At 68.2% G+C, this 57,671-nt stretch carries 51 protein-coding genes (2 of these 51 cut by a window edge); 16 read left to right on the plus strand and 35 right to left on the minus strand.

The window, feature by feature from the left end:
- Positions 1-1,934, minus strand: the 5' portion of a protein-coding gene (locus tag MOX01_RS12275; RefSeq protein ID WP_046748310.1) for a polyribonucleotide nucleotidyltransferase. It extends 343 nt beyond the left edge of the window; 1,934 of the gene's 2,277 nt are visible here — the first part of the coding sequence; it begins with the start codon at positions 1,932-1,934; the stop codon falls past the left edge of the window.
- Positions 1,935-2,293: 359 nt separating this feature from the next.
- Here MOX01_RS12275 and MOX01_RS12280 point away from each other — a divergent pair, with 359 nt between their 5' ends.
- On the plus strand, positions 2,294-3,604 hold the full coding sequence (locus tag MOX01_RS12280) for a UDP-glucose dehydrogenase family protein (protein ID WP_141369917.1): 1,311 nt from the start codon (positions 2,294-2,296) through the stop codon (positions 3,602-3,604).
- A 12-nt stretch (positions 3,605-3,616) separates the two neighbouring features.
- Here MOX01_RS12280 and MOX01_RS12285 read toward each other — a convergent pair whose 3' ends face one another.
- The gene (locus MOX01_RS12285) at positions 3,617-5,557 is read right to left on the minus strand and encodes a GDSL-type esterase/lipase family protein (protein ID WP_141369919.1); all 1,941 of its coding nucleotides are present in this window, start codon (positions 5,555-5,557) and stop codon (positions 3,617-3,619) included.
- Positions 5,558-5,688: 131 nt separating this feature from the next.
- Here MOX01_RS12285 and MOX01_RS12290 point away from each other — a divergent pair, with 131 nt between their 5' ends.
- On the plus strand, positions 5,689-6,282 hold the full coding sequence (locus tag MOX01_RS12290; RefSeq protein ID WP_230979368.1) for a DedA family protein: 594 nt from the start codon (positions 5,689-5,691) through the stop codon (positions 6,280-6,282).
- A gap of 31 nt (positions 6,283-6,313) precedes the next feature.
- The gene (locus MOX01_RS19210) at positions 6,314-6,490 is read left to right on the plus strand and encodes a DUF5302 domain-containing protein (protein WP_017830923.1); all 177 of its coding nucleotides are present in this window, start codon (positions 6,314-6,316) and stop codon (positions 6,488-6,490) included.
- Positions 6,491-6,544: 54 nt separating this feature from the next.
- Here the strand turns inward: MOX01_RS19210 and MOX01_RS12295 are convergent, their stop codons facing one another.
- Positions 6,545-7,984, minus strand: a complete 1,440-nt coding sequence (locus tag MOX01_RS12295; RefSeq protein WP_058630664.1) for a cation:dicarboxylate symporter family transporter — start codon at positions 7,982-7,984, stop codon at positions 6,545-6,547.
- 145 nt (positions 7,985-8,129) lie between these two features.
- Between MOX01_RS12295 and MOX01_RS12300 the strand changes: the two genes are divergently transcribed.
- Both MOX01_RS12300 and MOX01_RS12305 read left to right on the plus strand, forming a co-directional pair.
- Positions 8,130-9,419: an ATP-binding protein gene (locus MOX01_RS12300; protein WP_141369921.1), complete on the plus strand. Its 1,290-nt coding sequence runs from the start codon at positions 8,130-8,132 to the stop codon at positions 9,417-9,419.
- Entirely contained in the window at positions 9,416-10,105 is a 690-nt protein-coding gene (locus MOX01_RS12305; RefSeq protein WP_141369923.1) for a response regulator, read from the plus strand. Before MOX01_RS12300 ends, MOX01_RS12305 begins: the two co-directional genes overlap by 4 nt.
- A 1-nt stretch (position 10,106) precedes the next feature.
- Here the strand turns inward: MOX01_RS12305 and MOX01_RS12310 are convergent, their stop codons facing one another.
- Genes MOX01_RS12310 through MOX01_RS12320 form a run of 3 tightly spaced genes read right to left on the minus strand, consistent with a single transcriptional unit; the run spans position 10,107 to position 13,383 of the window.
- Positions 10,107-11,459 carry an FAD-binding oxidoreductase gene (locus tag MOX01_RS12310; protein ID WP_170224243.1) on the minus strand — a complete coding sequence of 451 codons (1,353 nt, stop codon included), beginning with the start codon at positions 11,457-11,459 and terminating at the stop codon, positions 10,107-10,109.
- A gap of 51 nt (positions 11,460-11,510) precedes the next feature.
- Entirely contained in the window at positions 11,511-12,155 is a 645-nt protein-coding gene (locus MOX01_RS12315) for an FMN reductase (RefSeq protein WP_141369927.1), read from the minus strand.
- 1 nt (position 12,156) lies between these two features.
- Complete coding sequence (locus MOX01_RS12320; RefSeq protein ID WP_046748303.1) at positions 12,157-13,383, minus strand: LLM class flavin-dependent oxidoreductase; 1,227 nt, start codon at positions 13,381-13,383, stop codon at positions 12,157-12,159.
- A gap of 110 nt (positions 13,384-13,493) precedes the next feature.
- Between MOX01_RS12320 and MOX01_RS12325 the strand changes: the two genes are divergently transcribed.
- The gene (locus MOX01_RS12325; RefSeq protein WP_113681781.1) at positions 13,494-14,636 is read left to right on the plus strand and encodes an acyltransferase family protein; all 1,143 of its coding nucleotides are present in this window, start codon (positions 13,494-13,496) and stop codon (positions 14,634-14,636) included.
- Between the two features lie 10 nt (positions 14,637-14,646).
- Positions 14,647-15,522: a serine hydrolase domain-containing protein gene (locus tag MOX01_RS12330; protein WP_141369929.1), complete on the plus strand. Its 876-nt coding sequence runs from the start codon at positions 14,647-14,649 to the stop codon at positions 15,520-15,522.
- Between the two features lie 4 nt (positions 15,523-15,526).
- On the opposite strand, the gene efeB is transcribed toward MOX01_RS12330, so the two are convergent.
- Genes efeB through efeU form a run of 3 tightly spaced genes read right to left on the minus strand, consistent with a single transcriptional unit; the run spans position 15,527 to position 19,042 of the window.
- On the minus strand, positions 15,527-16,831 hold the full coding sequence (gene efeB, locus MOX01_RS12335) for an iron uptake transporter deferrochelatase/peroxidase subunit (RefSeq protein WP_174799782.1): 1,305 nt from the start codon (positions 16,829-16,831) through the stop codon (positions 15,527-15,529).
- A gap of 37 nt (positions 16,832-16,868) precedes the next feature.
- On the minus strand, positions 16,869-18,101 hold the full coding sequence (efeO, locus tag MOX01_RS12340) for an iron uptake system protein EfeO (RefSeq protein WP_141369931.1): 1,233 nt from the start codon (positions 18,099-18,101) through the stop codon (positions 16,869-16,871).
- Entirely contained in the window at positions 18,098-19,042 is a 945-nt protein-coding gene (gene efeU / locus MOX01_RS12345; RefSeq protein ID WP_046748299.1) for an iron uptake transporter permease EfeU, read from the minus strand. The genes efeO and efeU overlap by 4 nt, the downstream gene beginning before the upstream one ends.
- Positions 19,043-19,193: 151 nt before the next feature.
- Between efeU and MOX01_RS12350 the strand changes: the two genes are divergently transcribed.
- Positions 19,194-20,198, plus strand: a complete 1,005-nt coding sequence (locus MOX01_RS12350) for an isopenicillin N synthase family dioxygenase (RefSeq protein ID WP_061015465.1) — start codon at positions 19,194-19,196, stop codon at positions 20,196-20,198.
- Positions 20,199-20,204: 6 nt separating this feature from the next.
- Here the strand turns inward: MOX01_RS12350 and MOX01_RS12355 are convergent, their stop codons facing one another.
- The 3 genes from MOX01_RS12355 to rpsO all read right to left on the minus strand — a co-directional run bounded on the left by MOX01_RS12355 (position 20,205) and on the right by rpsO (position 21,835).
- Positions 20,205-20,534, minus strand: coding sequence for a transcriptional regulator (locus MOX01_RS12355; protein ID WP_058630511.1), 330 nt, complete (start codon positions 20,532-20,534; stop codon positions 20,205-20,207).
- Positions 20,527-21,396 (minus strand): hypothetical protein, encoded by an 870-nt coding sequence (locus MOX01_RS12360; RefSeq protein WP_141369933.1) that lies wholly within the window; start codon positions 21,394-21,396, stop codon positions 20,527-20,529. The genes MOX01_RS12355 and MOX01_RS12360 overlap by 8 nt, the downstream gene beginning before the upstream one ends.
- A gap of 169 nt (positions 21,397-21,565) precedes the next feature.
- Entirely contained in the window at positions 21,566-21,835 is a 270-nt protein-coding gene (gene rpsO, locus MOX01_RS12365) for a 30S ribosomal protein S15 (protein WP_017830938.1), read from the minus strand.
- 187 nt (positions 21,836-22,022) lie between these two features.
- Between rpsO and MOX01_RS12370 the strand changes: the two genes are divergently transcribed.
- Positions 22,023-23,315: an MFS transporter gene (locus MOX01_RS12370; RefSeq protein ID WP_141369935.1), complete on the plus strand. Its 1,293-nt coding sequence runs from the start codon at positions 22,023-22,025 to the stop codon at positions 23,313-23,315.
- A gap of 32 nt (positions 23,316-23,347) precedes the next feature.
- Here MOX01_RS12370 and MOX01_RS12375 read toward each other — a convergent pair whose 3' ends face one another.
- From MOX01_RS12375 to MOX01_RS12390, 4 genes are all read right to left on the minus strand, one after another.
- Entirely contained in the window at positions 23,348-23,902 is a 555-nt protein-coding gene (locus MOX01_RS12375; protein ID WP_045265072.1) for a YceI family protein, read from the minus strand.
- Between the two features lie 180 nt (positions 23,903-24,082).
- Complete coding sequence (locus tag MOX01_RS12380; RefSeq protein WP_046748293.1) at positions 24,083-24,451, minus strand: FKBP-type peptidyl-prolyl cis-trans isomerase; 369 nt, start codon at positions 24,449-24,451, stop codon at positions 24,083-24,085.
- Positions 24,452-24,669: 218 nt separating this feature from the next.
- On the minus strand, positions 24,670-25,350 hold the full coding sequence (locus tag MOX01_RS12385; RefSeq protein WP_061015468.1) for an alpha/beta fold hydrolase: 681 nt from the start codon (positions 25,348-25,350) through the stop codon (positions 24,670-24,672).
- 49 nt (positions 25,351-25,399) lie between these two features.
- On the minus strand, positions 25,400-26,602 hold the full coding sequence (locus MOX01_RS12390; protein WP_046748291.1) for a PrsW family intramembrane metalloprotease: 1,203 nt from the start codon (positions 26,600-26,602) through the stop codon (positions 25,400-25,402).
- A 202-nt stretch (positions 26,603-26,804) separates the two neighbouring features.
- Between MOX01_RS12390 and MOX01_RS12395 the strand changes: the two genes are divergently transcribed.
- On the plus strand, positions 26,805-27,674 hold the full coding sequence (locus tag MOX01_RS12395; RefSeq protein WP_058630507.1) for a fumarylacetoacetate hydrolase family protein: 870 nt from the start codon (positions 26,805-26,807) through the stop codon (positions 27,672-27,674).
- Between the two features lie 64 nt (positions 27,675-27,738).
- Here MOX01_RS12395 and MOX01_RS12400 read toward each other — a convergent pair whose 3' ends face one another.
- The 4 genes from MOX01_RS12400 to MOX01_RS12415 form a co-directional block, all read right to left on the minus strand.
- Positions 27,739-29,199 carry an aspartate ammonia-lyase gene (locus MOX01_RS12400; RefSeq protein WP_046748284.1) on the minus strand — a complete coding sequence of 487 codons (1,461 nt, stop codon included), beginning with the start codon at positions 29,197-29,199 and terminating at the stop codon, positions 27,739-27,741.
- A gap of 62 nt (positions 29,200-29,261) precedes the next feature.
- Positions 29,262-30,182 carry a phosphodiesterase gene (locus tag MOX01_RS12405; RefSeq protein ID WP_141369937.1) on the minus strand — a complete coding sequence of 307 codons (921 nt, stop codon included), beginning with the start codon at positions 30,180-30,182 and terminating at the stop codon, positions 29,262-29,264.
- A 60-nt stretch (positions 30,183-30,242) separates the two neighbouring features.
- The gene (locus MOX01_RS12410; RefSeq protein WP_061015993.1) at positions 30,243-30,578 is read right to left on the minus strand and encodes a hypothetical protein; all 336 of its coding nucleotides are present in this window, start codon (positions 30,576-30,578) and stop codon (positions 30,243-30,245) included.
- Entirely contained in the window at positions 30,575-31,966 is a 1,392-nt protein-coding gene (locus MOX01_RS12415) for an inorganic phosphate transporter (protein ID WP_046748281.1), read from the minus strand. The genes MOX01_RS12410 and MOX01_RS12415 overlap by 4 nt, the downstream gene beginning before the upstream one ends.
- Positions 31,967-32,121: 155 nt before the next feature.
- Between MOX01_RS12415 and MOX01_RS12420 the strand changes: the two genes are divergently transcribed.
- A complete protein-coding gene (locus MOX01_RS12420) occupies positions 32,122-34,221 on the plus strand; it encodes a S9 family peptidase (protein ID WP_141369939.1) in 2,100 nt (699 codons plus the stop codon).
- 217 nt (positions 34,222-34,438) lie between these two features.
- On the opposite strand, the gene MOX01_RS12425 is transcribed toward MOX01_RS12420, so the two are convergent.
- From MOX01_RS12425 to MOX01_RS12455, 7 genes are all read right to left on the minus strand, one after another.
- On the minus strand, positions 34,439-35,467 hold the full coding sequence (locus MOX01_RS12425) for a 6-phosphofructokinase (protein WP_046748279.1): 1,029 nt from the start codon (positions 35,465-35,467) through the stop codon (positions 34,439-34,441).
- Positions 35,468-35,670: 203 nt separating this feature from the next.
- The gene (locus MOX01_RS12430; RefSeq protein WP_141369941.1) at positions 35,671-37,815 is read right to left on the minus strand and encodes a DEAD/DEAH box helicase; all 2,145 of its coding nucleotides are present in this window, start codon (positions 37,813-37,815) and stop codon (positions 35,671-35,673) included.
- A gap of 226 nt (positions 37,816-38,041) precedes the next feature.
- Positions 38,042-38,992, minus strand: a complete 951-nt coding sequence (locus MOX01_RS12435; RefSeq protein WP_141369943.1) for a bifunctional riboflavin kinase/FAD synthetase — start codon at positions 38,990-38,992, stop codon at positions 38,042-38,044.
- Positions 38,989-39,399 carry a hypothetical protein gene (locus tag MOX01_RS12440; RefSeq protein WP_171010960.1) on the minus strand — a complete coding sequence of 137 codons (411 nt, stop codon included), beginning with the start codon at positions 39,397-39,399 and terminating at the stop codon, positions 38,989-38,991. The genes MOX01_RS12435 and MOX01_RS12440 overlap by 4 nt, the downstream gene beginning before the upstream one ends.
- An 85-nt stretch (positions 39,400-39,484) precedes the next feature.
- The gene (locus MOX01_RS12445; protein WP_061015068.1) at positions 39,485-39,853 is read right to left on the minus strand and encodes a hypothetical protein; all 369 of its coding nucleotides are present in this window, start codon (positions 39,851-39,853) and stop codon (positions 39,485-39,487) included.
- Entirely contained in the window at positions 39,850-40,743 is an 894-nt protein-coding gene (gene truB, locus MOX01_RS12450) for a tRNA pseudouridine(55) synthase TruB (protein ID WP_141369945.1), read from the minus strand. The genes MOX01_RS12445 and truB overlap by 4 nt, the downstream gene beginning before the upstream one ends.
- A gap of 44 nt (positions 40,744-40,787) precedes the next feature.
- Positions 40,788-41,441, minus strand: coding sequence for a hypothetical protein (locus MOX01_RS12455; protein ID WP_141369947.1), 654 nt, complete (start codon positions 41,439-41,441; stop codon positions 40,788-40,790).
- Between the two features lie 54 nt (positions 41,442-41,495).
- Between MOX01_RS12455 and MOX01_RS12460 the strand changes: the two genes are divergently transcribed.
- Positions 41,496-42,392 carry an iron-sulfur binding domain-containing protein gene (locus MOX01_RS12460; protein ID WP_141369949.1) on the plus strand — a complete coding sequence of 299 codons (897 nt, stop codon included), beginning with the start codon at positions 41,496-41,498 and terminating at the stop codon, positions 42,390-42,392.
- 51 nt (positions 42,393-42,443) lie between these two features.
- Here MOX01_RS12460 and MOX01_RS12465 read toward each other — a convergent pair whose 3' ends face one another.
- From MOX01_RS12465 to nusA, 5 genes are all read right to left on the minus strand, one after another.
- A complete protein-coding gene (locus MOX01_RS12465) occupies positions 42,444-44,483 on the minus strand; it encodes a response regulator transcription factor (RefSeq protein WP_141369951.1) in 2,040 nt (679 codons plus the stop codon).
- A 200-nt stretch (positions 44,484-44,683) separates the two neighbouring features.
- Positions 44,684-45,109 (minus strand): 30S ribosome-binding factor RbfA, encoded by a 426-nt coding sequence (gene rbfA, locus MOX01_RS12470; RefSeq protein WP_046748269.1) that lies wholly within the window; start codon positions 45,107-45,109, stop codon positions 44,684-44,686.
- Between the two features lie 98 nt (positions 45,110-45,207).
- Complete coding sequence (infB, locus tag MOX01_RS12475) at positions 45,208-47,958, minus strand: translation initiation factor IF-2 (RefSeq protein WP_141369953.1); 2,751 nt, start codon at positions 47,956-47,958, stop codon at positions 45,208-45,210.
- 94 nt (positions 47,959-48,052) lie between these two features.
- Positions 48,053-48,436, minus strand: a complete 384-nt coding sequence (locus tag MOX01_RS12480; protein ID WP_307723508.1) for a YlxR family protein — start codon at positions 48,434-48,436, stop codon at positions 48,053-48,055.
- Positions 48,369-49,352, minus strand: coding sequence for a transcription termination factor NusA (nusA, locus tag MOX01_RS12485; RefSeq protein WP_046748267.1), 984 nt, complete (start codon positions 49,350-49,352; stop codon positions 48,369-48,371). The genes MOX01_RS12480 and nusA overlap by 68 nt, the downstream gene beginning before the upstream one ends.
- Before the next feature lie 131 nt (positions 49,353-49,483).
- On the opposite strand from nusA, the gene MOX01_RS12490 reads away from it, so the two are divergent.
- Positions 49,484-50,839: a flavin monoamine oxidase family protein gene (locus MOX01_RS12490; protein ID WP_141369955.1), complete on the plus strand. Its 1,356-nt coding sequence runs from the start codon at positions 49,484-49,486 to the stop codon at positions 50,837-50,839.
- Here MOX01_RS12490 and MOX01_RS12495 read toward each other — a convergent pair.
- Both MOX01_RS12495 and MOX01_RS12500 read right to left on the minus strand, forming a co-directional pair.
- Positions 50,808-51,848 carry an LOG family protein gene (locus MOX01_RS12495; protein ID WP_046748266.1) on the minus strand — a complete coding sequence of 347 codons (1,041 nt, stop codon included), beginning with the start codon at positions 51,846-51,848 and terminating at the stop codon, positions 50,808-50,810. The two genes, MOX01_RS12490 and MOX01_RS12495, sit on opposite strands and share 32 nt — an antisense overlap.
- 53 nt (positions 51,849-51,901) lie before the next feature.
- The gene (locus MOX01_RS12500) at positions 51,902-53,062 is read right to left on the minus strand and encodes a DmpA family aminopeptidase (RefSeq protein ID WP_141369957.1); all 1,161 of its coding nucleotides are present in this window, start codon (positions 53,060-53,062) and stop codon (positions 51,902-51,904) included.
- 151 nt (positions 53,063-53,213) lie between these two features.
- Between MOX01_RS12500 and MOX01_RS12505 the strand changes: the two genes are divergently transcribed.
- The 3 genes from MOX01_RS12505 to MOX01_RS12515 all read left to right on the plus strand — a co-directional run bounded on the left by MOX01_RS12505 (position 53,214) and on the right by MOX01_RS12515 (position 55,900).
- Positions 53,214-54,674, plus strand: a complete 1,461-nt coding sequence (locus MOX01_RS12505) for an APC family permease (RefSeq protein WP_141369959.1) — start codon at positions 53,214-53,216, stop codon at positions 54,672-54,674.
- A gap of 21 nt (positions 54,675-54,695) precedes the next feature.
- A complete protein-coding gene (locus MOX01_RS12510; RefSeq protein WP_113681557.1) occupies positions 54,696-55,295 on the plus strand; it encodes a TetR family transcriptional regulator in 600 nt (199 codons plus the stop codon).
- 101 nt (positions 55,296-55,396) lie between these two features.
- Positions 55,397-55,900, plus strand: coding sequence for a pyridoxamine 5'-phosphate oxidase family protein (locus MOX01_RS12515; protein WP_141369961.1), 504 nt, complete (start codon positions 55,397-55,399; stop codon positions 55,898-55,900).
- A gap of 29 nt (positions 55,901-55,929) precedes the next feature.
- On the opposite strand, the gene MOX01_RS12520 is transcribed toward MOX01_RS12515, so the two are convergent.
- Positions 55,930-57,671, minus strand: partial view of a proline--tRNA ligase gene (locus MOX01_RS12520; protein ID WP_046748262.1) — the 3' portion only. 19 nt of this gene lie beyond the right edge of the window; only the last 1,742 of its 1,761 coding nucleotides appear in the window; the start codon falls outside the window, past its right edge — the gene reads right to left on this strand; the stop codon is at positions 55,930-55,932.

Below are 57,671 nucleotides of genomic sequence, written 5' to 3' on the forward strand. Positions count from 1 at the left end.
TCGGTGGCGCCGATGTAGACGGTGCCGTCCTCCTCGATGGAGATCTGCGCGCCGGTCTCATCCTGGATCGCGTTGATCGTCTTGCCCTTCGGACCGATCAGCTCGCCGATCTTGTCGACCGGGATCTGCACGCTGATGACGCGAGGCGCGGTGGGCGCCATCTCGTCGGGCGCGTCGATCGCAGCGTTCAGGACGTTGAGGATCGTCAGACGAGCCTCACGAGCCTGGGTGAGCGCACCGGCGAGAACCTGCGTCGGGATGCCGTCGAGCTTGGTGTCCAGCTGGATGGCCGTGACGAACTCGCTGGTTCCGGCGACCTTGAAGTCCATGTCGCCGAGTGCGTCCTCCGCACCCAGGATGTCGGTCAGAGCCGCGTAGCGGGTCTCACCGTTGACCTCGTCCGACACGAGACCCATCGCGATACCGGCGACGGGAGCGCGCAGCGGCACACCCGCGTTCAGCAGCGACAGGGTCGACGCGCAGACGGAGCCCATCGAGGTGGAACCGTTGGAGCTGAGCGCCTCGGACACCTGACGGATCGCGTACGGGAACTCCTCGCGGCTCGGCAGCACCGGCACGAGGGCGCGCTCGGCCAGGAAGCCGTGCCCGATCTCGCGACGCTTCGGCGAACCGACACGGCCGGTCTCACCGGTCGAGTACGGCGGGAAGTTGTAGTGGTGCATGTAACGCTTGCTCGTCACAGGCGACAGCGAGTCGATCTGCTGCTCCATCTTGAGCATGTTCAGCGTGGTGACACCCAGGATCTGGGTCTCGCCGCGCTGGAAGATCGCAGAGCCGTGCACGCGCGGGATGACCTGCACCTCGGCGTCGAGCGGACGGATGTCCGCCAGCCCACGACCGTCGATACGAGCGCCCTCGGTGAGGATGCGACCGCGGACGATCCGCTTGGTGACCGACTTGTACGCGGCCGAGAACTCGAGCGGGGCTGCGGCCGGGAGCGAACCCGCCTCGGTGGCCTCGATGAGCTCCGCCTTCACGCGGTCCTTGATCGCGTCGTCGGCGGTCTGACGCTCGACCTTGTCGGCGATCTGGTAGACGTCGCTGAGCTCGGCGAACGCACGCTCGGACACGAAGCTGTAGACCTCGTCGCTGTACGCCGGGAAGACCGGGTACACGCCCGGCTCCTTCGACGCCGTGGCGGCGAGCTCGGCCTGAGCCTTCACGAGCTGAGCGATGAACGGCTTCGCGGCCTCGAGACCCTGAGCGACGATCTCTTCGTTCGGCTTGGTGGCGCCGGCCTTGATCAGGTTCCAGCTGTGCTCGGTGGCCTCAGCCTCGACCATCATGATCGCGACGTCTTCGGTGCCATCGGCCTTGGTGACGACACGACCGGCGACGATCAGGTCGAACACGGCCTCCGCGACCTGCTCGGCGGTCGGGAACGCGACCCACTGGTCGGCGTGCTCGCCCTGGCCGGGGATGAACGCGAGGCGCACACCGGCGACGGGGCCAGAGAACGGGAGACCCGAGATCTGGGTCGACGCGGATGCGGCGTTGATGGCGAGAGCGTCGTAGAACTCGCCGGGAGCGATCGACATCACGGTGATGACGACCTGGACCTCGTTACGCAGGCCGTCGACGAACGACGGACGCAGCGGACGGTCGATGAGACGGCAGACGAGGATCGCCTCGGTGGAGGGACGACCCTCACGACGGAAGAACGAGCCGGGGATCTTGCCGGCGGCGTAGGAGCGCTCTTCGACATCGACCGTCAGCGGGAAGAAGTCGAAGCCCTCGCGCGGGTGCTTGCCTGCGCTCGTGGCCGAGAGGAGCATGGTCTCGCCGTCGAGGTACGCGGCGACTGCGCCCTGAGCCTGCTGCGCGAGGCGGCCGGTCTCGAAGCGGATGGTGCGGGTGCCGAAGCGGCCGTTGTCGAGAACGGCCTCGGTGGCGGTGATTTCAGGACCTTCCAAGAGGTCTCTCCTTCTTTGTTTAGACTCGCGAATCCATGTGACGCGCGAGCATGTTCAAAGGAGCGGAACGGAAGGGTTCGGGCGCGCGGGCATTCCCGCGAATCTCGCCTGCGCTGGCCACCAGTAGAAAGCCACCCGACATCTGCCGAGGAACCCACCACAGGGGACCAGCTTCTCCGCCGATCGCTCCATGAGTCGATATGAAATTGTGCGGTTGACAGACATCAACCTCATCCACTCTATCAGCGCGGACCTCGAATCCTGCGAGTCGGCGCGCGACGCGGATCCGACATCGACCGGCCACGACACGTTCACCCCGTGGATGCCGAAGCGAGGGGGATATCCGCTGTGGTGGGTTCATGCGCCTCTCCGTCATCGGCTGCGGATATCTCGGAGCCGTTCATGCCGCCGCCATGGCCTCCCTGGGACACGACGTCGTGGGCATCGACGTCGACCGGGACAAGGTCGCCGCGCTCGCGTCGGGCGCTGCGCCGTTCTTCGAACCACGACTCGCCGAGCTCATCGCGGAAGGCCTGTCGACCGGAAGGCTCCGCTTCAGCGCGCGGATGGCCGATGCCGGGGGCGCAGACGTGCACTTCCTCGCTGTCGGCACCCCACAGGCCCCGGGTGCGCACTCCGCAGATCTCCGCTATGTCTACGCGGCTGTCGACGATCTGCTCCCCCACCTGCGCCCAGGAGACGTGGTGGCCGGCAAATCCACCGTTCCCGTCGGCACCGCAGGCGAGCTCGCCGCTCGCATCTCCCCCACGGGTGCGACGCTCGTCTGGAATCCGGAGTTCCTCCGCGAGGGCTGGGCCGTGCACGACACCTTGACACCGGACCGTCTCGTCGTGGGTGCCGAGTCGGATGCCGCCGGCGAGCGCGCGGTCTGGATCCTCCGTGACGTGTACGGTGCCGCCGTCGAAAGCGGGGTGCCGTTCCTGGTGACGGATCTCGCGACCGCGGAACTGGTCAAGGGAGCGGCGAACGCCTTCCTCGCCACGAAGATCTCCTTCATCAACGCGATGGCGGAGATCGCGGAGGCGTCCGGCGCAGACGTCGCTCTGCTCGCCGATGCGCTCGGCCATGACACACGGATCGGGCGGCGCTATCTCGGCGCGGGCATCGGATTCGGCGGCGGTTGTCTGCCCAAGGACATCAGGGCGTTCGCCGCGCGGGCGGAAGAGCTGGGCCGCGGCGAGGCGGTCGGCTTCCTGCGTGAAGTCGACACGATCAATCTCCGGCGTCGCGATCGAGCCGTGCAGCTCGTCGTGGATGCACTGGGCGGTCTGGTGTTCGGTCGCAGGATCGCCGTGCTGGGAGCGGCGTTCAAGCCCTTCAGCGACGACATCCGGGACTCACCGGCCCTCGACGTCGCCGTGCGTCTTCGCGGTCTGGGCGCTGATGTCGTGGTCACCGACCCCGCTGCCGTCGACAACGCGGCCAAGGCGCATCCGCAGCTGGGCTACGCCCGTGACCGCGACGAGGCGCTGCGGGAGGCCGATGCCGTCGTGGTCGTCACCGAGTGGGATGAGTATCGACGGGACCTCTCGCCGGAGCACGCCGGGGCACTCGTACGGGGCCGGGTCATCGTGGACGGCCGCAACTGCCTCGACTCGACCGCGTGGCGCGCCGCCGGCTGGCAGTACCACGGCATGGGTCGGCGCTGAGCGAGCGGGGTCTCAGGGCACGACCGCAGCGAACGCCGCAGACGGCCGACCGAGGTACACGTAGCCATCGTGCTTCGCGATCCTCCCGTCACCCGCCGCGCGACCGTTGAGGCGGCGCCAGACCCACGGAAGCGCATGCCGTCGCCACCACACACCGGCGCCGATGGTCTCATGGTCGTGCATCGCTGCGTCGAGCACCCCGAGCGCATCGGCATCGGGGACACCGAGCACTTCGGCGCCACGGTAGGCGAGGAAACGGTGGCCCCGGCTGCTCAGGTGGACCAGATCCTCGCCCCAGTTCGCGCGCTCGGCCAGCGAGGGGTGCAGATCCGTATCGATCAGGATCGCGCCGGTGCGGGCGGCGATCCCGCTCAACGCGGTGGCGAAGGCGGAGAACCTCCGCGTATAGATCGACGCAGCGCGACGGCCGGGGAGAAAGGGCGTGACGAGGAGCACGTCCGCCCCTATTCCCCGCAGCCGGCGCACGGCGTCCTCTAGCTCCGCGGCGAGCGCGGTGACATCGACGCGGGGCTTCACGAGGTCGTTCGCACCGATCAGGATCGACACGAGGTCGGGCCGAAGCTCGAGTGCCCTGGCCAGTTGCAGTCCGGCGACGTCTCGGACGCGCTTGGACCTGATGGCCAGGTTCGCGTAGTGCAGACCTCCTCTCGCGGCGAGCAGGAGCGCGAGACGGTCGGCCCATCCTCTCAGCGCACCATCGGGTGCCGGATCGCAGAGCCCTTCCGTGAGAGAGTCACCGAGCGCGACGTACCGCCGCCACCGACGGGAGACGATCGTCGCGGGCGGCTCGGGGCGCACGAGGCGACGAGCGCGAGCCCGGGAGTCCACCGCATGCAGCGTCCTCGCCTCGTCGAAGTGGTCGAGGAGCTGGTCGCATACCTTCTCCCAGCTGCGCTCCTGCACGGCTTCGCGCCCGGCCTCGCCGAAAGCCCGCCTCTTGCGCGCATCGCCGGCGAGGTCGGACACCCGACCCCGCAGATCGTCGAGGTCCCCCGGCCGGTAAAGCCATCCGTCGATGCCCATGCGCACGAGACCCAGCGGACCGCCGCGACCCGTCGCGATCACGGGGACACCGCTCGCATGGGCTTCTTGCAGGGTCTGACCGAATGTCTCGCTCTCGCCGGGGTGGACGAACAGGTCGAAAGATGCCATCGCCGCGGCGAGCGCGTCCCCGTCGAGGTGGCCGAGGAAGAGGGCATCGGGTAGCAGTCCCTGCGCCTTCGCTCTGCTGGGCCCGTCCCCCACGATCACCAGGCGTGTGCCGGGGATACCGCGGAGTGCGACGAGGTCTTCGACCTGCTTCTCCGGCGCGAGACGTCCGACGTAGCCGATGACGACGTCGGCGCCCCAGCCGGCTCGGAGCGCGCCGTCGCGTCGCGACGGCTGGAACCGCTCGGCGTCGACGCCCCTCCCCCAGCGACGCACGCGGTCGATACCCAGCGCGGTGAGCTGCCTGGCCGAGTCGGCGGAGGGCGCGAGGGTGATGGTGGCGCGTCGATGCAGGCGGGCGATGTGAGCCTGGGCGATGCCCGTGGTCGCCGCGACCCGATAGCGCTCGGTGTATGCGGCAACGTCGGTCTGATAGGCGGCGACGGCCGGCAGCTCCAGGCGCTCGGCGGCCAGCACCCCACGCCACCCCAATGCGAAAGGGGAAGCGAGGTGCACGACATCGGGCTGGAAGCGAGCGAGCGAGGTGGCGATGCGGTGAGCGCTCGACGTTCCCACCCTCACGTGCCGGTACCCCGGAAGAGCGAGACTCGGTATCGGTTCGACGGGGGCACCGCTGATCTCGGACGGTGCGCCGACGGCCGCGGGCGCGACGACATGAGCTTCATGCCCTCGCCGTTCGAGGTGTCGCAGGATCTGCAGCACCGAGCCGGTGACACCGTTCATGTGCGGAAGGAAGGACTCGGTGACGATCGCTACTCTCACAGGCCCAGGATGACGGTCCGTACGAGCGGGGACGCCCGCAGACGCCCTTCTGCACCGGATGTTCACCGGATGCTGGAGAACGGGTCACCGGCTATCCGTTCTTTGGTTCCCGTTCACCCTCTGGGGGCAGAGTGAGCGACGTGCCGACGGATCTGCTGACCGCCTCACTCGCTGGCCCTTGGAGCCTGGTCCTGATGAGCGTGCTCGTGGTGGGGGACGCCTTCTTCGTCGTGGTGCCCGGTGAGGTCGCGGTGACCGCCCTCGGTGCGATCGCGGTCACGACGGGCTCCCCGCCCCTGTGGGCTGTGGTCGTGTGTGCCGCCGTCGCCGCTGCTCTGGGTGACGCCTGCTGCTACCTCATCGGGTGGTCGGTTGGCACCGAGCGCTGGCGGTGGATGCGGGCACCACGCGTGCTCCAGGCTCTGGATTGGGCTCGCCGCCGCTTGGACGGCGGGATGGCCACGGTGCTGTTCACCGCGAGGTTCGTGCCGTTCGCGCGGCTTGCGATCAATCTGGTCGCCGGGGCATCGCGTGTCCACCCGCCGCGCTACCTCGCGCTCGTCAGTCTCGCTGCGACCGGGTGGGCGCTGTACCAGGCCGCGGTGGGCGCAACTGTCGCGACGCTCGTCCCCGGAGGTCCGCTCGTGGCCGTGCCCGTCTCCATCGTGCTCGCGATCGGGATCGGGGCGCTGATCGACCTGTGCGTGCGCCGCTCCAGAGGGTGACCCACCCGGGCACGTGCCCTAGGCTCGGGTCATGAGCACCGAAGAAGGCGCCTCCTCTTCTGAGGAGATGAAGCGCAAGTTCAAGGAAGCGCTCGAGAAGAAGAACGCGCACCACCGGCAGGGCGAGGCACACCTCGACGGCGATTCCGCCGTGCACAGTGCGAACGCCCCGCAGACGCGGCGCGAGTTCCGACGCAAGAGCGGTTGACCGCGCGGATGCGGGAGCCGGCTCGGCCGGGCTCCCGCATCCCCCACTTCCGTCTCAGCGGCGGTCGGCGCGGAGCCGGGCCCGCTCCTCCTTCGCCGCCATCTCGGAGACCGCCGCTTCGCGGAGCTCCTGCATGTCAGCGGCCTGGGCGCTGCCCACCGGCTCGTGCGCATCGACGCCGTCGAGCAGGGACTCGTCGAAGGGCAGCTCCCCGCTGAGCACGCGTCGCACGCGGTCGCGGTCGATCTGCTTCGTCCACGTGCCGATCAACAGGGTCGCGACCGCATTGCCGGTGAAGTTCGTGAGTGCTCGCCCCTCCGACATGAACCGATCGATGCCCACGATCACCCCGACACCGTCCACCAGGTCGGGGCGGTATGCCTGGAGGCCGCCGGCGAGGGTGGCGAGGCCCGCGCCGGTGACTCCGGCGGCGCCCTTGCTCGCGATGATCATGAACACGAGCAGACCGATCTGCTCGCCGATCGTCATCGGCTGGCCCATGCCCGTGGCGATGAACAGCGAAGCCATCGTCAGGTAGATGGCCGTGCCGTCGAGGTTGAACGAGTACCCGGTCGGAACGGTGATGCCCACGACCGGCTTGGAGACGCCGACGAACTCCATCTTCGCGATCAGCCGGGGCAGCGCGGATTCCGAGGAAGACGTTCCAACGATGAGCAGGTACTCCCTGGCGAGGTACTTCATGAGCGCGAAGATGTTCACCCGTGTGACGGTCCACAGCAGCACCCCGAGGATGACGACGATGAACAGGATGCAGGTGATGTAGAAGGCGACCATCAGCGTGCCCAGGCTCCAGATCGCGGCGACACCGGTCTTGCCGACCACGGCGGCGATCGCACCGAAGGCCCCGAGCGGAGCCAGCCACAGGATCATGCCGAGAATGCGGAAGACGAGCTTCTGGAGCTGCTTGACCGCGTCCATGATCGGGGCGCCACGGTCGCCGAGCCCCTGCAGGGCGAAGCCGACGAGGAGCGCGATGAACAGCACCTGCAGCACGCTCTCACCCGTGAACGCCGAGAAGAACGTGGTCGGGATGATGCCGAGGATGAACTCCTGTGTCGTCTTGGCCTCCGCCTCGACCGCATCGTACGTCGACGAGGCCATGTCGAGTCCGGAGCCCGGGTGGATGATGTTCCCCACGACGAGACCGATCGCGAGGGCGAAGGTCGACATGACCATGAAGTACAGCAGCGCGAGTCCGCCGATCTTGCCGACGGTGGCCGCCTTGGCTATCGACCCCACTCCGACCACGATCGTGCAGAAGATGATCGGGGCGATCATCATCTTGATCAGAGCCACGAATCCCTTGCCCAGCGGCTCGAAAGCCTGTCCCACCTCGGGCCAGACGAGACCGACGACCGCACCGAGCACGACCGCCAGGAGCACCGACACATACAGCCAGGTGTGCCGGTCCCACGATTGCTTCCCTCGCCGCCAGTTGAACTTCGGCAGTGAGAATCCTGTTGTGAGCGCCATCGCGTCCTCCTCGATCATCGACGTCATCGTCCGGTGGGCGGCTGCTTCGCCGCCGATCAGAGTTCACGGTCCTCGACTTCCCGCATCGGGGCGAGTTGTGGTCGTATTGGTCACGGCACCAGAGCAACGACGATCGGAGGAAGCGATGGCGCGCCCCTCCCGCACCCGCAGCACCGCCTCCCGTGTGTTCGCCGTGCTGCTGGTCGCCGCCGTCGTGATCGGCATCCTCGTCGCGGGCTTCCTGGTGCTGGAGGCGCAACGATCGATCCGCGCCGAGGCGGAACGGGTCACGGCCGCCACTGCCGTCTCGCTCGCTGCCTCCCCGGACGTGATCGACGGTCTGAGCTCGGACGACCGGGAAGCGGCCACACGGGTGCTCGAGCCCTACTCGCTGACCGTGGTCGCCGGTGCGGGACTCGACTTCATCACGGTGATGACTCCCGACGGCACGCGGATCACCCACCCCGACGCCGACCAGATCGGCGGAACCTACCTGGGAACGATCCCCGCGTCGCCGCGCACGCTCACCGAGGAGTTCACCGGCACCCTGGGACCATCGGTACGGACCATCGTCCCGGTCACCGCGCCGGATGACGACCTGATCGGCTGGGTCGCCGCAGGGGTGACGACCGAGTCCATCAGCGATACGCTGATCCGCCGCCTGCCTCTCACGCTCGGCATCACGATCGCCCTCGTCGCCCTCGGCGCCGGTGGCGCGATCATCGCTCGCCGCGTGACCCGCCGAATCGCCGGCGATCTCCCGCCCGGCCAGCTGCGCGACGCCGTGTCGTCGTACGAATCGATCCGCACCCTGGGGGAAGCGCTGCGGGCGCAGACGCACGAACACGGGAACAGGATGCACGCCGCGGTGGCTCTGCTCGAACTCGGACGCCGTGACGAGGCGATCGAGATCCTCACGGAGACGTCCCGTCAGAGCCAATCCCTCGTCGACCAGGTGACCGCGCGACGCCACGGCGATCCGGCCGTCGGAGCGCTCCTCCTCGGAAAGGCCTCGCAGGCCAAGGAACGCGGCATCGACTGGCGGGTGCACATCGAGCCGGACACTCCCCGCACTCCCCTGTCGACCGTGGACGCCGTGTCCGTGCTCGGCAACCTGGTGGACAACGCCATGGATGCCGCGGCCGAGTCGGACGACCGGTGGGTGCGGGTCTCGCTGCGCACGCACGACGGCCACGGAATCGTGCTGGAGGTCTCCGACAGCGGTCCCGGAATAGCGCCGGCCGTGCGCGAGCGGATGTTCGACCAGGGATTCTCCACGAAACCTGCCGATGTGCAAGGGCGCGGCATCGGCCTGGCCCTCGTGCGCTCGGTGGTGAGCGGGGCGGGTGGCTCGGTCACGGTGACGGATGCCCCGACGACCTTCCGAGTCGTCCTCCCCGCCGCGGGCGAACGGCAAGGGCGGCGGCGGCGATGATCCGCGCGCTCATCGTCGACGACGACGCACTCACGCTCGAACTGCACCGCGACTACCTTGCCCGTCTCGACGGCTTCGAGGTGACCGGCGAGTGCACGGGCGCCCGCGCCGCGATGACGGCAGTGCTCGATCGACCCGGCGCATTCGATCTGGTACTGCTCGACATCACGATGCCGGACGGCTCGGGTATCGACGTGCTCCGTGCGCTCCGAGCACGCTCCGCAGCGCTGGACGTGATCGCGATCACCAGTGTGCGCGACGCCGAGTCGGTGCGGCAGATGGCTGCGCTCGGGGTGTTCCAGTATCTCGTCAAGCCGTTCCCGTTCACCGTGTTCCGCGAGCGGATGGAACAGTACCGCGCATACAGGGAACAGGCGCGCTCCACCGAGGGCGAGGCCACCCAAGCGGAGATCGATGCACTGCTCGGCCGCTCCACGGGAACGATCGCGCTGCCCAAGGGACTCTCGACGACCTCCTTGGACAGGGTCGCCGCGGAACTGCGCGCCGGCGGACCGCTCTCGGCGCGGGAGGCAGCCGAGCGACTCGGCATGTCTCGGGTCGCGGTGCGCCGTTACCTGGAGCATCTGGTCGCCGAGGGTGTGCTGACACGGGGCGCACGCTACGGCACACGGGGACGACCGGAGACCGAGTACGACTGGAGACGCCCCGGACCGCCTCCCGCTTAGGTCAGCGCGGCAGTCGTCCTTCGTGGAGCAGTCCCTCGGGGTCGACGCGCGACCGCACGCTGCGCAGTCGGGCGACATCGTCGGCGGTGCCGCATCGGTCGAGCGACTGATCAGGGCCGAGGAAGGTCGCCACGGTCTGCGGGGCCTCGTTCGGCGCCAGGAGCTCGCGGAACGCCACGAGACTCGCGTCGCCAGGCTCGGTCGGCACACCGGGGATGACCGGGACGAGAGCGTGCAACAGCCAGCCGACGGACTGCAGCGATGCGAAGCCCGAGCGGCGCGGGGCGTTCAAGGCACCGCCGAGCATGCGGAGGTCGATGCCCATGATCGGCCAGTGCTCCGGGAGCTCCCTGAACTCGAGGAGGGCATCGATCGTCTCGTCGTCGAGGATGCTCAGAGCCATCGAAGCACCCCGGCCAGGGGTCGGCTCCGTGGGCTCGTTCGAGGCGGCGGCCAGTGCAGCGGGCGAAGTCGGACCGGTGATCTCCCTGCGCACCTCCCCTGCTCTACGCACCGTGTCGACCAGTTCGTCCTGCGGCCCATCGGTCGACAGCACCTGGACGGTGAGGAAGCTGCGTCCCCTGATCTGCTCCGGCAGCTCCGGCGCATCCGGCATGCGCATCGAGTTGACGAACACGTTGAGCGTCGCGGCTGCTGATACGGCGAGGTCGCGGACCGCACGGACGACCGCGGGAGCGTCGACGACATCGAAGGTGAGGTTGGCGCCCCAGATGTCCGGTGCTGGCACGAGCTCGATCTCGAGCGCGGTCACGATCCCCACCAGGCCTCCGGCTCCGCGCAATGCCCACATGAGGTCACTGTCGGTGTCATCGTCGATGCGCTCATGCGTGCCGTCAGGGCGGAGCACCCATGCCGCGCGCAGGTTGTCGGAGCCGAGACCGCCCGTGCGGCTGAACCAGGAGTGCCCGCCGCCCAGTGTGTACCCGGCCACGCTGACGACCGGGCTGGTGCCGGCCGGCGCGACCCAGCCGGTTCCCTCCAGCGCCTCGACGACCGCACCCCAGCGCACGCCGGCGCCGACGGTCGCGACCCCGCTCTCGAGGTCGAGGGACAGCTCGTCGAATGCGCTCATGCGCACCAGGACGGCACCACTCAGGTCGCCGGATGCGCCGTGGCCGCTTGGCTGGATCGCGAGGCTCGTCCCCGCTTCCCGTGCTGCGCGCAGGAGCACACGGAGGTCGTCGACGTCGGCGGGCGTCGCGACCGCATCTGGATGCTGCTCGATCGCGAGGTTCCACGGTCGACGCGCCGCGGCGTACGCCGTGTCTGCGGGAAGGACGAGGGTTCCGGTCAGTCGGTCCTGGAGCGCGACGATGGCGGGGTGCGTTGGCATGACGCCACCGTACGACATCCCTCGGACATCGTCGACGGCGTCATGCGCGACTCACTCGCCCGCCAGACCGCCGAGCATGTGGCCGAACGAGCGCCCTTCACCCAGGTACGTGGCAGGGTCGTAGGGATCGACCGTCTCGGAGGCTCCGCGACGTGCGATCGCCTCCGCGAGCTCCTTCGCCCCCTTCTCCACACGCTTGGCGAGCGGAGCGACGTCGTCGCCCGCGCCGCCCCAATCGCTTGATGCCGCGAACACTCCGGTCGAGACGGCCTCGGCGTGGAGGTACGCGAACAGCGGGCGGATCGCGTAGTCGATCGCCAGCGAGTGCCTGGCGGTGCCCGCGTTCGCCCCGATGAGCGCGGGCTTCCCGGTGAGGGCGTCCGGGTCGAGCACGTCGATGAACGACTTGAACAGGCCCGAGTAGCTCGTCGAGAAGATCGGCGTCACAGCGATCAGCGCATCGGCGGAGACCACGGTGTTGATCGCCGTCTCGAGCGCCGGCGGCGCGAAGCCGGTGAGCATGTTGTTCGTGATGTCGTGCGCATAGTCGCGCAGCTCGATCACGTCGACGCTCGCCTCGATGTCGTGTGCGGCGAGGGCTTTCACGGTCTCGGCCGCGAGGCGATCGGCGAGCATCCTGGTGGACGACGGGTTCGACAATCCCGCCGAGACGACGGCGATACGACGCGTGGTCATGTCAGGCCTCCTTCCGGCCGAGTCCGAAGGCAGCACCCGCGGGCGCCGGGGTGTCCTGGTAGGGCGAGTCCCCGGTGAGGTTGTCTCCGCGGTTCGCACCGGGGCGCGCCTGACGGGTCGGCCCGTCACCGAACTCGGCCTTGACGCGCGCGGCATGGGTCGGCGCGTCCGGCACGGATGCGGGGCGGTCCTTCGCCAGCTCCTTGCGCAGCACGGGGACGACCTCGGAACCGAGGATGTCGAGCTGCTCGAGGACCGTCTTCAACGGCAGACCAGCGTGGTCGATGAGGAACAGCTGGCGCTGGTAGTCGCCATAGTGCTCGCGCATGCCGGCGTAGCGGTCGATCACCTGCTGCGGAGAGCCCACCGTCAGCGGGGTCATCTCCGTGAAGTCCTCCATGCTCGGACCGTGACCGTACACGGGCGCGTTGTCGAAGTACGGGCGGAACTGGTTCACCGCGTCCTGCGACTTCGCGGCCATGAACACCTGGCCGCCGAGTCCCACGATCGCCTGCTCGCGCGTGCCGTGGCCGTAGTGCTCGAAGCGCTGACGGTACAGCTCGATGAGCCGCTGGTAGTGCTCCTTCGGCCAGAAGATGTTGTTCGCGAAGAACCCGTCTCCGTAGTAGGCGGCCTGCTCCGCGATCTCCGGGGTGCGGATGGAGCCGTGCCACACGAACGGGGCGATGCCGTCGAGCGGACGGGGCGTCGAGGTGAAGCCCTGCAACGGGGTGCGGAACTTGCCCTCCCAGTCGACGACGTCCTCACGCCACAGCTTGTGCAGCAGGGCGTAGTTCTCGATCGCGAGCGGCAGACCTTGACGGATGTCCTGCCCGAACCACGGGTACACCGGGCCGGTGTTGCCGCGGCCGAGCATGAGGTCCATGCGGCCGTCGGACACGTGCTGCAGCATCGCGTACTCCTCGGCGATGCGCACAGGGTCGTTCGTGGTGATGAGCGTCGTCGACGTGGAGACGATGAGGCGCTCGGTCTGCGCGGCCAGTGCCGCCAGGAAGGTCGTGGGGCTGGAGGACCAGAACGGCGGGTTGTGGTGCTCGCCGATCGCGAAGACGTCGAGTCCGACCTCTTCGGCGTGCACGGCGATCGCCGTCGTCGCCTTGATGCGCTCCTGCTCGCTGGGGGTGATTCCCGTGGTGGGATCGCGGGTGATGTCGCTGACCGACATGATGCCGAACTGCATCGCCTGCGCGCCTGACTGCTCGCTCATGATTGCTCCGTGTCTCCGAACCGGACGACTCGCATCCCGTTCTATTCATTTGAATGTATCTGTGTCAACGCGCTCACATCAACTTTATTCCCGGCCTGTAGCCTCGAACGATGAGCAGTGCCGGCGCCGACGTCTCAGGGCCCACCACAGGATCGGTCCCCCGCAGGCGGAGGCGTGTGCCGTTCTGGGACAACGCACGATACGTCTGCATCGTGCTCGTCGTGCTCGGTCACGCGATCCAGCGCCTGACGTACGACTCCGACATCGCCTTCGCGTTCTACCTGGCGCTGTACGCGTTCCACATGCCGGCGTTCGCCATCATCTCCGGCTACTTCTCGAAGTCCGGCTCCCCCTCCAAGACGCAGATGGCCAGGGTGATCACGGACATCCTGCTCCCCTACGTCATCTTCGAGACGCTGTGGACACTCACCAAGTGGCTCGTCGAGGGACAGGTCGATCCGAACATCACGAAGCCGAGCTGGACGCTGTGGTTCCTCCTCGCACTCGGGATCTTCCGGCTCGTGCTCCCGTACCTCGCGCTGCTTCGGTGGCCACTGCTGTGGACAGTGGTGATCTCGGTCGGCGTGGGATACCTGCCGAACGTCGACAGCACGTTCTCGCTGTCCCGCACCCTGGGGCTCCTTCCCTTCTTCACTCTGGGCTGGTGGCTGCGCGAGCACGACATCGTGGACAGGTTCCGTCTCCTCGACTTCCGTCCCTGGTGGATCCGCGGCGGCGCCGTCGCGATCTTCGCACTGGCCGGTTGGGCCGCCTGGAACTGGCTTCCGCTGTGGCAGGCGGCCGATCTGCGGCACTGGCTCTTCTACGAGGACTCCTATGCCGATCTGGGCGGGGAGCAGTGGTGGGCCGGCGGGGTGCGGATACTCCTGATGATGCTCGCCGTCGTGCTCAGCGCCGCCTTCTTCGCCCTCATCCCGCGGGGCGCCCACTGGTGGACGACATTCGGCCAGTACACGATGTACGTGTTCCTGCTGCATTCGTTCGTGCTGTACCCCTTCCGCGAGAGCGGGGTCCTGCAGAGCCTCGAGCCGACCTGGATCTGGCTCCCCCTCGTCACCGTGGCGTCGGTGCTGATCGCCCTCGCGCTGGCGACGAAGCCGGTCAGGTGGGTCTTCCGCCCCCTGGTGGAACCCCGGCCAGGGTGGCTGTTCGCCGACCCGGCGCTCGCCTCCAAGGAGGGGCGCCGGAACGACCCGACGGGCTCACGACGCCCCCGCCAGCCAGGGCGATAGCCTCGAAGGCGTGAGCCGCGCACAGACCGTCCGAGACCGCATCGTCGAACGCATCGAGGAGACGGACTTCGGCGCTCACGGGCTGCACGTCCGCGTCGCCACCGAGACCGCTGAACATCGCTGGACCGACGACGTGCGGGAGGACGTCCACTCCATCGCGAAAGGTGTCTGCGTTCTGGCTACGGGAATGGCAGCCGACGAGGGCGCGGTGTCGCTCGACGTGCCCGTCGGCATCTACCTCCCCGACTTCGAGCTGGGAGATGGCGTCGAGGACGTCACGCTGCGGGATCTGCTCTCGATGACCAGCGGGATCGATCTGCCGTGGTCCGAGACGCTGCTGACGGACTGGCCGGACCTGGCCCGCGAGTTCCTGCGACGCCCGTCGAGCGGACGCTCGTTCCAGTACTCGAACGCGAGCACGTACACCGCCATGGCCGCGCTCGCCGCGCGCGTCGGAGATGTGGGCGAATACCTCGACGCCCGACTGTTCCGACCGCTCGGCATCGATGACGTGGAATGGGAGCGCAGCCCTCAGGGTCGCATCGCCGCGGGAGGGGGCCTGCCCCTGCGCACCGATGAGCTGGCGCGCCTCGGCCTGCTCATCAGGGAACGCGGCGCGTGGGAGGGCCGACAGCTGATCGCCCCAGAATGGACCGACGCGATGCACACGCAATGGCGGGTCGCCGGCGAGAGCGCGGACTACGATCGCTACGCCCTTGCAGGATGGGGCGGCCCCGGGCCGGCGTGGAGACTTCACGGCGCCTACGGCCAACTGCTCATCTTCCTCGACGACGCCGTGGTGACCATCACGGCCGACGATCACTTCGGCGCCGATGCCATCGCTGCGTTCGCGGTGGAGACGCTCACGAGCACACGCGAGCCGTGACAGCTCAGGCGAACAGCGCGGCTCCCACGTAGGACCCCGGCTTCGCGCCCGCCGGCACCGCCCAGACGCCCGAACCGACATGGCGGATGTACTCGTTCATGAGGTCGGTCGACAACCGCCGCTGCAACGCGATGAACTGCGCGGGGTCGCGCTGATACGAGAGGAAGAACAGCCCGGCGTCGAGCCGACCGAGCTCGTTGTTGCCGTCGACGTAGTTGTAGCCGCGGCGGAGGATGCGGATGCCGTCGTTGTGTTCCGGGTGCGCGAGGCTCACGTGACTGTCGGCGTCGATCGCCTTGCCGTGGAAGTCCGGAGCGGTGAACTCATCGCCGCCGGAGAGCGGTGCACCCTCGCCCTTGTCGCGGCCGATGATCGTGTCCTGCTCGGAGAGCCGCACCCGGTCCCAGGTCTCGATGAGCATCGCGATCTTCCGGGCCACGAGATAGGAGCCACCGGCCAGCCACGCCGGCTCGTCCTTCGCGGCGACCCAGACGTGATCCCTCAGCGCCTCGGTGTCGTCGGCGAGGATGTTCGCGGTGCCGTCCTTGAATCCGAAGAGGTTGCGCGGGGTCGCCTGCGTCGCCGTGGTGCGCGACGTCTTGCCGAAGCCGAGCTGCGACCAGCGCAGGCGCGCGCGGCCGAACGCGATGCGACTGAGGTTGCGGATGGCGTGCACCGCCACCTGGGGGTCGTCGGCACAGGCCTGGACACAGAGGTCACCGTGAGAGGTCTGAGGATCGAGGTCGTCGCCGAGGAAGGCGGGCAGACGCTCCAGCCCCGCCGGCCGCTGCGCGGCGATGCCGTACCGGTCACCGTCCTCGTTCTCGAAGAGACCGGGTCCGAAGCCGAACGTGATCGTGAGTCCTGCAGCGGGCAGACCCAGCGCCTCTCCCGTATCGTCCGGAGGCGCCTCGGCCGGTCCGCCGACCGCGCCGGTCGCGCTGACCTCGAGTCCTTGCGCCATGCGCGAGGCCGCATACGACCAGTCCTGCAGCAGAGAGATCAGGTCATCGCGGTCGGTGCGCGGCATCATGTCGAAGCTGGCGAAGTGCAGATGGTCCTGCACCGGAGTGGTGATGCCCGCCTGATGCTCTCCGAAGAAGTCGTAGGCCGAATGCGCGTCATCGGCAGCCCTGGCACGCCCCAGTGCGACTCCCCCGGTGAGGCCGGCGCCGGTCCCGACAGCGAGCCCCGCGACACTGCCACCGATGGCCAGCCCGAGAAGGCCGCGCCTGCTCAGTCCGGTAGGGGTGGATGCCCCGCCCGACGTCGATTCGCCGTGCGCGGCACCCGCTTCTGACTCGTTCACGTCCGTGATCGTATCCGGTGGGCCGACTCGACGCTGATCAGTCGAGGACCGTGCTGGTGAGCTGCGACAGCGGCTCGGCCAGGGCGTTGATCAGATCGGTGAACTCGCGCTTGTCGGCCTCGGTCAACTCCGAGTAGCCCACGAATCCGGCTGCGAGCGAACCGTGGGTCGCGAGCGAGTCCTCGAGGGCGGTGTAACCGGACTCGATCTCGGCGACCAGTTCCTTGCCCTGATCGCCCTGTGCAGCGGCGAACTCCTGCACGAGCGAGAACGCCATCTTGGAGCCCTCAACGTTTGCCGCGAAGTCGTACAGATCCGTGCCGGACCACCAGTCCTCCTCGCCGGAGATCTTGCCGGTCGCGACCTCATCGAGCAACGCGATCGCTCCGTTGGAGATGCCGCCGATGCCCTGGTCGTCGAGCGCGGTGGTGAAGTCGTCGGAGTGCACGTAGTCGTACAGCTCCTGCACGTCGGCGAGCAGCAGGTCGCCGTAATCGGCACGCTCTTCCGGTGTCGACGGCGCCCAGTCCTGCCACGCAGGGGTCTCACCGTCCGCGTTCAGCGCGTCCTGCGCAGGCGCCCACAGATCCTTCTCGATGCGGTGGAAGCCCGTCCAATCGAGCTTCTCGGCGACGGCGTCGACCTCGCGGTAGTCGATGCGCGGGTCGAGGTCGCCCAGCGCCTCCGCGACGGGCTCGATGCGCTCGTAGAAGGCGCGAGTCTGCGGGAACAGGGTGCGGGCGGTCTCGTCGTCGCCGGACTCGTAGGCGGCGACGAAGTCCTCGACGGCGGGGACGAGCTGACCGACCTGATCCTTGACGAAGGCACCGTAGAGATCGACCGCCTTCTGCTTCTGCTCGGCATCGGGCCCGTCGACCGCGACACGGTCCCCGGTGACGGTGAACGCCGTCTTCCCGACGCCGTCGCCGACCATGCCCGGCTTGCAGAGGGTGAAGTAGTCGCCCGGCTGGGCGACCACGGTCAACGTGCGCGATGCTGCCGGTGCGATGTTCTCGACCTCACCCACGATGCGGAGCCCGTCCTCGGCGAGAAGGTAGAACTCCGTCACCTGACCGGTGTCGTTCTTGACGTCGAAGGTGAGAGTCCCGCTCTCGGCTGTCGACGCCGACACGGCGCAGTCGCTGTCGGTCGACGAGACGTCGAACGCCGCCGTGGCCTGTGCATCGCTCTTCGCGACGCAGCCGCTGAGGACGAGCGCCGCGGCGCCGGTGGCGGCCAGCACCCCCAGGATCCGGTGCGAGGTGGTCATGCTGCTCCTTGAGGTGAGAGGGAGGGAGATGTCGATGAGGGCTCCGTCGGGCTCTGCGGCTTCGCCGCGCGGCTCGAGCGGAGGCCGCGGATGTACAGCCATCCGACGACGGAGATGTAGAGGACCCAGGCGACGACCTGCAACCAGGTCATCGCCGGCATGAATCCGATGGTCGCCTGCAGGATCGAGGCGAGAGGGCCGCCCGGGGCGATCGTCGCCGACACGTCGAATGCCCAGCCGAAGGGGAAGGCCGCCCATCCGACGGCCACGCCCCCGGTCACCGCATCGATCGGGGCCAGAGCGGTGAACGGGCCAGGGAGCGCTCCGGCCTCTTGGAGGTCCATGAGCGCGTAGGCGAGGACACCGGCGGCGACGATCACCAGGAAGCCCCCCGTCCAGGCGAAGAAGCGGCGGAGATCGAGTCGCAGCGCGCCGCGGGAGATCAGCCAGCCGATGATCACGGCAGCGATCAGTCCGAGCAGCGCGCCCAGCAGCGCCGAGGGGGCGTCTCCGAAGGACTGGACCATCGACCACAGCAACAGCGTGGTCTCGATACCCTCGCGCGCGACCGACACGAAGCCGATGGCGATCAGGGCCCAGAGCCCACCGGCGGTGAGGGCGCGATCGATACCGCCCTCCAGCGTGGCCTTCATGCTGCGACCAGCGCGCTGCATCCAGAAGATCATCCAGGTCACCATGGCCACGGCGAGCAGCGAGAGACCTCCGCCGATCAGCTCCTGCGCCTGGAACGTCAGTTCGTACGCACCGAACGTGAGCACAGCTCCGATGCCGAGCGCCAGGACGATAGCGAGACCGACTCCTGCCCACATCTTCGGGAGGGCATCCTTCCGGCCGAGACGACGGAGGTAGGCGACGAGGATACCGACGACGAGCGCGGCTTCGAGACCCTCGCGGAGCCCGATGAGAAAAGTGGCGAGCACGGAAAACACTCTCTGCGGTGACTGAGGTAAGGCGGCCCTTACCGAAGGATGACTCTAGCACCGCGATCGACGTGCTCCGAACCCCGACGGCGGGAAGTAATGGATTGCAACACAGGGCACCCTCCCCGTCCAGGCGACGTAGCCTCGGTCCATGGCTGAACTCTCGCTCCCCGTCCTCGACCTCTCCCAGCTCGACGAAGGCCCCGACTCCGCCGCACGATTCCGTGAAGAACTGCGGGCCGCGACGCACGACGTCGGTTTCTTCTACCTCACCGGCACCGGGATCTCCCCCGAGCTCGAGGCCCGGCTCCATCAGGCGGCGCTCGACTTCTTCGCCCTGCCCGAAGAGGACAAGCTCGCGATCGAGAACGTGAACAGTCCGCATTTCCGCGGGTACACCCGAGTGGGCGGCGAGCGGACGCAGGGGAAGGTCGACTGGCGCGAGCAGATCGACATCGGCCCCGAGCGCGAACCCGTCGACGGCGGCCCCGCCTTCAACCGGCTCACCGGCCCCAACCTCTGGCCCGCCGCCCAGCCGGAGCTGAAGGAGATCGTCACGGAGTGGCACGACACCCTGACCGAGATCGCTCACAAGCTTCTTCGCGCCTGGGCTGTCACTCTCGGCGCAGACGAGACCTACTTCGACGAGCCGTTCCGCGATCCGTCGACTCTGATCAAGATCGTGCGATACCCGGGCACGGACGAGCCGGAACCGCAGCAGGGCGTCGGAGCGCACAAGGATTCCGGTGTGCTGACGCTGCTGTGGGTCGAGCCCGGCAAGGGCGGACTCCAGGTCGAGCGTGACGGTGAGTGGGTCTCTGCTCCCCCGGTGCCCGGCGCCTTCGTCGTCAACATCGGCGAGCTGCTGGAGTACGCCACCGGCGGATACCTCAAGGCCACGAACCACCGTGTGATCTCACCGCGGGCACCGGAGGAGCGCATCTCGATCCCGTTCTTCTTCAACCCCGCGCTCGATCAGCAGCTGCCACTGCTCGAGCTCCCCGCTGACCTCGCTGCGCAAGCGACCGGAGTCACCGAGGATCCCGGCAATCCGATCCATGCGACCTACGGCGAGAACGCGCTCAAGTCTCGGCTTCGTGCGCACCCCGATGTCGCGGCGATCCATCACCCCGACCTCGTCGGCGCGACCGCCTGAGGGACGTCACAGTTCCGCCCCACCGCTGAGGGCGACGATCTCGCGCAGTGCCTGAAGGTGCGCGGCGAAGGCATCACGCCCCGCCTTCGTCGGACGCACCCAGGTGCGCGAGCGCCCCCCGACCGTGCCTTTGCGCGCGACCACATACCCGGCGGCCTGCAGGTGCGCGATCGCCTTGCTCAGGGGCGAGTCGCCGCACTGCAGCATCTCCCGCAGGGCTGAGAAGTCGAGCTCCATCCCGTCGCCCAGTCCGGCCATGAGGGAGAACCGGATCGGCGAGGCGAAGTTGTCGTCCAGCCGCGTGCGCGGGTGCGGGACGGAGGCCGACTCACGCACGTTGGCCGTGCCCCGCGACGAAGGAGACAGCCACGAACGACGCGATCACACCGGCACCGGCACACACGCCGGCGATTCCTGGGTTGCCGAGGGATCCGGATCCCACGACGATGCCCACGGGTATGCAGGCGGCGACGAAGAAGACGGTGAGGTGCGGCAAGCGCCAGGACGCGCCGACTGCGGGGAGACCGAGCTCGGAGGCGGAGGCGGCGATCCACGCCACGAGGCACAGCATCACGAGCAGGGTGATGACGCTCCTCAGCACGTCGTCCGGCGATCCCGCGAGCATCGTCAGCACGGCGAACGCGACGCCGACGAGCACGGTGCCCCAACGAAGCCGACGCGGCAGCGGCCGGGGAGCCGGACGCGGACGACGCGGGTCACCCGCAGCCCGTATGAGCTGCACGACGCCATGCCCTCCGACTCCGACGAGCACGATGGCTGCCGGGATGAGCACCACCCCGACGGGAAGTCGCGTATCCAGAGCAGCGAACCCGAACACCACGAAGGCACCGATGACGATCACTGCGCCGCCGAGCAGCAGCGGCCACCGCGAGCGCGTCATCCGCCACTGCATACCCGTGCGCTGCGCCATCCCGGCGGACAGCTGCCCCCAGACCAGGAGAGTGAACAGCACGATCTGCGACGCCAGCACGTCGTCCTGCCGGAGGACGAGCGCGAAGGCGACGAAATACGCCGCCATGACCACGGCGTTGCCGATCTGCAGTCGGGCGAGAGCGCGTCGGTCGACGGCACGGTCACGCCGGTCCACCACCGCCTCCACCGTCTCGAGGTAGCGCCGAGCGGTCTCCGGGTCCGGGGGCACCAGAGCGTCCTGACCTTCGATCGGCTTCTGCTCCATGACGACCTCCCCCGCTTTCCAGGTGGAAAGCTCTATGACTTTCCTATCGGAAAGTCAGGCGGGTGGCAACCGGCACCGCTACGCACGCGGGCACGACGAAGGCCGCCCCACACCGTGGGACGGCCTTCTCAAGAATGTTCTGCGCGATTGAACGCAGGGTCGCGGTGCCTTAGCGGCGAAGTCCGAGACGCTCGATCAGCGAGCGGTAGCGCGCGATGTCGATGTCCTGGAGGTAGCCGAGCAGACGACGGCGCTGACCCACGAGCAGGAACAGACCACGACGCGAGTGGTGGTCGTGCTTGTGCTCCTTCAGGTGCTCGGTGAGGTCCTTGATGCGCTGCGTCAGCATCGCGACCTGCACCTCGGGGGATCCGGTGTCACCGGGGTGCGTCGCGTACTCTTCGATGATCGCCTTCTTGACGTCTGCTTCCAGTGCCATAGATTCGATCCCCTTTCAGCTTGTTGCGCGGCGCCCGACGCCTGATGCGTGGGCTCTCTTTATCCGCGGCCGATCAAACGGCAACCTGACGAGTCTACCAGTCGTCGGCGCGCTCGGGTGACACGGGCACCGAAGGGATCTCGGCGGTGGTCAACTAGTCTCGAACCGTGCAGAAGCAGTCCGAAGCGTGACCCCCAGACGCGGTCATCTGATCGACCTCTCCCCTCTCGCATCCAGCCCCGCATTCGCCCGGATGTGGATCGGCTCGACCCTGGCGGGCATCGGCGGCCAGCTCACCATCGTCACGGTCATGCTGCACGTGTTCGAGCTCACGCAGAACACCTTCGCCGTCTCCATGATCGCCGTCGCCGGACTGGTACCCATGATCCTCGCCGGCCTGTACGGCGGGATGCTCGCCGACGCGTTCGACAGGCGCCGGGTAGCCCTCATCGCCGCCACCGTCACCTTCGCCTCCACAGCGCTCCTGGCCGCGCTCACCTGGACGGGCACGGAGACGATCTGGTGGCTGTACGCCCTGAGCATGATCAACTCGGCCGCCAACTCCGTGGGCATGGCGACGCGCACCGCGATCGTCCCGCGTCTCATCCCGCGGGAAAAACTCGCCGCGGCATCGGCGCTCAACGGCGTCGCCTTCGGGCTCACCGTCATGGCAGGTCCCGCGCTGGCGGGCCTCCTCGTGGCCCTCACCGGCTACGGATGGACCTACACGATCGACGTGGTGCTGATGCTGTCGATGTTCCTCGGGCTGTGGACGCTGCCGGCGTTGCGCCCGGAGGGCGAGGTCGTCCGCCCCGGACTGGAGTCTCTGGTCGACGGCTGGCGGTTCCTCCGCAGGGCCGGCAACATCCGCATGCAGTACATCATCGACATCATCGCGATGACGTTCGGACAGCCGCTCGTGCTGTTCCCGGCGCTCGGCACGGTTCTCCTCGGCGGCGGAGCACTGACCACCGGCATCCTGACGGCCGCGGTCGCCGTCGGGACCTTCACCTCGAGTCTGTTCTCCGGCCGCGTCGTGCAGTACCGCTGGCACGGTCGAGGGATCGCGAGAGCCGTCGAGGCTTACGGCGTATCGATCCTGCTCTTCGGCGCCGTGCTGCTCATCGGCGCGCTCTCCGCCCCTGCGAGCGAGGCCGTGCCGAACGTGGGCCTCATCATCGCCGCGTGCATCGCACTGGCGCTCTCCGGCGCCTCCGACAACGTCAGCTCGATCTACCGCAACACGATGATGCAGGCCGCCGTGCCCGACGCGATGCGCGGACGCCTCCAGGGACTCTTCGTCGTCGTCGTCGCCGGCGGCCCCCGCGTCGGGGCGCTGTACGCGGGGACGCTCGCGACACTGACGAGCCTCTGGTTCCCGCCCATGCTCGGCGGCTTCCTGGTGATCGCTCTGGTGGCGACGCTCGCCCGCCGCAGCCGTCGTTTCCACGACTACGACGCAGAGAACCCCGAGCCCTGACGGGCCCGGGGTTCGGGTCTCGATCCGACGCGTCAGTCCTGCTGCAGCGCGCCCTGGAGGTCGAGGCTGATGGTCACGTCCTTGCCGACGAGAACGCCGCCGGTCTCGAGCGCAGCGTTCCAGGTCAGGCCGAAGTCCTCGCGGTTGATGACCGTCTTGGCGGATGCGCCCGCCTTGTAGTTGCCCCACGGGTCGCTGCCGAATCCGCCGAAGTCGAGCTCGAAGGTCACCGGCTTCGTGATGCCGCGGATGGTGAGGTCGCCGTCCACGAACAGGTCGCCGCCCTCGGCGCGTGCGCCGGTCGAGACGAACTCCATGGTCGGGAAGTTCTCGGTGTCGAAGAAGTCGGCGGAACGGAGGTGCTGGTCGCGGCCCTCGTCCTTGGTGTCGACCGACGTGACGTCGACGGATGCCTCGACCTTGGCCTCGAGAGGGTTCTCCGGAGCGATCAGGGTGGCGCTCTTGACGCCGAAGGTGCCACGCACCTTCGAGATCATCATGTGACGGACACTGAAGGTGACCTCGCTGTGCGAGGGGTCCAGGACCCAGGTGCCGGGACGGTAGCCGGGGATGTCGATGCTGGTCATTGCTTCTCCTCTGGAGACGTCAGCCGCAGCTGCGGCAAGGGACAGGGGCCGCGTTCACCGCGACCACTGTGACAACTTACATTCAGAAGTATGTATTCCCCTGAATGAAGAAACTTTTCCCGAACAGCACGAGGCGCCCCTCTCCCGAAGGAGCGGGGCGCCTCGTTGAGCGAGCCCGGATCAGCCGACGGCGACGAGATCGATGATGAAGATCAGGGTCTTGCCGGAGAGGAAGTGACCTCCGCCTACGGGGCCGTAGGCCAGGTGCGGCGGGATGATCAGCTCGCGGCGGCCACCCACCTTCATGCCGGGGATGCCGTCCTGCCAGCCCTGGATGAGACCCCGCAGCGGGAACTGGATGGTCTCACCACGACCCCAGGAGGAGTCGAACTCTTCGCCGGAGTCGAACTCGACCCCCGCATAGTGCACGGTGACGGTGTCGCCGGGCTTCGCCTCGGCACCGTCACCCTCGATGATGTCGCGGATGACGAGGTCCGCGGGCGCAGGGCCGGTGGGGGCGTCGAACTCAGGCTTTGTGCGATCAGTCATACGTCCATCAAACCCGAGCGCGATGGACCGGGTCAACGCACCGGCACCTGCTCACAGCGAACACCTCGCAATTTCATCGAGGCGCCGGGGGAAGAAGCTCTTGACACTCGCGCGGGGCCGGGTGCACCCTGTTTACAGATCAACTCAGCGCCCGGGAGACTCGCAGGCATCGCCGCAGCACCGGGCGCTGAGTCTTGCCACAGGCCCGCGCTCCGCGGTCACCCGGCGTCTCCGCACAGCAGGTCTGCGATCTCCACGGGGTGGCTCAGCATCGCGCAGTGACCACCTGGGAGTTCATCCGCGGTCAGCCCGAGGCGGGTCGCAGCCAGGTCGCGCAGGAACCCTGAGGGGAAGAAGCGGTCGTCCGAGAACACCACCACTCGCGTCGACACGTCGGGCCACTCCCGAAGCGGCCACGGCCGCTCCATCGCCTCCTGCGACGGGTGCGCGCGCTCGCGCCGCAATGCCTCCTCTGCAAGCGCGCGCGGGACGCCGTTGTAGAAGCTGACGAGCGGATCCGCATTGCCGGTCAGCCCTCCGTCCTGCGCGGATCGGGACGCGGAAGCGACCGTGTACCCGGAGTTCTCCCACCACTGACTCGGGGACTCGTCCGGCGTGGGGATCATGCCAGCGAACAGGACGAGCTCATCGGCGGCGAGCTGTGCAGCGACCAGGGGCGCGGTGAACGCCCCGAAGGAGTGCCCGACGACCGTCACCTCCCGGCGTGCACCGACGATGTCCACGACCGCTTCGGCATAGTCCTCGAGCGTGAGGGTGTCGTCGTCGGCGGGCAGGTCAGGGGCGAACACCGCGTGACCACGCCTGCGCAGCTCGGCTGCCACGAGATGCCACGACCAGCCGACGTCACCACCGCCGTGGATCACGACGAACGTCCTCATCCGCCACCGCCCTTCCTTGCCAGAAGAGTACGCCGGCCGCGGCCGCACGTCAGTAGGCCAGGAGAGCCGCCCTCGTGGCCCTGGTGCGGATCAGCAGCGCACGCTCGTCGTTGACGGCCATCGGGTCGCGTCCCGTGATAGCCCGCTGCCGGACGGAGGCGAGCTCGGTCGCGTCCTTGATGAACGCCCGCATCAGCGGACGCCGGTCGCCGCGCAGCTGGGATGCCCACGCGAGACCCACCTTGCGTCCGCCGGGTGTGGCCAGCATCGTGACTTCCTCCGGGGTGAACCACCCCGCAGCGGCGTAGTCCTCCAGGCGGGCTCTCGTGAGTCGCGCCTCCTCCCGTCGCAGCGCGACGATGCCCAGGATGAAACCGATGAACAGCGGCACCTGGAGAGTGAAGTAGAGCCCGAAGAAGTCCGCGAAGGTCGCTGACCCGTTCCAGAGCGCGTGCAGCAGGATCGCTCCGACCAGACCCAGTGCTCCGGCTCCGGCCGCAGCCCGCGCCGAGCCGTGGCGACGAGCGACCATGCCGATCGCGAAACCGGTGATCGCGGTGAACATGGCGTGAGCGAAGGGCGAGAGGAGTCCGCGCACGACGAAGGTCACGGTCAGCTGCTCTCCCCCGCCCTCGATCAAGCTCACCCCGAAGTACTGGATGTTCTCGGTGAAGGCGAAGCCCGCACCGACCAGGGCTCCGTAGACGATGCCGTCGACAGGACCGTCGAACGCCCGACGGGCGAGCAGGAAGATGAGGAAGACGCCGAGGCCCTTCCAGAGCTCCTCCACGACAGGTGCCTGCACGACAGCACCGAACTCCTCAGACCGGATGCCGAGCAGGAGCGTGAGCGCCGTGTCGACCAGCAGCGTGAGCCCGACCGCGGCCACCGCACCCCAGGCGATCGCGAATGCGACGAGCCGCTTGGGCTCGGGCTCCCAGCGATCGATCAGCCGGACGCCGAGGAACACGATCGTGAGCGGGATGAGCGCGAGGACCAGACCGACCACGGAGGCGAAGGATCCGAGCGCCCACACGAAGTAGCCCACGAGCGCGATCAGCAGGAAACCGAGCACGCCGAAGAGCCAGAGCGATATCGTGCGGCCCTTCCTCGTCGGCACGGGCAGAGCGGGAAGCGACTCCGCGGGCGATGGGGCGACCGGAGCCGGCGGCGTGTACGGAGTCGGCTGCGCGAGAGGAGAGGCGTAGCCCGCGACAGACCTCCTCGCAGCGGTCGGCGGCGTCGAGGCCACGGGATAAGCGGGTGAGTAGGGAGGCGGCGGTGTCGGTCCGGACGTCGGCTGCGACGCGGGCGGAGGAGCATACGGCGAGGGCTGCTGCGGCTGGGTCGGTCCTCCGGAACTCATAGGCAAAGCTTATGGGCACAACGTCGATGGTCCGGATATGGCGACGCCCTCCACCCGGCTACCTGCACCCACCCGGTAGCGTAGGAGCATGCGGTTCGCTCACCTGCGCCGTCCTGACTCCCCCCACGCGGCTCTCGCCGTGGTCGAGGGATCGGACGCCATTCTCGTCTCTGACCTCCTGACAGACCCTCCTGCCACCCTGCAGCAGCTGATCGAGGGAGGAGAATCGGCTCTCGACGCTCTTCGCGGGGCCCTGGAGAACGGCTCAGCCCCGCGGCACCCGCTCGACGGGTGGGCCTTCGACTCCGCGGTGCTCACTCCCCCCGCAGTGCTGGCCGTCGGCCTCAACTACGCCGCCCACTCGAGCGAGCTGGGGTTGAAGACGGACGCCGCGCCGACGGTCTTCACCCTGTGGCCGAACTCGCTCACCGGTCACGACCAGACCACGTCGTGGCCGCGCGCTCTGAGCGAAGCCGTCGACTACGAAGCCGAGCTCGGCGTGCTCATCGGCACCCCCGCCAAGGACGTCGCCGAGGCCGATGCCCTGACGCACGTCTGGGGCTACACGGTGGTGAACGACATCACGGCCAGGAACATCCAGTTCTCCGAGGCGCAGTGGTCCCGCTGCAAGTCGTTCGACGGATTCACTCCGACCGGGCCCTTCGCCGTGACCGCCGACGAGGTGGCAGACCCGCAGGACCTCCACATCTGGACCGTCGTGGACGGCCACACCGTGCAGGACGCGAGCACCGACCAGATGGTCCGGTCGGTCGCGAAGCTCATCGCCCACCTCTCGCAGTCGCTCACGCTGCTCCCCGGCACCCTGATCTCGACCGGCAGCCCCGGCGGTGCCGGATACTCACGCGACCCGCAGATCTTCCTCCGCGACCACTCCACCGTGACCGTCGGCATCGACGGCATCGGCGAGTTGACCACGCACTGCCGGATCACCGACTGAGCACGGACGATACGACGAGGGGGACGGATGCGCCGCATCCGTCCCCCTCGTCGTATCGATACGGTCAGATCTCGATCAGGTCTTCCGACGCCACCACCGGGATCGCCGCCGTGATCGTCTCGAGGCCGGAGAGACGTGCCGGCGACAGCTGCTTGACGACCTCTTCGCGAGACATCAGACCGGCTTCGACCACGAGGTCGGCAACGCTGCGGTTGGTCAGCAGCGCCGTCTTCGCCAGAGCGGCCGCCGCCGCGTAGCCGATGAAGGGCGTGAGGGCTGTGATGACGCCAACGGATGCCCCCACCATGGCACCGAGGCGGTCACGGTTGGCGGTGATGCCGTCGACGCAGTTGACGCGCAGGGTCCACATCGCCTGACGCATCCAGGTGATCGACTGGAAGATCGAGTGCGCGATCACCGGCTCGAAGGCGTTCAGCTGCAACTGTCCCGCCTCTGCCGCCATCGTCACGGTCATGTCGGCGCCGGCGACCGCGAACGCCACCTGGTTCACGACCTCCGGGATGACCGGGTTGACCTTGCCTGGCATGATGCTCGAGCCCGCCTGCATGGCGGGGAGGTTGATCTCTCCGAGACCCGCCTGCGGTCCGGACGAGAGCAGACGGAGGTCGTTGCAGATCTTCGAGAGCTTCATCGCGTTGCGCTTCAGCGTCGAGGAGAACGACATGAACGACCCGGTGTCGCTGGTGGCCTCGACGAGGTCGCCGGCCGTGCGCAGGTCGAGACCGGTGATCTCACGCAGGTGCTTGAGGACGGCGGGTGCGTACCCCGGGTGGGTCGTGATCCCCGTACCGATCGCCGTCGCGCCCATGTTGATCTCGAACATGAGGGACGCGTTCTCGGTGAGTCGCGTGTGGTCGTACCCGAGGGTCGTGGCGAAACCGTTGAACTCCTGCCCCAGCGTCATGGGCACGGCGTCCTGGAGCTGGGTGCGACCGACCTTCAGCACATCGTGGAATTCGCGCGACTTGCCCAGGAAGGACAGCCGCAGCAGGTCGAGCTCCTCGAGCAGTGAGCGCAGGGTCAGCGAGAGGCCGATCTTCACCGCGGTCGGGTACACGTCGTTCGTGGACTGGCTGCGGTTCGTATGGTCGATCGGCGAGAGGAAGGCATAGTCGCCCTTCTCGTGACCGGCCATCTCGAGCGCGATGTTGGTGATGACCTCGTTCGCGTTCATGTTCGTCGAGGTTCCGGCACCACCCTGGATGACGCCGACCGTGAACTGCTCATGGAACTCGCCGTCGATCACGCGCTGCGCTGCGCGATCGATCAGATCAGCCCGCTCCGGATCGAGCACGCCGATCTCCCGGTTCGCACGCGCACTCGCCTGCTTGACCATCGCGAGACCGACCACGAGGTCGGGGTACACGGAGATCGGCCGCTTCGTGATCGGGAAGTTCGCGTCGGCGCGGGCGGTATGGATCCCCCAGTACGCGTCGACGGGAATCTCCATGCTCCCGAGCGAATCGGTCTCGGTACGGGTCAGGGTAGGCGCGGCAGAAGCCATGTCACATCCTCGTGGGTCGTGGCGGGTGAGAAGGGTGGGGGATGCCCCTCAGTCTACGCCGCTCAGCGTCCTGGTTTGCGGGAGAAGGCCTCGAGTCGCCCTTCCGGGCTGAGCTCCGCCATGCGTTCGAGCCAGTCCGCGGAGAAGTAGTCGCCGGTCTCGGCGCCGGTCACGGGGACGACGGTGTGCGTGATGGTGTCGGCGTACACGTGGACGAGCTGGAATGCCTGCGCGGCATCCATGCCGTTCACCTCGGCGGCGGGGCGCGCGACGTTCATCGTGTAGCAGGTGGCGGATGCGACGCTGACCGGAACACCGGCGAAGGTGCCGTGGGACGAGTAGTGCAGGTGGCCGGCGAGGATTCCGCGGACGTCGCTACCCCGGATGACGTCGGCGAGCTCGTCCTGGTGCCGCAGCTCGAGGATGTCGAACAGCGGCAGGTGGCTCGGCAGCGGCGGGTGGTGCATGGCCAGCATCGTCCCGAGCGGCGCGGGTTCGGCGAGCACGTCGGCCAGCCACGATAGCTGGCCCTCATCGAGGTCGCCGTGATGCCAGCCCGGCACACTCGTGTCCAGCGCGATGACCCTCAGGCCGTCGAGGTCCCAGATTCCCGTGACAGGGTCTTCCGTCGGCTCCAGACCGAGCAGCTCGGCGCGCAGTGCAGGGCGTTCGTCATGATTGCCGGCGACCCAGACGACCGGCGTGTCCAGTTGATCGGCCACCGGCTCGACGGCTGCCCGCAGTCGCCGGTACGCCTCGGGCTCCCCCAGGTCGGCGAGGTCGCCCGTCACGACGATCGCAGCCGGGTGCGGATGCACTGCCCGGATCGCCTCCAGCGTGCGGGCGAAGTTCGACTCGACGTCGTAGCGTCCGCCCAGCCGGATCCCCCCGGCGAGGAAATGCGGGTCGCTGACGTGGACGAGCACATGAGATGCGGGCTCGTGCCTGCCGAACACGTAGGGGCTGCCTGTTCCTGCGGACATGAGCCCCAGCCTATGGCCGAGCGTTCACCGAGGAGCGGGATCCGTGCGGTTCGCCGTCGATCAGTGTCCGAGGACCAGGAGCAGGATCCCGCTGACGACGGCGACACCGCACAGCGCGAAACAGGCATAGGCGCCGACCAGTGCGAGGGACTTCTGCCCCTCGGTCAGCGGGCTCTTGCGGGCGGCCTTGGCAGCCTGCTTCTCGGCGCGCCTCAGCTCCTTCTCCGTGATCACCGTGATCGCGTCGGTGAACTCGGCGGGGCTCACGACAGGTGCACGACCGCTGCGGACGAGGAGGCGGAGCCCCAGTGCGTAGAACGTCACGATGGCGGCGGCGCCGATGAGGGCGGCCGCGAACACCTGGAGGAACGCGAACCAGTCGATCGAGACGCTCATTCGGACTCTCCGTTCCGGCCGGCGTCGGGCTTCTGCGTCGTCGACGCGGTCTTCGATGCCTTGGTGGTCGCTTTGGCGTCGGCCTTCTTCTTCGCCTTCGCCGCCGCGTCCTTCTTCGCCTGGGCCTTTGCCTCGGCCTTCGCCTTGTCACGCGCCTCGGCCCGGGCCCGAGCCTCGGCCTTGGCCTGCTCGATGCGCTGCTGACGCCTCGTCGGCGGAGGTGTGTCCGGCAGCTCGATCGCACGGCCCGACTCGGCGACGTCGCTCATGGCGTTCGCCGGCGTCACGGCGTTGCGGCGTGACCGCATGAAGAGTCCGAGGATGATGGCGAGCGCGATGACGGCATCGATCACGACACCCCAGTTGCCGAGCCAGACGACGAGCAGCGCTGCAAGAGCCCCGACGCCTCCTGCCGCGGGGAGCGTCAGCAGCCAGCCGACACCGATACGGCCGGCGGTCCGCCAGCGAACGGTGGAGCCACGACGTCCGAGACCGGAGCCGATGACCGAGCCGGAGGCCACCTGCGTCGTGGAGAGGGCGAAGCCGAGGGCGCTGGAGGCGAGGATGGTGGCTGCGGTCGAGCTCTCCGCAGCGAAACCCTGCGCCGGCTTGACGTCGGTGAGCCCTTTGCCGAGGGTGCGGATGATGCGCCAGCCGCCGAGGTAGGTGCCGAGAGCGATCGTGAACGCACAGGCGATGATGACCCACAGCTCGGGCTCGTGGTGCGCTCCCGACTGCCATCCGATGGTGATCATCGCCAGCGTGATCACGCCCATCGTCTTCTGCGCGTCGTTCGTCCCGTGCGCGAGCGCGACGAGGGACGAAGTGAAGATCTGCCCCCACCGGAAGCCATCGCGCCCATCGGGCTTCCCGTCGTAGCGACGGGTGATCGAGTAGGCGATCTTGGTGGCCGCGAATGCGATGAGGCCGGCGGTGACAGGGGCGATCAGAGCCGGGAGCACGATCTTCGAGAGCACCATGCCGAAGTCGATCCCGCTGATGCCCGCGCCGACCATGGTCGCGCCGATCAGTCCGCCGAAGAGGGCGTGGGACGAGCTCGACGGCAGACCCAGCAGCCAGGTCAGCATGTTCCAGGTGATGGCGCCGATCAGTCCGGCGAAGATCAGCGACAGGAACAGGTCGGTCCCCGCGTCTATGATCGCGTCTTCGCGGATGATGCCACCGGAGATCGTCTTGGAGACCTCCGTCGACAGGAAGGCGCCGACGAGGTTGAGGACCGCGGCGAGGAGGACGGCGGTCTTGGGCTTCAGCGCACCTGTGGCGATCGGCGTCGCCATGGCGTTCGCCGTGTCGTGAAAGCCGTTGGTGAAGTCGAAGAAGAGTGCCAGCGCGATGACAAGCACGACGATGAGGGCTGCGGTTTCCACCGTTCGCTTTCGGTCGTTGAGGAAGAAGGAGATGTCGACGTGATCGACGTGACGAACGAAGAGTTCACCGTGGGTTTGACTTCCGTTAACCGGCCCCGGTAAATCCTCCCACCCTCCCCCGTGCCGGTCAACTCGACCTGGGATAGCGTGAGACGGTGACTGATGCCCCCGCCACCGACCGCCGTTCGACGCTCCGCACCCACCACGGCGATACCTTCGATGATCCATACGAATGGCTCCGCGCCAAGGATTCCGCGGAGGTCATCGCCCATCTGGAAGCGGAGAACGCCCACACCGATTCCGAGACCGCACATCTCTCCGCGCTCCGCGAGACGCTGTTCCAGGAGATCAAGGGACGGGTGCAGGAGACGGACCTTTCCGTCCCCACCCGCCGTGGTGACTGGTGGTACTACAGCCGCACCGAAGAGGGCGCGCAGTACGGCATCCACTGCCGCGCGGCCGCCGAGCCCGGCGACTGGACTCCCCCGCGCCTCGAACCGGGAGTCCCCGTCCCCGGCGAGGTCGTGCTCCTCGACGGCAACCACGAGGCCGAGGGCCACGAGTTCTTCTCGCTCGGCGCCTTCGACACCTCCGACGATGCGACGAAGCTGCTCTGGTCCACGGACTTCGAGGGCGACGAGCTCTACACGGTGCACGTGCGCGACCTCGCCACCGGCACCACCCTCGACGACGAGATCCCGAACACGGGCGGCGCCTTCTTCACCCCGGACGGCACCGGTGTGCTCTACACGACCCGTGACGAGGCCTGGCGCCCCGATACCCTGTGGCTGCACCGACTCGGCACCCCGGTGTCCGAGGATGTGAAGCTCTTCCACGAACCCGACGAGAAGTTCTGGCTCGGCGCCGGGATCACCCGCAGCCGCCGGTACCTGGTGATCGCCGTGGGATCGAGCATCACGAGCGAGGAGTATCTGGTCGATCTGAACGGCGACCTCACCGCTGAACCGCGTCTCGTCTGGCCCCGACGAGAAGGGGTCGAGTACTCGATCGAGCACGCGGTCGTGGACGGCGATGACCGGTTACTCGTGCTCCACAACGACGGGGCGCTCGACTTCGAGCTCGTCTCGGTCTCCGCCTCCGATCCGCAGGGCCGACGACGGGTTGTGCTCCCCCATGAGCAGGGACGGCGACTGCTCGGGGTCGAGGCCTTCCGCGACTTCGCCACCGTGGAGTACCGCAGCGAAGGTCTGGAGCGTGTGGGCCTGCTCGACTACGTCACGGATGCGGTCGAGGAACTCGCCTTCGACGAGCCGCTCTACTCGGCGGGCGTGAGCGGAAACCCGGAATGGCACTCGCCTTTCCTCCGCCTCGGCTACACGTCGTTCGTGACGCCGGGAACCGTGTACGACCTCGAACTCGCCACCCGTGAGCTGGTGCTGCGCAAGCAGGTACCCGTGCTGGGTGGCTACGACCCGACGGACTACGGCCAGCGACGCGAATGGGCCACCGCGGCCGACGGCGTGCGCGTGCCGATCTCACTCGTCTGGAAGCGCTCGTTCGGGGAGCCGGGAGCGGAACCGCGCCCTGTGCACCTCTACGGCTACGGCTCCTACGAGCACTCGATCGATCCCGGATTCTCGGTCGCGCGTCTCTCCGAGCTGGACCGCGGTGTGATCTTCGCGGTCGCCCATGTGCGCGGAGGCGGCGAGATGGGCAGGCAATGGTACGAGGACGGGAAGCTCCTCCACAAGCGCAACACCTTCACCGACTTCGTCTCCTGCGGCGAGCATCTGGTCGAGACGGGTGTGACCACTCCGAGCCGGATGGTGGCAGAGGGTGGCAGCGCCGGCGGTCTGCTCATGGGCGCCGTGACGAATCTCGCGCCCGAGCTGTTCGCCGGGATCCTCGCCGGCGTGCCTTTCGTGGACGCCCTGACGACGATCCTCGATCCGTCGCTGCCACTGACCGTGATCGAGTGGGACGAGTGGGGCGACCCGCTTCACGACAAGGATGTCTATGCCTACATGAAGTCGTACAGCCCGTACGAGAACGTCCGCGACGGCGTCCGATATCCGCGGATCCTCGCGGTCACCTCGCTGAACGACACCCGGGTGCTCTACGTGGAGCCGGCGAAGTGGGTTGCCCGTCTGCGCGAGGCCGGGGCCACCGACGTGCTGCTCAAGTGCGAGATGGTCGCGGGGCACGGCGGCGTGAGCGGACGCTACAACTCCTGGAAGGAGCGGGCGTTCGAGCTCGCCTGGCTCCTCGACACTCTCGGCCTCGCCGAGGTGTGACACCGGACTGTCCTCGCGTTCGCGCCTGAACGAACGCGAGGACACGCCTGCGTGAGTGCGACCGCGAGAACAGGCGATCACGCCGGAACAGGCAGGTTGCGACTCAAGCGGCCTGTTCCGGCGCGGTGGCCCGTCGCCGCGTCGTCCCGAGAATGCGGGTCGAGGATGATTCCGCGAGGTGGCCTGAACCGGCGCGCGCTGCATACGGGACCCGGGCTCAACCGAAGAGTGCAGCCGCCTCGTCGTAGCGGTAGCGGGGAACCGTGTTCAGCTCACCGAGCGCGTCGGCGAACGGCACACGCACGATGTCGGTGCCCTGCATCGCGACCATCTGACCCCATGCACCGTCGACGATCGCGTCTGCTGCATGCAGTCCGAGCCGCGTCGCGAGCACGCGGTCGAAAGCGGAGGGTGATCCACCACGCTGGATGTGTCCGAGGATCGTCGCCCGCGTCTCGATCCCGGTGATGCGCTCGATCTCAGGGGCGAGCTGGTCTCCGATACCGCCGAGGCGCGGGCGATTGAACGCGTCGAGCCCCTTGTCGCTGTATGCCTCGTCCATGCCGAGCAGCTTGAAGCCCTCCGAGACGACGACCAGTGGTGCACGTCCGCGATCATGTGCACTGGTCACGAGCTCCGTGATGTCATCGATGGACATCGGCACCTCGGGGATGCAGATTACGTGAGCGCCTGCGGCCATGCCGGCATGCAGCGCGATCCAGCCGACGTGCCGGCCCATGACCTCTGCGACCATGCAGCGCTGGTGCGAGTCGCCGGTCGTGCGCAAGCGGTCCATGGCGTCCGTGGCGATGTTGACCGCGGTGTCGAAGCCGAACGAGTAGTCCGTCGCCTGCAGGTCGTTGTCGATCGTCTTGGGGACGCCGATGACCTTGATCCCGTCCTTCGCGAGACGGTCGGCCGCGGCGAGTGTGCCCTCGCCGCCGATCGCGATGATGCCGTCGATCTTGTGCCCGTAGAGAGTCTTGGCGATGTTCTCGGCTCCCCCGCGCTCGCCCTCGTAGGGGTTGGTGCGGCTGGTGCCCAGGATGGTGCCGCCGACCTTCGACAAGCCCTTCACCTCGTGTCGGGTCAACGGCATGAAGTCACCGTCGACCAGGCCACGCCATCCATCTCTGATGCCGACGAACTCCAGGTCGTACGTGGTGGTGCCCTTGAGCACGATGCCGCGGATGACCGCGTTGAGGCCGGGGCAGTCGCCGCCGCTCGTCAGGATGCCGATCTTCATGCTGGTGCCTTCAGACGTTCGGGAGATGGGGGAAAAAGGCGACGCTGCCTTCGATCGACCCTAGCGCCCCGGCACGTCCGGGCGCCATTCGGGAGCGACGAAAAACGTCGATCTTGACGGCTGGATTCTCCGAAATCGATGAACTTCCCGATCGCCGGAGATCTGACCCTCCGCAGCGCGTTAAGAACAGTGGTTCTTGACGCTCAGATCTCGCCGAGCGCCTGACGCAGCAGATGCATGAGTGCCGCCAACTGCACCGGTTCGGCCGCCGACTCGTCGACCGCTTCCCCGTCGAGCGCGCGAGCCGCGAGCCCCTGCTTCTGGTCGATCAACTCCGCGATCTTGGTGTCGATCGTGTGCGCGGCGATGATCCGCCATGCAGTGACCGGCTCATCTTGGCCGATCCGATGCACGCGGTCGATCGCCTGCGTCTGCTCGGCAGCCGTCCAGGACAGCTCGGCGAGGACCACGTTCGACGCGGCCTGCAGGTTGAGACCGACGCCCGCCGCGGTGAGCGAGCAGACGGCGATGCCGACCTCGGGGTCGCCGTTGAAGTCGTCGATCGCCTGCTGCCGGACCGTGGTGGTCTGGTCTCCACGGATCGACACCGAGCGGATGCCCGCGGCGGCGAAGTGCGCCTCCGCCTGGTCCATGACGTCGATGTGCTTCGCGAAGAAGACGACCTTGCCCACCGAGCGCTGGAGCTGTGCGGCGTAGTCCGCTGCGAGCGGAGCCTTCGCCTGACCGATACGGCGCACCATGGTGAAGACGTTGTCACCGCCTGTGCCAGCGGCCTTCGACTCCTCGAGCTCGTTCTGAGCGACCAGCCGCACGATGTCGTCGTCGATCTCGCCGGGGGCGAGGCCGCGATCTCCTCGCGCCTCGATGATGCGACGGTAGCGAGCGGCGAGCCGCTCCCCCAGCTCGCGTTCGGCCTGGCGGATGCTGCGTCCGAACTCGTCGTCGAGCTGGACCGGCAGATCGGCGATGAGCTTGTCCGGAAGGTCCGCCGCCACGTCCTTCTTCTTGCGACGGACGATGCCCATCGAGATGACGGCGTCGCGCGCTTCCGGGTAGAAGGCCTTGTCTGCCGGCGTGAAGCCCGTCGCGTCGAGCTTCTCCATGAGCTCAGGGCCCGGCTTCTCACCGGTCGTCCACCCAAGGAAACGCCAGATCGCATCGAAGTCCTCGACATCGTTGATCAACGGCGTGCCGGTGAGGGCGAGCATCAGAGGGTTGTGACCCGGAGTGCGCTCGCGCACCTGAGCGGCCAGCGACAGCACGTTCTGCGACCGCTGCGACGAGAGGTTCTTGATGAAGTGGGCCTCGTCGACGACCATGCCTCGCAGGCCGATCGACGCGAGCCACGACATGTGCCGGTCCAGGATCTCGTAGTTGACGATGAAGACGTCGGCGAAGGCGTCGATGTCGTCGCCGTCTCCCTGGATGACCGTCGCACGACGCTGCGGCGTCCACCGCTCGACCTCGCGTGCCCAGTTCATCTTCACGACGTTGGGCACCACGACCAGGAGCGGGTATGCACCGGCGACGGAGGCTGCGAGCACGGACTGCGCGGTCTTGCCGAGACCCGGCTCGTCCGCCAGCAGGAAGCTGCGGTGCCCGGCCTTCACGGCTTCGAGGAACCGCGACTGGTGCACCATGACCTCGAGGCCCTTGGGCGAGATGTGGTCGAACTCGGGTGCAGGCGGCAGCTCCATCGACGCCGCAGCGCCGCCGCCCCCTGTCTCGAACGCCTTGTAGAGCGGACCCATGAGCTCCCAGCCGTCCAGACGACGGCGCGGGGTGGCGGCCGGACGCGGCGTGAGGTCGGGAGCCAGGAACGGGTTGGCCAGTTGCCGCGCCTCGACCGAGGGCGGGGTCACCTGTCGCTCGGCGATCGCGGCGGGAACCACCGAGATCTGCACCGGGGCAGCGTCGGCGATGATGAGCTCTTCCGGCGCCAGTTCGGCTCCGGATTCGAGCAGCCAGTCCCGACGCATGCGCTTCGCCACCGGCGACGTCGCCTGGTCGGCCTCGAGCAGCTGGATGAGCGACGTGTCGCGGGCTGCCGTCTTGGCGAGGATCGTCGCGACTCCGTCGAGCCGCTTGAGCAGCTCGACGCGTGCGGGATCGGTGATCTCGCTGTCGGCCTTCACTCTCGCGCGCTCCTCGCGCACCAGGAAGGCGATCACCTGGAACTTCACCCGGTTCGTGGGTCCGAGCTTGCCGCGCTGCGACTTCGCCTCGATCTCGCGCACCTTGCGCGCGAGGATCGGGATGAGGGGTGCCTCGTCGTCGCGACGGGACGTCTTCTTGCGCCGCGTGGCGGCGGTTGCCGTGGTCGGCATGCTCCTCCTGAGCGTGAAAGCTCCGGCTTCCCCCAGGAAGCCATGGGCCGTTCTCGTTGTCCGCGTGTGGCACGAGCCAGGACCGTACGAACAGTGGGTCTTCTTCCCGTCGTGGTACGCGAGATTCGCGAAGTCCGGCGGGAGCCGATATCCATTCTATGTCATGACGCTCGCCCGAACGCGATTGCCCGCGCCGCGCCGCGCCGGAACTCGGACAGCGGGCCCGCTAGCCCGGGAGCCCCAGGGCACGCGCGGCATCCGTCACGTCGGCACCCATCTGCGCCATGAGCTCGTCGATGCCTTCGAAGGCCACCATCCCCCGCAGCCTGTCGACGAACTCGACCGTGACGTCGTGCCCGTACAGGTCGAGGCCCGTCTCGCCCAGCACGTGAGCCTCCACCTGCCGGACGAGCACGTCGTCGAATGTGGGGTTCGTGCCGACGGAGATGGCGGAGGGGTGCCGGATACCGGTGTCGTGGTCGACGAGCCACCCCGCGTACACCCCGTCTGCCGGCACGAACGCGTCGACGATGGTCGACAGGTTCGCGGTCGGGAAACCCAGCTCGCGTCCGCGCTTGAGCCCGTGCACGACCTCTCCGCGCACGTCGGGGTACCGACCGAGCACCGTTGCCGCCGAGGCGACATCGCCCTCCATCAGCAGTTCGCGGATCCAGCTCGACGAGACGCGTCGCTCGGAGCCGGGGAGGTACACATCGTCGACGACCTCGACGGAGAAACCGTACAGCGGGCCCATCTCCCGTAGAAGCTCCGGAGTGCCCGCTCCCCTGTTGCCGAAGCGGAAGTCCTGGCCGACCAGAACCGTCGAGACCTGAAGGGCTCCGACGAGGATGTCGACGACGAAGTCCTCGGCACTGCGGGCAGCGAGCTGCTCGTCGAACGTGAGGACCAGGGTGGCGTCGAGTCCGAGCTCCCCCAGGAGTTCGAGCTTGCGCTCCACCGTGACCACGTTCTCCGGGCACCGGTCGGGCCGGATGACGGCGAGAGGGTTGCGGTCGAAGGTGACCGCGACCGCCCGACTTCCCGTGGCGGCCGCGGCTTTCTCGAGGCGTTCGATAACCACACGGTGGCCGGCGTGCACACCGTCGAACTTGCCGATCGCGACCGCGCTCGGACCGAAGTCGCTCGGCACGTCCTCCGGGCTGCGGAAGACGATCACGCGCCCACCTCGACCGGACGCACGACATCGGCGGGCCGATGCGTGCGCAGCCACCAGATGCCGAAGACGGGAAGGATCAGCGGGATGAACAGGTAGCCCCGTCCGAAGAGCGACCACACGGTCTCGTGCTGGAAGAGATCGGGGAGAAGGATGCTCAACAGCCCGACGACGAGCACGCCGGTCAGCTCGAAGACGATGGCGACCCAGGCGACCGTGTACCAGCCACGGCGACGGGCCAGTACGAGGGCGAGCGTGGCGAGGATGTAGACGACGGCGGCGAGTGCGGAGAGCGAGTACGCCAGCGGCGCCTCGTCGAACCGGCGCACGATCTGCACGAAGCTGCGACCTGTCGCCGCCAGCGCCATGACGGCGTAGACGATGACGAGGACGCGACCGATTCCGGTCATCCGAGAGGAGGGGGCGGTGGAGCTCATAGCGCATTCCATCCTAGAGCCGCGGGAGGCCGCCGGGCTCCCGCGGCGACCACTCGCGTCACGCGATCTGGACTGCCCAGATGACCTGCATCCGCCACAGCATGATGGCGATCGCGAGTGCCGCGACCCCGAGGATCACCGTGCTCCAGCGGCTGCGCTCCATGAGCGCCCACAGCACGGCTCCGACCGGGAGCAGGGCAGCCGAGACCAGGTACACCCAATACTCCAGGAGGTCTCCGGTCGGCGGGTTGCCCGCCAGCGGTGCGATGATCGCGACGATCACCTGGACGACGAGGAGCGCCTCGACGAGGGCGAGGGCACCGACGCTGAAATCGCTCGGCCTTCTGCCGACCAGCCCCGCGGCGACGCAGAACACACCGGCGGCGACCGCGATGACGATCTGCGCGATCGTGAACCACAGGATCATGGTGCGACCTCCGGCATGTTCATGGCGCTCTTGAGATCCGCGCCGCGCTTCTCGACGATGCCGATCAGGGCACCGTCCTGGTCGATCGCCGCGCCGATCGCCTCGTGCAGACGTGCAGCCTGTCCGCTCAATCGCTTGCCGTGGCGGAGGTCGCGCGCGTCGTCGGAGGACATCTCGAGCACGGGCAGGATCCGCGCCGCCGCTTCGCCCGGAGTCAAGGTCGGCGCGCCCTCGAGTGCATCGAGCCCGACGGCCTCGGTCACATCGAACGGCCCGACCCGCGTGCGCCGCAGTGCCGTCAGATGACCGCCGACGCCGAGGCCCGCCCCGAGGTCTCGGGCGAGGGAGCGGATGTAGGTCCCGGACGAGCATTCGACGATGACATCGAGATCGACGTGCCCCTCTCCGCGGCGAGTGGCCAGCAGGTCGAACCGCGAGATCACGACGTCCCGTGCCGCGAGTACGACCTCTTCTCCCGCGCGCACCCGATCGTAGGCACGGCGACCGTCCACCTTGATCGCCGAGACGGCACTGGGGACCTGGGAGATCTCCCCCGTGAGCTCGGCGATGCCGGCCGACACTGCGTCGTCGGTGACCGAGGCCCAGGCATCGGCGGAGGCCGTCGTGAGGATCTCCCCCTCCGCATCGTCGGTGCCGGTGGTCTGGCCGAGACGGATCGTCGCCGTGTAGGTCTTGTCGGCACCCACGATGTACGTCAGGAGCCTGGTCGCCCCCTCGATGCCGATCACCAGCAGACCCGTCGCCATCGGGTCGAGGGTTCCGGCATGCCCCACCTTGCGGGTGCCGAACGCCCGCCGCGTGCGGGCGACCACGTCGTGACTGGTCAGCCCAGCGGGTTTGTCGACGAGGAGGATGCCGGGCGAGACCATCCTCCCAGCCTACCGACGGTGACGGGGCGGAGCGGTCACGGCGCTCAGCCGCAGACCTCGTACGAGGGCTCCGCACCGGTCGTCACCGTGACGTCCCAGGCGGTATCCGCACCCTCCCGGAACGCGAAGAACACGTGGGCGTCGGTCTCACTCGGGAGCATGATCCAGCTGTCGCTCCCGATCGTCGACGTCCCCTGCTGCGCGGCGGGGTATGCCGCGAGCAGATCGTCCCTGGTGGCGCCGACGCCCAACCCGGTCATCGTCTGGGGACCTGGAATCCCCTCGAGCGACTCACTCGTAGAGGAGACGGAGATCTCGCGGATGGGAGCGTTCGGGCTCTCGGTGCCCCGCACGAAGGACATACCGTAGGCGGAATCCGACGCCGTCCACCACGCCGACCATGAGCAGTCGACCGCGTCGTTGGTCCATCCCGGTGCGAGACCGTCGAGCGTCGAGGCGAAGTCGCCACCGATCTCGATCGGCCCGACACCGGCGTCGTCGATGACCCAGGTGCTCGGGTCTGTCGCAACCTCGACTCTGGCTTCCGTCGTCGGGCTCGGAGAATCGGACGGTGTCTGGCTGGGACTGACTTCCCGGCTGTCGGATGGCGCGGGCGCCGCACCCCCGGTGCAACCGGTGAGACCGCTCGTGGCGAGAGCGGTGAGGAGGATAAGCGCGGCGGCGCGTGCACGGATCATGAAGCCCCTGACTCCGGTCTCGGGCCCCTCGGCCCGCTCACGTAGGCTGGAGGGATGCCCGACACGCAGGTCCCTTCCGACGTGGTGTCGGCCCTGCCCGAATGGTACCGCTCCACCGCCAGAGACCTGCCGTGGCGACGCCCCGAGTTTCACGACGAGTTCGGGGCCTGGGGTGTGCTCGTGAGCGAGTTCATGCTGCAGCAGACGCCGGTCGTGAGGGTCATCCCGCACCTCGATGCCTGGTTGAAGAGATGGCCGACGCCCGCGAGGATGGCCAGCGCATCGGCGGCGGACGTCGTGCAGCAGTGGGCGAACCTGGGCTATCCCCGGCGTGCGCTCTGGCTGCATCGCGCGGCCGTCGAGATCACCGACCGGCATGGCGGGGTCGTACCGCGCGGGGTGGACGACCTGCTGGCGCTGTCGGGTATCGGCGACTACACCGCCCGTGCCGTGGCCGTGTTCGCCTACGGCGACCGCCACCCGGTCGTCGACACGAACACCCGAAGGGTGCTCGCTCGTGCCGTCGAGGGCCGCGCACAGCCGGGCGCGCCGTCACGCCGAGACCTCGATCTGATGGCCTCGCTGCTGCCCGATGACATCGATGCCGCTGCGATGTTCAACGCCGCGGCGATGGAACTCGGCGCCACCGTGTGCACGTCACGATCACCACGATGCGAGCTGTGCCCGTTGGCAGGCAGTTGCGCCTGGCTGGCGGCCGGCAGACCCGACACCGGGGATGAGCGGCGACGCCAGGCGGCGTACGAGGGGTCGGACAGACAGGCCCGCGGCGCGGTGCTGCGGCTGCTGCGGACCCTGGATCCGGAGCCTGTTCCGCTGGCGGCCGTGCTGCCGGACTGGCCTGACGCGGGTCAGCGGGATCGCGCCATCGACTCCCTCATCGCGGACGGCCTCGCGGAAGCCGACGGGTCAGCGCTGTTCCTGCCGCGCTGAACGTCTTCCGCAAGCGATCACGGCAGCCGACGCCTCGACGGGTCCGCACGCTCAGACGTGGTGATCCGTGCGATGCGCGAGCACCGTCAGCTCGACCCTGCTCCGCACGTCCAGCTTGACGAAGACCCGACCGAGGTGCACCTCCACGGTGCGTACCGAGACACGCAGCGCCTCCGCGATCTCGCGGTTCGCGGCTCCTCGGACGGCGCGCATCGCGACCTCCAGTTCGCGCGCCGTGAGCCGGAGCGCCCAGGCCGAACGGCACGCGGAGAGAGCCTCCGCCACGGGGAGGATGCTTCCTTCCCTGGCATCGAGGCGATCCAGCCTGTTCCGGATGGCTCTGGCCCAGGCGGTTGCGCCGGAGATCTCGAACAGCCGCTCCGCGTACTGGAGGTGGATCCTCGCTGACGCGTGATCGTCACGGATCGCCTGCTGCGTCCCGAGCATCATCTCCACCCGCGCCCTCGCGAACGGCGAAGTGAGAGTACGCGCGATCTCGCTCACCTCTTCGCTCTCGGAGGGCCACCGCCCGTCCCCCGCTGTCGCGATGCGTATCCGCAGCTCCTGCGCGAGGGCGATCTCGGGAGGCTCGACCGCCGCGGTCCTGACGCTCTCCTGACCGACGAACGCCATCTCCTCCAGCCCCGGCACCACCAACGTCGGCTGCGGTGCGCCGCGATCGGACCAAAGCCGGAACGTCGCGGCAGCCTCGTCGAACGAACCGGCGAGGAACGAGCGGATGCCGCGGTCCACGAGCAGATCGACCTTCACTCCCACGGGGAGGGCCGCCGTGAGCGAACGGGCGAAAGGCCCGAGCTCACCGAGCACGGCCACGTCGAGGCGCCGGGCGAGGACCACGCCGAGGCCGGCGAACGGCATCGCGATCGGAAGCCGGAGAGCCGATTGCATCAGTCGGTCGCGCGCAAGCCCGATGTCGCCCCGCCAGACCAGCAGCAGCACCTCGATGACCGCGCGATAGGCCTGGATGACCGGGCTGTTCTCGTACCCAGGGACGAGAGGATCGGGGCCGACGGACAGGACCGATCCATCGGTCGACAGCAGGCGGAGCGCACGATCGATGTCTCCGTCCGTCGCGGCGCGCAGTGCGCGGAGCATGCCCCCGCTCGCCGGACCGGCTCCACTCACGGCGTCGCCGCCGCGATCGCCCACGATGAGCCAGCACAACGCGACGGCGGGATCGCGGAGCTCATCGCCTGCATCCGCGCGGGCGGCCCCGTCTCGCAGGACATCGAGCCAGGTGCGCATCCCGATCCGGTCGCCGCGCTCGGCGCACAGGACGGCCGCGAGAGCAGCAGCCCTGGTCCAGTGGCGCCAGTCCTCCTGGTCGAGCGTTCTCGACCGCAGCGTGGTCGGATCGACGGCGGGTACTGCGCCCTGCACGAACGTTCGAGCGACGATCAGCGCGCCGAGGCCGGCGATCCGATGATGCGTGCTTCCGCGCGGATAGAGACCTCCCAGCCATGCTGCGGCCTCCGCAGCGAGTCCGGCGCTCAGGGCCGAGGCGCCGGCGACGAGACATGCCTCGTCCTTGGCATCGCCCACGGCGTGTCTATGCGCCTCGGTCGCGAGCAGCAGCGCACGGTCGGGTTGTCCGGCCTCGGAGAGCCGCCGGGCGAGCCGCGTGAGTCCAGGTGCGGTGGACGGGGCTCCCTCGAGTGAAGCCCGCGCCTGGTGCCAGTCCGCACTCGCGCGTTCGCCCCGAGCACGGAAGAGCGCGCTCAACCGCTGGTGAACCGCCGCAGTCCTGGCCGCGCAGGTCGTCGCCTGCACCCAGACGGACAGTCTCGCATCGACGAGCCGTGCGCGACCGGCGTGCACGAGCACGTGATCTGCGACAGATGCATCGGCCAGTTCGGTCGCCGTTCGTCCGTCGAAGGCGAGGAGGGGACCGAGAGCGTCGTCCAGGCGCACCGCGAGCGCGAGCAGCAGCTCACGATCACGTTCGTCGAGTTCCAGGTCGGCGAACCGGAGCGCGATGGCCGGCACCAGCGGGAGCGGCGTCGGCAACGACTGCAGCCCGTGACGTTGAGCCGGTGTCAGACGCTGGACCACCTCGCGAATCGTCGGCACGTCGCCATCGACGGCGTCGGACAGACGCGCGAGAACGTGCGGAGCGCATCCGAGATCCTGCTCGAGGAGATCCGCCAGGAGAAGTCCGGCCGCGGCGGGCGCGACGAACGGCCCCCCAGTCGTGTCCGTACCCTCGATGCGCCGATCCCCCTCAGCTTCGCGGGATCGGGTCCCGCGGAGCCGAGCGTATCAAACGGCTCTCACTCCGAGTCGTCTTCCGTGCGGTAGGGGTCGGCGTCGCCGGCGTGCGAAGCCGAAGAAGCCAGCTTCGCGACATCCGCATCGCGCTGCTGCGCCTCGCGGAGCAACGCACCGATGTGGTCGGCGTTCTCCGGCAGCGCGTCCGGGATGAACTCGAGCGTCGGCACGAGTCGTGTGCTCAGCTGTCGTCCGACCTCGCTGCGCAGCATGCCGGTCGCGGAGGTCAACGCGGCTCCGCTGGAGATGCGCTCCTCCTCCGTGCCGAGCACCGTGTAGAACACGGACGCGTGCTGGAGGTCTCCGCTCACACGGACGTCGGTGATGGTGACGAAGCCGAGGCGTGGATCGCGCAGCCCCTTCTCCAGCCTCTCCGCGAGGATCACGCGGATTCGATCCGCAAGTCGGGCCTGTCGTTCGCCTGCCATTGTTCTCTCCCTGTCCAGGAACCCTCAGGGCGTCCCCCGTCTCCCACGAACCGGAAGGAACGGGGAGACGGGGAACGCCCGAGAGTGTTTCGAATAGATCAGCCGCGAGGCTTCTCGATGAGCTCGGTCGTCTCGATCTCGTCACCGATCTGGATGTCGTTGTACTTCCCGAGTCCGATACCGGCCTCGTAGTCCGTACGGACCTCGGTGACATCGTCCTTGAAGCGACGCAGCGACTCGATGGCGAGACCATCGGCGATGACGACGCCGTCGCGGATGACGCGAGCCTTGGCGTTGCGGGTGATCGTTCCCGATCGCACGATGACACCGGCGATGTTGCCGAACTTCGAGGAGCGGAACACCTCGCGGATCTCGGCGACACCCGACTGGACCTCTTCGTACTCCGGCTTGAGCATGCCCTTGAGCGAGCTCTCGATCTCGTCGATCGCGTTGTAGATGACGGAGTAGAAGCGGATGTCCACGCCTTCACGAGCGGCGCGCTCGCGCGCCTTCGTGTCCGGGCGGACGTTGAAGCCCACGATGATCGCGTTGTCGATCGTCGCCAGGTTCACGTCGGACTCGGTGATCGCGCCGACACCGCGGTGGATGATGCGCAGCTGCACCGAGTCGTCGACCTCGATCTTGAGCAGCGACTCCTCGAGTGCCTCGACGGCACCGGAGACGTCACCCTTGATGATGAGGTTGAGAGATTCGACCTTGCCCTCTTCGAGAGCACGGGTGAAGTCCTCGAGCGAGATGCGCTTGCGGGCCTTGGCCAGCTGGGCGTTGCGCTCGACCGCTTCACGCTTCTCAGCGATCTGACGGGCCATGCGGTCTTCCTCGGTGACGATGAAGACGTCGCCGGCGCGCGGTACGGAGTTCAGACCCTGCACCTGGACCGGACGCGACGGGTAGGCCTCGAGGACCTGCTCGCCGTTCTCGTCGGCCATCGCACGCACACGGCCGTAGGCCGTACCCGCGACGATCGCGTCGCCGACCCGGAGCGTTCCGGACTGGATGAGCACCGTGGCGACCGAACCGCGACCCTTGTCGAGCTTCGCCTCGATGGCGACACCGCGAGCGGCCTTGTTCGGGTTCGCGGTCAGGTCGAGGCCGGCATCCGCCGTGAGCAGCACGGCATCCAGGAGATCCTGGATACCCGTGTTCGCCCGAGCGGAGACGTCGACGAACATGACGTCGCCACCGAACTCCTCGGCGACGAGACCATACTCGGTCAGCTGCTGACGCACCTTCGAGGGGTTGGCGTCGGGCTTGTCGACCTTGTTCACCGCGACCACGATCGGCACGTTCGCCGCCTGTGCGTGGTTCAGCGCCTCGACCGTCTGCGGCATGATGCCGTCGTCGGCTGCGACCACGAGGATCGCGAGGTCGGTGACCTGCGCACCACGGGCACGCATGGCGGTGAACGCCTCGTGACCCGGGGTGTCGATGAACGTGATGGCTCGCTCGATGCCCTCGTGCTCGGTCCAGACCTGGTAGGCACCGATGTGCTGGGTGATGCCGCCGGCTTCTCCCTCGATGACGTTGGTCTGACGGATCGCGTCGAGCAGTCGCGTCTTACCGTGGTCGACGTGACCCATGACGGTGACGACGGGAGGACGGATCTCGAGGTCTTCCTCGCTCTCCGCCTCCAGCTCGGCCTCGAGGTCGAGACCGAAGCCCTCGAGGAGCTCCTTGTCCTCGTCCTCGGGCGAGACCATCTGGATCTTGTAACCGAGCTCCTCGCCCAGCACCTCGAACGTCGCCTCGTCCAGCGACTCGGTGGCCGTGGCCATCTCGCCGAGGTTGAAGAGGATCGTCACGAGGGTTCCGGGCTGCACCGTGTAGCCGGTCAGCGTCTCGATCTTGTCCGCGAAGTCCGCGATCGATGCGCCGCGACGCATGCGGATGATCTCTCCGTTGCCGCGGGTGACGTTGACGCCACCGACGACCGGAGCACTCCGCATCTCGAACTCTTGCCGCTTCGCCCGCCGCGACTTGCGCTGCTTGCTCTTGCCGCCGCCCTTACCGAAGGCACCTGCCGTGCCACCGCCGGGTCCACGGCCGCGACCGCCGCCACCACCGGGACGACCGGCGAAACCGCCGCCGGGACGTGCACCGGGGCCGCCTGCTCCACCGGGTCCACCGGCGCCGCCGGGACGACCGGGGCCTCCGGGACGCTGCTGGAACGGAGCACCGGGACGACCACCCTGGCCACCGCGGGGTGCACCAGGACGAGGCGAGCCGGGCCGAGGCGCACCCGGACGGGGTGCACCGGGACGAGGCGCCTGAGGACGCGGGATGTTGCCCGGAGTCGGACGCTGGCCCATGCCCTGCGCCGAGGCGAAGGGGTTGTTGCCGGGACGGGGACCGGCGGGACGCTGGCCCATGCCCTGCGCGGACGAGAAGGGGTTGTTACCCGGACGCGGAGCGCCCGGAGTCGGTGCACTGCTCTCGGCGGGTGCGGCCGCCTCCGGAGCTGCAGGCGCGGGGGCCGCTGCTGCAGGTGCAGGAGTCGGGTCCGCGGGTGCCGGAGCAGCGGGGGCCGGAGCCTCCGGGGCGGGCTTGGGACCGGGCTTGGGGCCGGGCTTCGGGCCCGGCTTGGCGCCGGAACCCACACCGGGCTTCGCCGCAGACGCTGCCGGCTTCGCGGCCGGAGCAGCAGGGGCTGCGCTCTTGAGCGAGCTGTCGGCCTCGATCGCCGCGCGCAGCTTGCGCGCCACCGGCGGTTCGATGGTCGAAGAGGGGCTCTTCACGAACTCGCCGAGTTCCTTGAGCTTTGCAAGTGCGATCTTGCTGTCGACGCCGAGTTCGGCGGCGATCTCATGTACGCGTGGTTTACCAGCCACAATTCTCCTGTCTGAGTCGGTCCACCCAGACAGGGCAGACCACTAGTCGCGGACGGGTCTCATTTCGAGCCGTTCACTTTGTTTCCATAGCTGTTCAGCCTTTGTTTCTTGGTGGGTGCTGTTCGAAGGTCCGTGTGTCCAGCTGAGTGTTCACACGCAGTGCTCGTCCGAAGGCTCGTCGCCGCAGAGCGGCCTCCATGCATTCGGGTGTCGGATGCACCCACGCGCCGCGCCCCGGCAGGACAGCACGCTCATCGGGGATGAGGGTGTCGTTCTGGGCAACCACCCGGAGAAGGGCGGAGCGGGGAGCACGCGTGCGACAACCGACGCACGTTCGTACGGGTTCCATCTTACACCTGCGTTTCACCCCGCCTCGCCCGTTCCCGGGCGCGGCGGAAGGCCGAAGCCGGTCAGTCGAGGACGCTGTCCGGCTGGATGTCGATCTTCGCCCCCGTGAGCTTGGCGGCCAGGCGGGCATTCTGGCCCTCCTTGCCGATCGCGAGCGACAGCTGGTAGTCGGGCACCAGCGCGCGGACGGCCTTGGTGCCGGCATCCAGCACGAAAGAGCTCGTGACCTTGGCGGGTGAAAGCGCGTGCGCCACGAAGGTCGGGAGGTCCGCGTCGTAGTCGACGATGTCGATCTTCTCGCCGGCGAGCTCCTCGGTCACCGCGCGCACACGACGACCCAGCTCACCGATGCAGGCGCCCTTGGCATTGATCGAGGGGTCGTTCGCCTTCACCGCGATCTTCGTGCGGTGTCCGGCCTCCCGGGCCAGCGCCACGATCTCGACCAGACCGGCCGCGATCTCCGGCACCTCCAGGGCGAAGAGCTTGCGGACGAGCCCAGGGTGCGTACGCGAGACGGTGATCTGCGGGCCCTTGAGGCCCTTGGCCACACTCGTGACGTAGACGCGCAGGCGCGAGCCGTGCGTGTACTCCTCGCCGGGCACCTGCTCCTCAGGGGGAAGGATCGCCTCGACGGAGCCGAGGTCGACGTGGATCATGCGGGGATTCGGGCCCTGCTGGATCACGCCGGCGACGATGTCGCCTTCCTTGTCCTTGAAGTCGCCGAGCACGACGTCGTCCGCGATGTCACGGAGACGCTGGCTGATGACCTGCTTGGCGGCGAAGGCGGCGATGCGGCCGAAGTCATCCGGCGTCGCGTCCTCTTCGCCGATGATCGCGCCCTCTTCGTCCTTGACGACCTGCAGGACGGCGACATGGCCGGTCTTGCGGTCGAGGTCGACGCGGACACCCTCGGGCGTGACGCCGTCGGCTGCGACGTGCTTGGAGTACGCGGTCAGGATCGCCTGCTCGATGATGGCGACGAGCTCATCGAAGGGAATCGCCTTCTCCTTCTCGATCCCTCGCAGCAGACTCAGTTCGATGTCCATGACGGCCTCTCTATTCAGCTCTCGTCGCGCCTGTTCGCACGCGCGACATCCGTACCACGATACCCTGTGCCCACCGGCTCCCGCACGGCGGCGGCGGTGGCGGAATCCCGGAGCCGCTCGAGGAGGAGCACGTGAGCACATTCGACACGGTCGTGATCGGCGCAGGCATGTCGGGGCTCACGAGCGCCCGGATGCTCGCCGACGCCGGTCAGCGCGTCGTGGTCCTCGAGGGGCGCGACCGCATCGGAGGCCGCATGCACACCGACCGCAGCGCCGGATTCCCGGTCGATCTCGGCGCCTCATGGATCCACGGCATCGAGAACTCCCCGCTGTGGGACCTCGTGCATGCGCTGCGCATCCCGGCGATCGAGTACACGGTGGGCAGCTTCCAGGTCGGAGGTCGCCCGATCGAGAACTACGACGGCGAGGGCCGCCGTCTGGACGAAGCCGCGACCGCGCAGTGGGTCAGCGACGTCGACCTGGCCGACCGCCTGCTCGTGGAGGAGATCGCCGCATCCTCCTCCGGCGACACGTACCTGGACGTCACGGAGCGCGCTCTGGACAGGTCGGGGCTCTCCCCTGATCGCATCGACGACATCCGCGAGTTCTTCCGCCATCGCGTCGAGGAGCAGTGCGGCGCCTGGATCGGCGATCTCGATGCCCATGGCCTCGATGAGGATGCGATCGAGGGCGACGAGGTCATCTTCCCCCGCGGTTACGACGAGCTCCCCCGCCGCATCGCAGACGGCCTCGATGTGCGCCTGGAGACGGTCGTGACCCGCGTGAGCCGTTCCGCAGCGGGCGTCGTCGTGCGCGCCGGTGATACCGAGTACCGCGCGGACCGCGTCATCGTCACCGTGCCGCTCGGGGTCCTCAAGGCGGGAACGATCTCGTTCGATCCCGAGCTCCCCGAAGCGGTCTCCGGCCCTATCTCCCGCCTCGGGATGGGCGTGTTCAACAAGGTGTTCGTCCAGTTCCCCGAGCGCTTCTGGGACGAGGAGACGTACGTGATCCGCGCACTCGGAGACGCCGGCGAGCACTGGCACTCCTGGTACGACGTATCTGCAGTGAGCGGGATCCCCACGCTCCTCACCTTCGCCGCCGGCCCTTTCGGTCGTCGGATGCAGGACCTCGCTGATGCCGAGATCGTCGCCGACGCGGTCAGCGCTCTCCACGTCCTCTACCGAGACGCCGTCGGTGAACCGCTCGCGCACTGGGTCACGCGTTGGGGCGAGGACGAGTTCTCGAACGGCTCGTACTCCCACCTCGCCCTGGGATCGACGCACCACGATCACGATGCTCTGGCGGGGCCCGTCGACGGGGTGCTGCACTTCGCCGGCGAAGCCACCTGGGGCGATGAGCCGGCCACGGTCGGGGCGGCGTTCTACTCCGGCCACCGCGCTGCGGAGCGCATCCTCGATCGCCCGGTCGATCTCGCCGACTTCGCCGCCCGCATCACCGCGCGGGAGCAGACGGTAGGGCGTTGATCGCGCCGATCAGTCGGAACAGATTGCCCACCTGCCGCTGATCCAGGTGCAGGATCAGGCGCGGGAGGTCGAGGTTGTCGGCGTCGGCGACCTCCGGCTGACGCGGGCCCGTCCGCTCGATCCTCCCCGATGACAGCATCGAGCCGAACTCCTCGTTGAGCCGATCGATCTCCTCGTCCGTCGGCTCCGCCTTGAGCCGCAGCACCAGCGCATCGCCCACCCAGCGCAATGAGTCGTAGTTGTGCCAGAAGCCCGTGATCTCCGCCCTGGCCGCATCGACCGAATCCGTGATCACGACGCGATCGAAGTCGCCCTCCGAGATGACCCCGGTCGGGGCGAGATGGTCGTCGATGAAGCTGCGAAGCCCCTGCCAGAACGTGCCACCCGGCTCGTCGAGGAGAACGATCGGCGTCGGTTCCGCCTTGCCGGTCTGCTGCAGGGTGAGCAGCTCGAACATCTCGTCGAGGGTGCCGAACCCACCCGGCAGGCAGATGAACCCGAGCGATTCCTTGATGAGCATGAGCTTGCGGGTGAAGAAGTACTTCATCGCGACCACGTGGTCCTGGCCGGCCACGAAGCCGTTGGGCTTCTCCTCGAACGGGAGCCTGATCGAGACGCCCAGCGAGAGGGCAGGACCCGCTCCCTCGGAAGCCGCCTGCATGATGCCGGGCCCCGCCCCCGTGACGACCATCCACCCATCCCCCGCGAGGGCCGAGGCGACGTCGCGCGCCGTCAGATACAGCGGATCGTCCTGCCTGGTTCGCGCCGAGCCGAAGACCGTGACCTTGGGGACGCCACGGAACGGAGCGAAGAGACGGAACGCATCCCGCATCTCGGCGAGCGCTGCCGAGGCGATCTTCAGATCGAGGCGGTCGGCGCCGTCCTCCCCCAGAAGGATCGCGGTGCGCAGCATCCGCATCACGAGCCTGCGGTCGGTGTGCACTCCCGCATCGTCGAGGACGGCGTTGATCTCGGCGCTGAGCGCTTCAGGGAGGGGTTCGTCGATCATGCCTCCAGGGTGTCATGCTCCGGGGCGACCGCGGCCTCCTGCCACGCCGTCGCTCAGACTCCGCGGGACTCGTCGACGGCCGCCCGGATCTCGTCGTGCGGGAGCGCGAGGCTCCTGTGCCCGTCGCGTCCTGTCATGTCCTGCGCTGCGACGAGTGCGTTCCACACGGCCTCGTCGACGGCCTGCACCGCTGCCGTCAGGAAGGGATCGATCCGCCCCCACGGGATCAGGCGCATGGTCTCGTAGACCTCGTCGCTCCCCTCCGGGAACTGCGACGTGAGCGCACCCTCGTTCGCGGTGGAGAACGCGAGGACGATGTCGCCCGAGAAGTGACTGCCCGCGGTGCCGCTGCGGCCGAGACCCAGGGCTCCCCGACGAGCCAGTGCCGCGCACTGACCGGGAAGGAAGGGGGCGTCAGTGGCGATGACCACGATCGCGGATCCGGCTCCTCCCGGGGCATGTTGGCGCCGCTCCCGAGCGAACCAGTCGTCGTCGCCCATCGGGTTCGGCGCCGACGATCGTGCGCCCAGGTCGATGCTGCCGAGCCGAAGCTCGTCGCGCGCACCGAAGTTCGCCTGGATGAGGACTCCGACGGTGTACTCGGCACCGCCGTACGCCACCGTTCTGGATGCCGTGCCGGTGCCTCCCTTGAAGCCGTAGCAGTTCATCCCCGTCCCTCCGCCGACGTTCCCCTCCGCCGGTGCGGCGGTGCTGGCCGCCTCCAGGGCCGACCACGCGTCCGCCGGCGTGACGTGACCGCCGTTGATGTCGTTGAGGTATCCGTCCCAGGTCTCCCCGACGACGGGCAGCATCCACTGGGCGGCGACGTGCGGGGCGATCTGCGCCACCCAGGAGTCGATACCGCTGTGCACGGCTCCGACCGCATGCGAGCTGGTGATCCCGATCGGCATGGACAGCGATCCGGACTCGTCGATCCATGCGCGGCCGGTGAGCTCGCCGTTCCCGTTGAAGGCGTGGACGGCCGCAGCACAGGGCACGCCCACTCCCTCGCGGCCCCGGGGCAGGACGGCGGTGACCCCGGTGCGGACGGCGTGCGCTCCCTCCCCCGCGATCATTGTGCGATATCCGACGGCCACACCGGGGACGTCGGTGATCGCGCCGTGGGTGCCGCTGCGTCCCGCGAACGGGACCCCCAGATCCCTTGCCCTGATACGCCTGCGTGACGACTCCGACGCCGATGAGGAAACCACCATGTACTCCACTCTGACCTGAACGTATGTTCAGAGAGTATGTCATCCAACGCATGTTTTGCTTGACTTAACCCGGCTGTGCCCTTTGAATCACTGTTCAAGAGCTCGTACCATCCGATACGCACCCTCCCGACAGCAGATTCCGGAGCCGCAGATGTCTCAGCCGAATCCCTCCGTCCCCACGACCACGACCACTACGCTCGCCCAGCGGCGCCTCGGAGTCTGGGCGATCGTCTTCTTCGTGGTCTCCGCCGCAGCTCCCCTCACGGTCGTCGCCAGCGCTGCAGCCACGGACTTCCGTCTCGCCGGCATCGGCGGCCCGGGCGCTATGCTCGCCAGCGGTGTCGTGCTGATGCTGTTCGCCTTCGGTTTCACCGCCATGTCGAGGTATGTGCGCAACACCGGCGCCTTCTACGTCTACGGCGCTCGAGGACTCGGCAAACCCGTCGGCATCGGCATCGTGTTCGTGACGATCTTCTCCTACACCGCCCTGTGCATCTGCTTCTACGGCTTCGTCGGGTTCTTCGGGGAGATGACGTTCTCCGCACTCTTCGGCATCGATCTGCCCTGGACCGTCTACGCGCTGATGGCGCTCGTCATCGTCGGGGTGCTCGGCTACCGCAAGATCGATGTCGGTGCCAAAGTTCTGGGCGTCCTGCTCACGGCCGAGGTCGCCATCCTGCTCGTCCTCGCGATCGCCGTGCTCGCCTCGGGCGGCCCCGAGCCGATCTCGTTCGCCTCCTTCGCCCCCGAGAACGTCTTCTTCGCCGCCGGGAGCGGCGCGCTCTTCGTCTTCGGGTTCGGTGCCTACCTCGGCTTCGAGAGCACGGCGATCTACGCCGAGGAGGCGCGGGATCCGGCACGCACCGTGCCGATCGCGACATACATCTCGATCGCGTTCCTCGGCGTCTTCTACGCCTTCACGTTCTGGATCCTCACGGTCGCCTTCGGCATCGAGGGCGTGCTGCGCCTCGCCCTGCAGGACGACTTCCAGGACATGGTCTTCCACGCCGGCGACGCGTACCTGGGCGCCTGGGCGTCCGTGACGATGCGGGTGCTGATCGTCACGAGCTTCTTCGCCTGCCTCCTCGCGTTCCACAACGCCAGCTCCCGGTACCTCTTCTCGCTCGGACGGGAGCGTCTGCTGCCGTCGTGGCTCGCGCAGACCCAGCCGACGACGCAGGCACCTCACCACGCAAGCCTCGTGATCTCGATCGTGTCGCTCGTGGCCATCGCGGTGACGATCATCAGCGGAGCGGATCCCTTCCTCGGCTTCGCGCTCCCTGTGTACTCGATCGGCGTGGCCGGGTTGGTCTTCGCCCAGGCCGTGGCCGCCATCGCCGTGGTCGGCTTCTTCCTGAGAGGGCGGCGAGGCCACAGCATCTGGCGGGTACTGGTCGCACCGGCGCTCGGGGCGCTCGGTCTGATCGTCGGATTCGTCCTCATCGCGACCAACTTCGATCTCGTCACCGGCCTCCAGGGGCCCGTCAACCTCGCGCTCCTCGCCCCCACCCCCGCCCTGTTCGTGGCCGGCATCGTCGTCGGGATCGTCCTGAAGCGACGTCGTCCCCGCCACTATGCTGAACTCACCACGCTCGTTCCCGACGACGAGTAGCGCCAGGCGCGAGGAGGATACGTGGCCGAGCAGCGCAAGCACGCCACCCGACGGGCGGAGCTCATCTCCGCGACCAGGCGCGTCGCCGGGCGCAGCGGTCTCCTCGGCACGAACGTGCGCGCGGTCGCCGCGGAGGCCTCGGTCAGCGCGGGGAGCGTGCTGTACTACTTCTCCACCTTCGACGAGCTGATGTATGCAACCGTCGAGGGTGTCCTGGAGGAGATGTACGAGAGACGACGCGCACTCGCCGAGAACGAGCCCGACCCGGCGAAGCGTCTGGTCGCTCTCGTCACGGCCGGGATCCCGGACGAGATCAGCGACCATCTGCGCATGGCGTACGAGAGCATCCCCCTGCTGCGGGAGCAGCCTCAGTACCGTCCCCTGCACCGCTCCATCGTCGAACGGCAGGTCGCCCTCTACAGATCGACGATCGAGATCGGCACGGCGCTCGGCACCTTCCGCCCCACCGCCGACCTCACCGTGATCGCACGGAACATCGTCGCTCTCGAGGACGCGTATGACCTCTACCCGCTGATCGGCGTCGAGCTGGGAGCGCAGACGTACCGGTCGAACATCCTCTCCTACGCCCGCACTGCCCTCGACTGCGACTTCGGCGGCTGAGCCCCGCCGTCCACTCGTCTGCCTTCGGCGATGTCGAGCACGGCGGCTGCCCCCCTGTCAATGCCCGTGTGCCCGCACGCTCCGCACGGCACGCTGACGTCATGACGGAGATCACAGGACCCGAAGCCCTCGCCCGCATCGCCGAACTCGTGGAGGACATCGACATCACGATGCTCACCACGATCGACGACGACGGCAACCTCGTGAGTCGGCCGATGTCGACCAGGCAGATGGACGACGCGGGCGACATCTGGTTCTTCACCGCTGAAGACACCGAGAAGGTCCACGAGGCCCGAAAGCACCACGACGTGGGCCTCGCCTACTGCGATGCCAAGGGCATGCGATACGTGTCGGTCGCCGGCACCGCAGAAGTGGTGCACGACCGCGCCAAGATGGAGGAGCTCTACTCCGCGTCGCTGGAGATCTGGTTCGCGGACGGCCTCGACACCCCGGGCATCGCCCTCCTCAAGGTCACGCCGAAGGTCACCGAGTTCTGGGAGCCGTCGAAAGGCAGGCTCGCGCTCGCGGCGGGTGCGCTGAAGTCGCTCGTGACCCGGGACACCCCGGACGACGACACCATGAACCACGGCCGCATCGTCTGCTGACGATGCGGCCGTGAAGGCTCACTGTGGGGTCAGTGCGCGGCGGAGAGTCGCGGCACGACCTCGTCGACGGAGACGGCCTCGCGCTCCCCTGTGGCGCGGTCCCACAGCTCGACCTGGCCCTCCGCGGCCCCGCGGCCGACGATGACGATCTTCGGCACACCGACGAGCTCGGCGTCTCCGAACTTCACTCCGGGCGAGACCTTCGGCCGGTCGTCGTAGAGCACGTCGAGCCCCGCGGCTTCGAGCTGAGCGGAGATCCCCTCCGCGACCTCGAACGCGACCTGGTCGCGGCCCGCGGCGACGACCTGCACGTCGAACGGCGCGACGGACGCCGGCCAGATGAGGCCCTTGTCGTCGTTGTTGAGCTCGGCGATGATCGCGAGGATACGGGTCACGCCGATGCCGTACGAGCCCATCGTGACGGTGACGAGCTTGCCGTTCTCGTTCAGCACCTTGAGGCCCAATGCCTCGGCGTACTTGCGTCCGAGCTGGAAGACGTGCCCGATCTCCATGCCGCGAGCGAGCTCGACCGGACCGGAGCCGTCGGGGGCGGGATCGCCTGCACGCACGTTCGCGATCTCCACGATGCCGTCGGCGGCGAAGTCGCGGCCGGCCACCACGGAGTGCGCGTGCTTCTCGTCGATGTTCGCGCCGGTGATCCAGCTCGTGCCCTCGCTCACGCGCGGATCGACGAGGTAACGGATGCCGGTGGCCGACTCCTCGCCGAGCACTGCTCCCGTCGGCGACCACGGACCGATGTAGCCCTTCACGAGCAGCGGGTTGTTCTCGAAGTCGTCCGCGGTGGCCGTCTCGACCTCGGCGGGCGCGAAGGCCACCTCGGCGCGCTTCTCATCGACCTCGCGGTCACCGGGGATGCCGACGATGACCAGTTCGCGGGTGCCATCGAGATGCGTGAGGGCGAGGACGACGTTCTTGAGCGTGTCCGCAGCGGTGTACTCGCCGTCGAGTTCGCGGTTGGCGTGAGCCACCAGCGTGTCGATGGTCGGCGTGTCCGGGGAGTCGAAGATGACCGGGGACGCCTCGGCGTCGTAAGCGATGGCCTCTGGCACCGCCGTGGTGAAGGCCTCGACGTTCGCGGCGTACCCGCCCGCGCTCCGCACGAACGTGTCCTCCCCGACAGGCGTGGGGTGCAGGAACTCCTCGCTCCGGGAGCCGCCCATCGCGCCGGCGTCGGCCTGGACGATGACGTACTCGAGTCCGAGGCGCTGGAAGATGCGCTCGTACGCGTCGCGCTGCGCCTGGTAGCTGACGTCCAGGCCCTCGTCTGACGAGTCGAACGAGTACGCGTCCTTCATCGTGAACTCGCGTCCGCGGAGCAGACCCGCCCGCGGGCGTGCCTCATCGCGGTACTTGTCCTGGATCTGGAAGATCGTGAGGGGCAGGTCCTTGTACGAGGAGTAGAGGTCCTTCACGAGCAGCGTGAACGCCTCCTCGTGCGTGGGCGCGAGCAGGTAGTCGCCGCCCTTGCGGTCCTGCAGGCGGAAGAGCAGGTCGCCGTACTCGTCCCAGCGCCCGGTGGCCTCGTAGGCCTCACGCGGCATGAGAGCGGGGAAATGCACCTCCTGCGCGCCGGCGGCTGCCATCTCCTCCCGGACGACCGTCTCGATCTTCGACTTGACGCGCAGCCCCAGTGGCAGCCACGCGAAGATGCCGGCGGCCTGCGGGCGGATGTATCCCGCCCGGATCAGCAGCCGATGGCTGGCGACCTCTGCGCCTGCAGGGTCTTCACGGAGCGTGCGGAGGAAGAAGT

This window comes from Microbacterium oxydans, from assembly GCF_006540085.1.
GTDB classification, from domain to species: Bacteria; Actinomycetota; Actinomycetes; order Actinomycetales; family Microbacteriaceae; genus Microbacterium; species Microbacterium oxydans.

Excerpts from the sequence above, each read along its gene's own strand:
- MOX01_RS12410 (WP_061015993.1), bottom strand. The coding sequence starts at position 30,578 with ATGAGCGTCTCGATCGACTGGTTCGCGTTCCTCCAGGTGTTCGCGGCC.
- MOX01_RS12455 (WP_141369947.1), bottom strand. The coding sequence starts at position 41,441 with ATGATCCGTGCACGCGCCGCCGCGCTTATCCTCCTCACCGCTCTCGCC.
- MOX01_RS12295 (WP_058630664.1), bottom strand. The coding sequence starts at position 7,984 with ATGGCGCTCACAACAGGATTCTCACTGCCGAAGTTCAACTGGCGGCGA.
- MOX01_RS19210 (WP_017830923.1), top strand. The coding sequence starts at position 6,314 with ATGAGCACCGAAGAAGGCGCCTCCTCTTCTGAGGAGATGAAGCGCAAG.
- MOX01_RS12440 (WP_171010960.1), bottom strand. The coding sequence starts at position 39,399 with ATGACCGGAATCGGTCGCGTCCTCGTCATCGTCTACGCCGTCATGGCG.
- MOX01_RS12460 (WP_141369949.1), top strand. The coding sequence starts at position 41,496 with ATGCCCGACACGCAGGTCCCTTCCGACGTGGTGTCGGCCCTGCCCGAA.
- rpsO (WP_017830938.1), bottom strand. The coding sequence starts at position 21,835 with ATGGCACTGGAAGCAGACGTCAAGAAGGCGATCATCGAAGAGTACGCG.
- MOX01_RS12305 (WP_141369923.1), top strand. The coding sequence starts at position 9,416 with ATGATCCGCGCGCTCATCGTCGACGACGACGCACTCACGCTCGAACTG.
- truB (WP_141369945.1), bottom strand. The coding sequence starts at position 40,743 with ATGGTCTCGCCCGGCATCCTCCTCGTCGACAAACCCGCTGGGCTGACC.
- MOX01_RS12375 (WP_045265072.1), bottom strand. The coding sequence starts at position 23,902 with ATGACCAGCATCGACATCCCCGGCTACCGTCCCGGCACCTGGGTCCTG.
- MOX01_RS12505 (WP_141369959.1), top strand. The coding sequence starts at position 53,214 with ATGTCTCAGCCGAATCCCTCCGTCCCCACGACCACGACCACTACGCTC.
- MOX01_RS12380 (WP_046748293.1), bottom strand. The coding sequence starts at position 24,451 with ATGACTGATCGCACAAAGCCTGAGTTCGACGCCCCCACCGGCCCTGCG.
- MOX01_RS12515 (WP_141369961.1), top strand. The coding sequence starts at position 55,397 with ATGACGGAGATCACAGGACCCGAAGCCCTCGCCCGCATCGCCGAACTC.
- MOX01_RS12445 (WP_061015068.1), bottom strand. The coding sequence starts at position 39,853 with ATGATCCTGTGGTTCACGATCGCGCAGATCGTCATCGCGGTCGCCGCC.
- MOX01_RS12325 (WP_113681781.1), top strand. The coding sequence starts at position 13,494 with ATGAGCAGTGCCGGCGCCGACGTCTCAGGGCCCACCACAGGATCGGTC.
- MOX01_RS12350 (WP_061015465.1), top strand. The coding sequence starts at position 19,194 with ATGGCTGAACTCTCGCTCCCCGTCCTCGACCTCTCCCAGCTCGACGAA.
- MOX01_RS12360 (WP_141369933.1), bottom strand. The coding sequence starts at position 21,396 with ATGGAGCAGAAGCCGATCGAAGGTCAGGACGCTCTGGTGCCCCCGGAC.
- MOX01_RS12480 (WP_307723508.1), bottom strand. The coding sequence starts at position 48,436 with ATGCCCGCCTGGCCGCCAAGCTCACGGGGGCGAAGATCGACATCCAGC.
- rbfA (WP_046748269.1), bottom strand. The coding sequence starts at position 45,109 with ATGGCAGGCGAACGACAGGCCCGACTTGCGGATCGAATCCGCGTGATC.
- MOX01_RS12425 (WP_046748279.1), bottom strand. The coding sequence starts at position 35,467 with ATGAAGATCGGCATCCTGACGAGCGGCGGCGACTGCCCCGGCCTCAAC.
- MOX01_RS12280 (WP_141369917.1), top strand. The coding sequence starts at position 2,294 with ATGCGCCTCTCCGTCATCGGCTGCGGATATCTCGGAGCCGTTCATGCC.
- nusA (WP_046748267.1), bottom strand. The coding sequence starts at position 49,352 with ATGGACATCGAACTGAGTCTGCTGCGAGGGATCGAGAAGGAGAAGGCG.
- MOX01_RS12315 (WP_141369927.1), bottom strand. The coding sequence starts at position 12,155 with ATGACCACGCGTCGTATCGCCGTCGTCTCGGCGGGATTGTCGAACCCG.
- MOX01_RS12320 (WP_046748303.1), bottom strand. The coding sequence starts at position 13,383 with ATGAGCGAGCAGTCAGGCGCGCAGGCGATGCAGTTCGGCATCATGTCG.
- MOX01_RS12430 (WP_141369941.1), bottom strand. The coding sequence starts at position 37,815 with ATGCCGACCACGGCAACCGCCGCCACGCGGCGCAAGAAGACGTCCCGT.
- MOX01_RS12500 (WP_141369957.1), bottom strand. The coding sequence starts at position 53,062 with ATGGTGGTTTCCTCATCGGCGTCGGAGTCGTCACGCAGGCGTATCAGG.
- MOX01_RS12405 (WP_141369937.1), bottom strand. The coding sequence starts at position 30,182 with ATGTCCGCAGGAACAGGCAGCCCCTACGTGTTCGGCAGGCACGAGCCC.
- MOX01_RS12310 (WP_170224243.1), bottom strand. The coding sequence starts at position 11,459 with ATGCCAACGCACCCCGCCATCGTCGCGCTCCAGGACCGACTGACCGGA.
- MOX01_RS12395 (WP_058630507.1), top strand. The coding sequence starts at position 26,805 with ATGCGGTTCGCTCACCTGCGCCGTCCTGACTCCCCCCACGCGGCTCTC.
- MOX01_RS12400 (WP_046748284.1), bottom strand. The coding sequence starts at position 29,199 with ATGGCTTCTGCCGCGCCTACCCTGACCCGTACCGAGACCGATTCGCTC.
- MOX01_RS12495 (WP_046748266.1), bottom strand. The coding sequence starts at position 51,848 with ATGATCGACGAACCCCTCCCTGAAGCGCTCAGCGCCGAGATCAACGCC.
- MOX01_RS12300 (WP_141369921.1), top strand. The coding sequence starts at position 8,130 with ATGGCGCGCCCCTCCCGCACCCGCAGCACCGCCTCCCGTGTGTTCGCC.
- efeO (WP_141369931.1), bottom strand. The coding sequence starts at position 18,101 with ATGACCACCTCGCACCGGATCCTGGGGGTGCTGGCCGCCACCGGCGCC.
- MOX01_RS12385 (WP_061015468.1), bottom strand. The coding sequence starts at position 25,350 with ATGAGGACGTTCGTCGTGATCCACGGCGGTGGTGACGTCGGCTGGTCG.